Consider the following 57,029-nt stretch of genomic DNA (forward strand, 5'->3'; position numbering starts at 1 on the left):
GTGGTCGCCGCGGCAGAGGCCGCCTGGACCGCAGCGCAGGCGGCGACGAAGTCGGCGCGCGAACGACTGGACGCCGTCGACGAGGAGATCGCCGCGCAGAGCGCCCTCGTCTCGCGCCACGACCTCGAGATCTCCCAGCTGAGCGGACAGGCCGAAGCGGCCGCCCAACGTCTCGCCGCCGTGCGCGGGGAGGTACTGCGCCAGCAGAACGCGCTCGACGCCGCATCCCAGCGCCTCGCCCAGGCGCAGCAGGCGTTCGACGAGCGCGAAGCCGAGGCCGAGGAGACGGACGCCGGGGAGGGCTCCCTCGACGAGGCGTACGAGCTCGCCCAGGCCGACGTGTTCGAGGCGGAGGGGGAGATCGAGCGGCTCCGCGAGGAACTCCACACGTTGGAGCGCGAGCGCGACGCCCTCGCCGCCCGCACCGGCGCCCTCTCGCTCGCCCTCGATCAGAAGGACGGATCCGCCGCTCTCGTCTCCGCACGGCTGGCAGGCGTGCGGGGGCTGGTGGCCGAGCACGTGCGTGTGCATCCCGGCTACGAGGCCGCCATCGCCGCGGCGCTCGGCTCGCTCTCCGACGCCGTCCTGGCCGACGACCGTGCCGCAGCGTTCGACGCCGTCGCCCATGCCGCCGCCGACGATCTGGGCCGCGTGGAGGTCGTCCTCGCCGACGCGCCGGTGCCGGAGGTCGATCTGAGCGGTGTCGACGGCGTTGTCCCCGCGCGGAGCGTCGTCGAGGCTCCCGGCGGCATCCTCGGCGTCCTCGCTTATACGGCCGTGGCGGACGACCTCGACGCCGCTCGCGCCGCCGCCGACGCGTTCGCCGCCCGCGACCTCGGCGGTCCCGTCACCCTCATCACGCGGGCCGGGGACGTGCTCACCCGGTACGTGCTCCGCGGCGGCTCGGGTGCCAAGCAGAGCCGCATCGAGCTCATCGCCGAGCGCGACGCGGCGGCGGACCGGCTGGGAGAGGTGACCTCCCTGATCGAACGCGCCGGCTTCGCGCTCGCGGAGCAGCGGGGCGTCGTCCAGGTCGCCAAGGAGCAGTCGCAGGCGGCGCTGGCCTCCCTGCGGGAGTTCGACGCTCAGCTGGCGGCACGCACCGAACAGCTGAACCGCGTGAAGGTGCAGCTCGAGGCGGCCCTGGCGGAGTCCGAGCGGCATGGTCGTGCCCACGAGCAGGCCGCCGAGCGCGTCGCGGAGGCGGAGGCCGCCGCCGAGAAGGCGAAGGCCGAGCTGGAGTCGGCGCGCTCGCGCCCGCGGCCCATCCTCGACGTCAGCGCGCGCGACACGCTCTCTGCCGAGCTCGACAGCGCGCGGGAGGCCGAGGTCGAGGCACGGCTCGGCGTCGAGACGGCGAAGGAGCGCGTGCGGGCGGAGCAGGCGCGCGGAGAGGCGCTCGCCCGCCAGCTCGAGGCCGAGCGGGCCGCCGCGGAGGAGGCCGCCCGGCGCGCCGTCGTCCGCCGTCGGCAGCTCGACGCGGCGCAGGCCGTCGTGGACGCCCTGCCGCCCGTCCTCGCCTCCGTCGACCGTTCGGTCGCGCAGGCCCGGCTCGAGCTCGCCACGGCGGAGGCGGAGCGCGCCAGCCAGAACGAGGAGCTCGCGACCGTGCGCCGCGAGGAGAGCGCGCTGCGCGAGCGCCTGCACGGCGTCACCGAGAGCGTCCACGGCCTCGAACTGCAGATCTACGAGAAGAAGCTGCACCTCTCCAGCCTGCTCGAGCGCGTCGGAAGCGAACTCGGGCTGGTGGAGGACGTTCTGGTGGCCGAATACGGCCCGGAAGTGGGCATCCCCGTCGCGCGGGACTCGGAGGACGGCGATCCGGCCGACGGCGCGGAGCAGCCCACTGTCCCGTTCGTGCGCGAGCAGCAGCAGAAGCGCCTCGCCCAGGCGGAGCGCAAGCTCGCCCAGCTCGGTCGGGTCAACCCGCTCGCCCTCGAGGAGTTCGCCGCACTGGAACAGCGCCACAAGTTCCTCACGGAGCAGCTGACCGACCTCACGAACACGCGCAAGGACCTCGTGACGATCATCGAGGAGATCGACGAGAAGATGCAGACGATCTTCGAGTCTGCGTTCGCCGACACCGAGGCGGCCTTCACACGGGTGTTCCCGATACTCTTCCCGGGCGGCGTCGGCCACATCGCCCTCACCGACCCGGACGATCTGCTGACGACCGGTATCGAGGTCTCGGTCAAACCGGCAGGCAAGAAGATCGAGCGCCTCTCCCTGCTCTCCGGCGGTGAGCGCTCCCTGGCCGCGGTGGCGCTGCTCATCGCGATCTTCAAGGCGCGCCCCAGCCCGTTCTACATCATGGACGAGGTGGAGGCGGCGCTCGACGACGCCAATCTCGGCCGCCTGCTGACGATCTTCGAGGACCTGCGCGAGGACAGCCAGCTCATCGTCATCACGCATCAGAAGCGCACCATGGAGATCGCGGACGCCCTCTACGGCGTCTCGATGCGGCAGGACGGGGTCTCGGCCGTCGTCGGTCAGCGCGTCGCCCAGGAGGCGGCGTCGGAGGACCGCGCAGCGTCGTGACGGACGGGTGAGGCGATGCTGCGCCCGAGAGCCCGCGACGACCGTGGCAGGGGACGTCAGATCCTGATGGCCCCGACCTTCTCTTCGACGCCGTTCAGCGCCTCCCGCGCCCGCCGCTCGCAGCGGACGGCGGCCGCTTCGAGATCGTGCTCACGCAGAGAAGCGGCGAGGAGGGTGTCGTCGCGGTGGGAGCCGAGCGCGTCCTGCACCGCTTCCGCCGCCGCGGCGAGGCGCACGGCGTCCCGCCCGAGGTCGTCCGCGACGGCCTCCGCCGCGTATCGCACCCGCCGGGCGGCCTTGCGTGTCTCATGCCGCTCCGCCAGCGCGTCGCCGCGCGCGGCGTGCACCCGGTCGACGGCCTTCGCGAGGCCGCGGCGGACGACCCGGCGCGGGTGCTCCCTGCCCGCGACGGTGAGCGGGGGATCGGCGGCGAACGACTGCACGTCCGCCAGGAGCCGCCGGTGGGAGCGACCGCGAAGGTGCTCCAGGAGGGCGTGCAGCGCCTCGCGGTGCTCCGCGCGCGCCTGCGCGGCCAGCGCCTCGACCGCATCGACCAGCGCGGGATCGTCATCGGCACCGGGGAGGTCGTCCAGCGCATCGGCGCGCACCTCCCGGTCGCACACCTCGCCGAGCCGCGCGCCGAGCGCCTTCAGCCGCGCCCGCAGCCGCCGGGCCTCCTCCGGCTCGAACGCCTTCCGGTAGACGCCGAGGATGCTGCGCAGCCGCCGGACCCGCGTGCGCGCCTGGTGGACCGCGTCCTCCCCGTCCGACTCGATCGCGACGAGCTGCTCGGCGAGCTCGGCCGACACCGCCACGAGGGAGAACATGGGCCAACGCTAGCAACTAGTCTGAGTGTCATGGCAGACCGCACCCCCTGGTCCTTGTCGGGCGCCCTTCGCGGGCTGTTCGCCAAGAAGACCATCGATGAGAACACCTGGGACGACCTGGAGGCGGCGCTGATCACAGCCGATTTCGGGCCGGACGTCACCGAGGCGATCGTCGACGACCTCCGCGCCAAGGTGGAGCGCTTCCACACCACGGACCCGGCGGACCTCCAGCGCATGCTGCGGGAGACGCTCGAGGAGCGGCTCTCGCAGCACGACACCACGCTCACGCTCAGCGACCGCCCCGCGATCGTGCTGGTCGTGGGCGTGAACGGGGTCGGCAAGACGACCACGATCGGCAAGTTCGCCAAGTTCCTGCGCACCTACGACCGCACCGTGATCGTCGGCGCGGCCGACACCTTCCGCGCGGCGGCCGTCGAGCAGCTCGCGACGTGGGCGGAGCGCGCAGGGGCCGCCATCGTCCGCCCGCAGCAGCAGGGGCAGGACCCGGCCTCCGTCGCGTTCCAGACGGTCGAGAAGGCCAAGAACGACGGCATCGAGATCGTCATCATCGACACGGCGGGCCGTCTCCAGACCAAGGGCGGCCTGATGGACGAGCTGTCCAAGATCAAGCGTGTCGTCGAGAAGCAGGCGCCGATCTCGGAGGTGCTCCTCGTGCTCGACGCCACCACCGGGCAGAACGGCCTCGCCCAGGCGGAGGCGTTCCTGGAGCACGCCGGCGTCACCGGTCTCGTGCTCACGAAGCTGGACGGCTCGGCCAAGGGCGGCTTCGTGCTCGCGGTGCAGGAGCGCACCGGCATCCCGATCAAGCTGGTCGGCCAGGGCGAGGGGATCAACGACCTCACCGGCTTCACGCCGCACGTCTTCGCGCAGCAGCTGGTCGGATAGGGGGAGAGCGTGGCGATCGAGCACGACTATTTCGGGATCATCGACGAGACGGCCTCGGGCGGCCTCGCCTGGTCCGACACGGTCGACCTCGCGGACCAGGCCGTCGAGGTGGAGCTGCTGGCGGACGACGAGACGGCGGTCACGGAGTTCGCCCTCGATGCGGCCGCGGCGCTCGTCCAGGCGCTCGAGGGCTTCGATGCGCGGGCGCGGGACGCCCTGGTCGCCGAGCTGAGCTCGCGCCAGTCGGCGACGAGCACGTACATCGACCAGCACGTGGACATGATGGGGGAGAGCCTCGTCGACCTCCTGGTGCACAACTCGGGCGACATCGCGATCGACGTCCTGCGTTCGCTGCAGCTGCTCCACATCGTCCTCCAGCCGGACAACGCCGAGGAGGACGAAGTGTTCGCCACCTTCGACTACTCGATCAGCCCCGACGAGACCGACGCCATCCTGACCGTCTCCTTCGACGTGCGCGGCGATGTGGTGGCGGTCGACACCCAGGGCTGACCACTCGGCCGACACACGGCGGACGCGCGGCCGCTCCCGGTAGACTTGTCGGATCATGGCTACTTTCGGCACGCTGTCCGACCGTCTCGCGGACACCTTCAAGAACCTGCGCACCAAGGGCAAGCTGTCGCCGTCGGACGTCGACGGCACCGTGCGCGAGATCCGCCGCGCCCTGCTCGACGCCGACGTCGCGCTCGACGTGGTCAAAGAGTTCACCGGAAAGGTGCGCGAGCGGGCGCTCAGCGACGACGTCAACAAAGCGCTCAACCCGGCCCAGCAGGTCGTCCAGATCGTCAACGAGGAGCTCATCGGCATCCTCGGCGGCGAGCAGCGCCGCCTGCAGTTCGCGAAGAAGCCGCCGACGGTCATCATGCTCGCCGGCCTCCAGGGCGCGGGAAAGACGACCCTGGCCGGCAAGCTGGGCAAATGGCTCGTCAAGGACGGCCACACGCCCCTCCTCGTCGCCGCCGACCTCCAGCGTCCCAACGCGGTCACCCAGCTGCAGATCGTCGGCGAGCAGGCCGGGGTGCCGGTCTATGCCCCGGAGCCGGGCAACGGCGTCGGCAACCCGGTGAAGGTCGCCAAAGACGCCCTGAAGTTCGCCGAGACGAAGCAGTACGACACGGTCGTGATCGACACCGCTGGCCGCCTGGGCGTCGACGCCGAGCTGATGAAGCAGGCCGCCGACATCCGCAAGGCCACCGACCCCGACGAGGTGCTGTTCGTCATCGACGCGATGATCGGTCAGGATGCCGTCGCGACCGCGAAGGCCTTCCAGGACGGCGTCGACTTCACCGGCGTCGTGCTCTCGAAGCTCGACGGCGACGCCCGCGGCGGTGCCGCCCTCTCGGTCGCGTCCGTCACCGGTCGGCCGATCATCTTCGCGTCCACCGGTGAGGGGCTGGACGACTTCGAGCCGTTCCACCCCGACCGCATGGCGTCGCGCATCCTCGACCTCGGTGACATCCTCACCCTCATCGAGCAGGCCCAGGAGGCCTTCGACGAGGAGGAGGCGCGCAAGGTCGCCGAGAAGTTCGCGACCGACAGTTTCACGCTCGACGACTTCCTCAAGCAGATGCAGCAGCTGCGCAACATGGGATCCATCAAGAAGATGATGGGCATGCTCCCCGGCGCCGGGCAGATGAAGCAGCAGCTGGACAACTTCGATGAGAGCGAGATCGTGCGCACGGAGGCCATCATCCAGTCGATGACGAAGGCCGAGCGAACCACGCCCAAGCTGCTCAACGGTTCCCGCCGCCTCCGCATCGCCAAGGGCTCCGGCACCACCGTCACCGAGGTGAACCAGCTCGTCAACCGTTTCGAGCAGGCAGCGAAGATGATGAAGACCGTCGCCAAGGGGGGCGTTCCGAACGTCCCCGGCATGGGACCCATCCCGGGTGCGGGGTACGCCGGCCGCAAGCCGCAGGCCAAGAAGAAGAAGGGGTCCCGTTCCGGCAACCCGGCGAAGCGTGCGGCGGAGAACGCCGCGCTCGCGTCGGGCATCGACCCGAACGCGACGTCGGCCCGCGCCGGAAGCGGCCTCGGCCTGGGAGGCGGCGCAGCAAAACAGGGCGGCCCCACCGAGGAGGAGCTGGCCTCGCTGCAGAAGTTCCTGGGCCGCTGAGGCCCGCTCGCCGAGCCGCCGCCTAGAGCGTCGCCACGAGGGGAGCCAGCCGGCTCTCGATCCGCGCGGCCACGGCGCGCTGGCCCGCGGCATTCGGGTGGATGCCGTCCGGCTGCAGCAGGTCCGCCTTGCCTTCGAGCGGGCGGCCGAGGTCGAGGAAGTCTCCGCCGACCGCGCGCACTGCGGCGCCGACGATGTCGTCGACGCGGTCGAGGGTGGCGGGCTGCGCGTCCGCTCCCCAGATGCCCGTGATGCCGATGATGCGGGCGTGCGGGAAGGCGTCCCGCAGTTCGCCGAGTAGCTGATCGGCGTTCGCCTCGACGCGGGCGGGATCCTCGTACCGGTCATTGCGGGTCGCGGCGATGAGGATGTACGCGGGGTGCAGCGCCAGCGCCTCTGTGACTTGGTCGCCGTAGGTCTTGCCGTTCCAGCCGGCCTTCACGAAACCGGAGCCGGACACGGCGAGGTCGTCGAGTCGCCAGCCGTGTTGCGCGGCGACGAGGGCGGGCCAGGACTCGTCCGGCCGCACGCCCTTGCCGAACGCGATCGAGTCGCCGATCGCGACCGCGGAGGGCTGCTCGTCGGCGGCGGGAGCCGCGGCGGACTCCGCTGCGACGGGTCGCGCCGTTGCGGCGCAGCCGGCGAGGGCGGTTGCGGCGACGATCGCGGCGAGTGCCAGCGCGAGACTCAGAGGGCGTCGCCGGCGTGGTCGGGTGGTGGGCACGGAGCGAGGATAGATCGCTGAACCTGCGTGAACACTGTGTGTCGTTCGGCGCGCCCCGGACTCTCGGTCAGAAGCGGATTCGGAGGTGTCAGCTCGCGGGCGTCGCCGTGCTCGCCGCGCGCGCCTCCACGAGGCCGTCGAGTGCGGTGAGCGCGACCGCGGCGATGGCATGCTGGCCGGCGACGGTCGGATGCTCGCCGTCGGCCTGCACGAGTCCGTCCTGGTCGCGGTAGGGCTCGCCGAGGTCGATCCACGTGCCGCCCTCTGCAGCCACGGCCGCCTTCAGGGCGGCATCCAGCGGCGCGAGGTCGTCGTCCGACGCGGCGCCGCTCAGCGCGTCGTAACCGATGATCCGGGCGTGGGGGAGGGCGGAGTGCAGCCGGTCGACCGCGGCGGACATCGCGGCGGCGACCGTCGCAGTGTCCGTGCCCAGATCGTTGTCGGACGCGCCGATCAGGACGAGCTGCGCCTTGTCGGCGATCGCGGCCGTCACCTGGGTCGCGAAAGTGCCGCCGTCGGCGCCGGTGGACACGAACCCGGCCCCGGAGACGCTGAGGTTGTCGAGGCCCCAGCGGCGGTCCACGGCGAGCAGCTCCGGCCACGCCTCCGTCGGATCGAGGCCCAGCCCGGCCTCGATCGAGTCGCCGATCACCGCGACGCGGGTGTGGGCGTCCGCCACCGCCGTCCCGACGGGGGTGGGCGGCGTCGCGGCCGAGCACCCGCTGAGGGCCAGGGCCGCGCCGCTCGCCACCGTCACGGCGGCGGCCAGCGCGGCGAGCGGGCGGTGGGAGAGCATGCCTCCACCCTAGGAACCGACCCTTTGTCTTCGCTATGGGCGGCACACGGTGTTCCTGTGTGGTAAGGCCGAGGCGCGCGATCAGCGGGCGAGGCCGCCGCGCAGCTCGTGCGTCAGCGAGCTGACCACCGCCTGCAGGCTGCCGCCGTTCGCTTCCGCGACGGCCAGCTGCCGCTGATAGCTCGCTCCGCCGTCCAGGATGCGCAGCACCCCTTCCAGCTCCTCGGGGCAGCCCAGCCGCTCGGCGGTCGGGCGCAGTTCGTCGACCAGCTCCCGCAGGGCGTCGGAGACGAGTCGCTCACGGCCGTCCGGCGCCTCGATGATCTCGGCGTCGAGCCCGTAGCGGGCGGCCCGCCACTTGTTCTCGCGCACGAACCACGGCTGCAGGGTGACCGGCTCGGCGCCGGCGTCCAGGTCGCCCGACATCCGGTCGGTCAGGCAGTGGATGAGCGCAGCGACGGCGCCGACCTCGTCCGTCGTCGACAGGCCGTCGCAGGCGCGCATCTCCACGGTGCCCCACTTCGGCGACGGGCGGATGTCCCAGCGCACTTCGGAGTGGTCGGTCACGACTCCGGTGGTCACCAGATCCTGCACGTACTCCTCGTAGTTCGCCCAGGTGCCGAACTGCCACGGGAGGCCGGCGGTCGGGAGCTGCTGGAACATCAGCGCCCGGTTGGACGCGTATCCGGTCGCGGCCCCGGCCCAGAACGGACTCGAAGCGCTGAGCGCCTGCAGATGCGGGTAATACGTGAGCAGGCCGTTCACGATCGGGAGCGCCTTGTCGCGCGCGTCGATCCCGACATGCACGTGCACACCCCAGATCATCATCTGGCGGCCCCACCACTGCGTGCGATCCAGCAGGCGGTCGTAGCGGTCGTTCGGGGTGACCTTCTGGTCGTACCACTGGGCGAACGGATGGGTGCCCGCGCACAGCAGCTCGACGCCCAGCGGGTCGGTCACCCCGCGCACGAGGTCGATCAGCCCGGAGAGGTCGGCGACGGCGGCCGGCACGGTGCGGTGCACGCGGCTCACCAGCTCGACCGTATTGAGGAGCAGCTCGTGCGTGATCTGCGGGTGCTCCCGCCCGTCGGGCGTCCCGAGCTCGCGCAGGACCTCGTCGGCGATCTGGACGAGGTCTCCCGTCGACCCGTCCACCAGTGCGATCTCCCACTCGATGCCGACGGTGGAGCGCTCGGACTCCGCGAATTCGATCTGCACAGGGCGTTCCGTCCGTCCGATTGTTCAAAGCAGGGCACTATCTGACAGAATAGCTAGTTGAGTTCCGCCGTACCCGACCCTCTATCCGGTTCGGCGGAATACCAATAGACCTCCTGCCGAGTGTGCCCCCACGCCCACGGCAGTCAGTTCGACGAAACGCACTCATCAACACTGGAGAATTGTGGCTGTCAAAATCCGTCTGAAGCGCCTGGGCAAGATCCGCGCTCCGTACTACCGCATCGTCGTCGCCGACTCGCGCACCAAGCGCGACGGTCGCGTCATCGAGGAGATCGGTCTGTACCACCCGACCGAGGAGCCCTCGCGCATCGAGGTCGACTCCGACCGCGCGCAGTACTGGCTCGGCGTCGGCGCCCAGCCGTCCGAGCAGGTCCTCGTGCTCCTCAAGCTCACGGGCGACTGGGGCAAGTTCAAGGGCGACAAGGACGCCGTCTCGACCGTGAAGACCGCGGACGAGAAGGTCGCGTTCGTCGCCGACGAGAAGAAGAAGCCGGTTCTGAAGCCCAAGGCCGAGAAGCCCGCCGAGGTCGTCGCCGAGGCGGAGGCCGTCGTCGAGGCCGAGGTCGAGGCGGAGGAGGCCGCTGAGGCCGAGGTCGTCGCCGAGGCCGAAGAAATCGTCGCCGACGCCGACGGCGAGAAGGCGTAACACCTTGCTCGCACCCGCGCTCACGCACCTGGTCAAGGGCATCGTCGACCACCCGGAAGACGTGCACGTCGTGGCCAAAGGCTCCCCGCGTGGCGAGGTCCTCGAGATTCGCGTGAATCCCGAGGACCTCGGCCGGGTGATCGGCCGTGCCGGCCGCACCGCCAAGGCGCTCCGCACGCTCGTGTCCGCGCTGGCCGACGGCCGTCGCGTCCGCGTCGACGTCGTCGACGACTGAGGTGGCCGACCACAAGCTGCCCCGTAAGGACGTCGCGCCGCGACCCGGTCAGACCGAGCTCCGCGTCGGCCGGCTCACCAAGGCGCACGGGCTCAAGGGAGCCATCAAGCTCGAACTGTTCACCGACGAGCCGGAGAAGCGGTTCGTCCCGGGAGCGGAGTTCACCCTCCAGGTTCCCACTGCCTCCAAGTGGCACGGCAAGACCCTGAGGCTCGTCGAGCTGCGCTGGTACAACGGGCACGCCGTCGGATTCTTCGAGGGCGTGGACGACCGGACCGAGGCCGAGACCCTGGTGAAGGCCATCCTCTGGGTGAGTCAGGACGCCACGGAGCTCCCCGAGGAGGAGGACGCCTGGTACGACCACCAGCTGGTCGGGCTGAGCGCCCTCCGTGACGGCGTGCCCGTCGGCACGGTCGCCCGGGTCGACCACCTGCCCGCGCAGGATCTGCTGGCGATCAAGACCGACGCGGGCGAGGTGCTCGTGCCGTTCGTGAAGGCGATCGTGCCCGAGGTCGACCTGGCCGCCGGAACGGTCACGCTCACGCCGCCGACGGGGCTCTTCGAAGAGCTCCCGGAGGAGGGGGAGGCTCCGTCCGGGGACGCCTCGGCCGGAGAATCGCCCGCTCAGGAAGAGCCGCCTGCTCAGGACTGAACCTCGTGAGAAGAGCCCCGACCATCCGGTCGGGGCTCTTCTCGTTCTCAGCCGACGATCGCGAGGCCGCGGGCGCGGAGCCCGCGGGCGTCCGCGCCGAGCGCCGTCGCCAAGCGCTCGTGGGTGGCCACGATGTGGCGGTGGATGCGCTCCGCCGCCGCGTCCGCATCCCGCGCCGCGACGAGGTCGAGGATCCGCCGGTGCTCCTCCCAGGCGGTCCGCCGTGACTCCTCACTCCGCACCTCCAGCCAGCGGGTGCGGGCGAGGCGGGTCATCGCGGCGTCGACGGAGTCCGCGAAGAAGTGGTTGCCGCTGAGGGCGGCGAGCCGCACATGGAAACCGGTGCCCGCTCCGATGGCGTCCTCGTGCGTGCGGCCGAGGTCGTATGCGCCCAGCCGGGTCACCAGGGCGGCGATGTCGTCATCGGTGGCGCGCTCGCAGGTGAGGCGCACGGCGGCCGTCTCCAGGGCGTCGCGCAGCTCGCTGAGCCGGGCGATCTCGCCGAGGTCGATGGGGGAGACTTGCCACGCGCGACCGTCGCGCGAGACGAGGCCCTCGCCCTCCAGGCGCATCAGGGCGGCCCGCAGCGGTGTGCGAGAGACTCCCAGGTCGGTCTCGAGCCCTCGCTCCGTCAGGCGGGAGCCGGGCACGCGGTCGAGGTCGAGGATCTCGGCGCGCAGGCGCTCGTAGACAGTGGGCTGCTCGCTCATGGGGTCCTCTCGATGTGGTGCACCGGGTCGGTATACCATTAGGGTATACCGCATGATGCCCGTCCTTCAACGATCCGACTCGCGACGGCCCCGCCCGTGGATGATGCTGGGGTTCGGCGTGCTCGCCCAGGCGAGCTCGACGGTGTTCGTCTCGACCCCGGCGTTCCTCATCCCGATGCTCCACACCGAGAGGGGACTGAGCCTCGCCCAGGCGGGACTGCTCGCGTCGGCGCCCACGCTCGGGCTCGTCCTCACGCTCATCGCGTGGGGGGCGCTGAGCGACAGGATCGGGGAGCGCTGGGTGATCGCCTCCGGGCTCGCCCTGACCGCGATCGCGGGGCTCGCAGCGATGTTCGTGTCGTCGTACGTGCTGCTCGGCGCGTTCTTCCTCCTGGGCGGCATGGCCGCGGCCAGCCCCAACGCCGCCAGCGGGCGCGTCGTGATCGGCTGGTTCCCGAAGGAGCGGCGGGGACTCGCCATGGGCATCCGCCAGATGTGCCAGCCGCTCGGCGTCGCGATCGCCGCGATCTCCATCCCGCTGCTGGCGAATGCAGGCGGGGTCGCCGCCGCGCTGATCGTTCCGACGGCCCTGTGCGCCGTCTCGGCCGTCTTGTGCGCCGTCGGGATCGTCGACCCGCCGCGACCGCCGCGGAAGGCGTCCCCGGGGGAGTCCGAGCACCGACAAGCGACCTGGCGCCCCTATCGCGAGACCTCGCTGCTGTGGCGCATCCACTCGGTGTCGATGCTGCTGGTCGTCCCTCAGTTCACCGTGTCGACCTTCGGCCTCGTGTGGCTCGTCACCGAGCTGCGCTTCTCGTCGCTGGCGGCCGGCATCGTGATCGGCGTGAGCCAGTTCGCGGGTGCGATCGGGCGCATCGGGGTGGGCGTGCTCAGCGACCGGGTCGGCAGCCACCTGCGCCCACTGCGCTGGGTGTCGCTCGCGGCCGTCGTGGTCATGCTCCTGATGGCGGCCGCCTCGGCCTTCGGCTCGGTGCCCGCCGCGGTCATCCTGATCGTCGCGGCGATCGTCACGGTCGCCGACAACGGCCTCGCCTACACGTCGGTCGCCGAGATCGCCGGGCCGTTCTGGTCGGGCCGTGCCCTCGGCGCGCAGAACACCGGTCAGTTCCTGGCGGCGTCGGTCGTCGGGCCCGCGGTGGGCGGCCTCATCGGCTGGCTCGGCTATCCCGTCGCCTTCGCGGTGGTCGCCCTCTGCCCGGCCGTCGCGACTCCGCTCGTCCCGCGCGACCGCGAGCTGGCCGTCGTCCCCGAATAGACTCGTCTGCATGCGCATCGACATCGTCACGATCTTCCCGACGTTCTTCGATGTGCTGGACATCTCCCTGCTGGGCAAGGCGCGGCAGTCGGGGATCATCGAGCTGGGCGTGCACGACCTGCGCGACCACACCCACGACAGGCATCGCACCGTCGACGACACCCCGTACGGCGGGGGAGCCGGCATGGTGATGAAGCCGGAGCCCTGGGGGGAGGCCCTCGACGCCGTGCTGGGCGACGGAGCGCACGATCCCGTGGTGATCTTTCCGTCGCCGGCCGGCGAGGTCTTCACCCAGTCCCTCGCGCGCGAGCTGGCCGAGGAGGAGCACCTCGTCTTCGGCTGCGGCCGCTACGAGGGGATCGACCAGCGGGTGTTCGACGACACGGCGACGCGGGCACGCGTGCGGCTGATGAGCATCGGCGACTACGTGCTCAACGGCGGGGAGGTCGCGACGATGGCGATGATCGAGGCGGTAGGCCGTCTCATCCCCGGCGTCGTCGGCAATCCGGAGAGCCTGGTGCAGGAGTCGCACGAGGACGGTCTCCTGGAGTACCCGAGCTACACCAAGCCGGCTCAGTGGCGCGGGCACGAGGTGCCGCCGGTGCTGCTTTCGGGCAACCACGGCGCGATCGCGACCTGGCGGCACGAGCAGCAGCTCGAGCGCACCCGGCGCGTGCGTCCGGATCTGCTTCCCGGAGACTGAAGCGCGCGGGAGCCGGCAGCGTCGCCGCGGGGCTACGGTGCGGAGAGGACGAGGGGGCCGTCCGGCGTGATCGCGACCGTGTGCTCCGAGTGTGCTCCGCGGGAGCCGTCCGCGCTGCGCAGCGTCCAGCCGTCCGGGTCCGTGACGATCCGGTCCGTGGTCTCGAGGAACCACGGCTCGATCGCGATGACGAGTCCGGGCTTGAGCGGGAAGCCACGGCCGGCGCGACCGTCGTTCGGGACGTGCGGGTCACCGTGCATGGTGCGCCCGACCCCGTGGCCGCCGAACTGCGTGTTGATCGAGTAACCCTCGGCGTGCGCGACCGCCGCGATGGCGGCGGAGATGTCCCCGATCCGCCCGCCTGGCTGCGCGGCGGCGATCCCCGCGGCCAGGGCGCGCCTGGTCGTGTCGATCAGGCGCAGGTCCTCGTCGCGCGCGGACCCGACGACGATCGACACCGCGGAATCGGCCACCCACCCGTCCACGCTCGCGGCGAAGTCGAGGCTGAGGAGGTCGCCGTCGCGCAGCCGGTAGTCGTGCGGGAGGCCGTGGAGTACGGCATCGTTGACGGACGTGCAGATGACCTTGCCGAACGGGCTCGCTCCGAACGACGGGTGGTAGTCGATGTAGCAGGATTCGGCGCCGCGCGACCGGATGAGGTCGTGCGCGATGCGGTCGAGCTCCAGGAGGTTGACGCCCACCTTCGCCGCGGCGGCGGTCTCGCCCAGCACCTCGGCGACGAAGCGGCCGGCCGGCCGCATCTGCTCGATCTCGGCGGGGGTCCTCAGCTCGATCACGGGTGCGTTCCTCTCCTGACGCCGTCCGCGCGCTGCGCACGGCGCATCCCAGTCTTCCACGGACGTTCGGCCCTCGGCGAACCCGCAGCCGGAGCACAGGCGGGCGCGGCTACGCTGGTCGCGTGATCATCCGCAAGGCGTTCTACTGGTGGCTCTTCCCGTCCGCCGTGGTGCTCCCGGTGTGGCTGCTGATCGGCTGGGCGGCGTTCAGCCAGGGGAGCGGCTGGAGCTTCCTCGGCCTCCTCATCCTGTGCCCGATCCTCTTCCTCGCCCAGCTCGCCGTCGGCGGCATCACGGTCGCCCGGCGCAGCGCACGCGACGTCCGCGCCGTCTCGTGGGCCGACGCCGCCCTCCTCACCGGGTGGCACGCGTCGGTGATCGCCTTCGGGTTCTTCCCGGCCGGTGCGGCGGGCTGGCTCGCGGTGCTCGCGGTCCTCTTCTTCCTCGGCACGTTCTGGCTCTTGCTCTGGGAGCTCGTCACCGACATGCGGGCGCGGGTGCAGCAGACCTTCGAGGCGTACGAGCGCGCCGCCCAGCCGCAGCAGGTGCGCCGCCCCGGGCCGGCCGATGAGAGCATCGAGTACATCGTGGTCGAGGAGCGGCACGACGACCGCTGACCGCTTTGGCGATCAGACCCCCGGCATGGCAGAATGGATGCTTGTGCCGCGGCCCGGCTCTGCCACAGGGGAGCCAGCATCGACTCGTGCACACCCCAACCGAATGAACGGCCGCCCGCGCCTCGCGTGATCGCGGCCCCGAATCCGTCCCCGACCTGTCGGCGGGTACAGAGAGCGAACAGCAATGCACATCCTCGACCAGGTGGACGCAGCGTCCCTCAAGTCGGACATCCCCGAGTTCCGCGCCGGAGACACCGTCAAGGTGCACGTGAACATCATCGAGGGCTCGCGCGCGCGCGTCCAGGTGTTCCAGGGCGTCGTGATCGGCCGCTCGGGCGAGAGCGTCCGCGAGACCTTCACGGTCCGCAAGATCAGCTTCCAGGTGGGCGTCGAGCGCACCTTCCCGGTCCACTCGCCGGTCATCGACAAGATCGAGGTCGTCACCCGCGGTGACGTCCGTCGCGCCAAGCTCTACTACCTGCGCGAACTGCGCGGCAAGAAGGCGAAGATCAAGGAGAAGCGCGACAACTGAGCCGCTTCCCGCAGCGTGTCGCGCGGCCCTGCGCCGCAGTCGTCCTGAGCTCCCGGTCCTACACTGGTCCGGGAGCTCAGACGGTTAAATGACGGAAGACACGGTTCCCGCAGGCGCGCGGCGCGCGGCGGGTGGCGAGCGCGAGAAGCGGCGCACGGCGCTGAGGTTCGCGCGCGATGCCGCGATCATCGTCGTCGTGGCCCTCCTGGTGTCGTTCCTGGTCAAGACATTCGTCGTCCGCTCGTTCTACATCCCCTCCGGCTCGATGGAGAACACGCTCCAGATCCAGGACAAGATCATCGTCAACGAGCTGCAGCCGTCGCTCCTCCCGCTCGCCCGCGGCGATGTGGTCGTGTTCCGGGATCCCGGAGGCTGGCTGCCGCGCGCCGCCCCGACGCGGCAGGACCCTCTCGGCCAGGTGGTCGACACCGCGCTCACCTTCGTCGGCCTGTCGGCGTCCGACAGCGACGACCACCTGGTCAAGCGCGTCATCGGACTGCCCGGCGACCACGTCACCTGCTGCACGGCCGGCGGGCGCCTCACAGTGAACGGGGTCCCCATCGTGGAGCCGTACGTCGTCGTCCCCTCCGGGCAGGTCGACGCCGCGACCGTCGCGTTCGACGTCACGGTCCCCGCGGGCGAGCTCTGGGTGATGGGGGACAACCGGTACGCGTCGCAGGACTCGTCCCGCAATCAGGCGCTGCCGGGGCACGGTTTCGTCCCGGTCTCGAACGTCGTCGGCCGGGCGTTCGTGATCAGCTGGCCGGCCAGCCGGTGGACCTGGTTGGACGACTATCCTGAAGTCTTCGCACGTGTGGAGGAGAGCTCAGGATGATGGCCCCGGTGACGCCGACGCTGCGCTTCGAGAAGGCGCTGTACCGCGACGGGGTGACGTCCATCGTCGCCGTCGACGAAGTCGGGCGCGGCGCCCTCGCCGGCCCGGTGGCGGTCGGCATGGTCGTGATCGACACGGCGGTGAGGCGCATCCCGGTCGGGCTGCGCGACTCCAAGCTGCTGCCGGAGGCGGCGCGCGAGGCCCTGGAGCCCGCGTGCCGACGCTGGTCACTGTTCCACGCGGTCGGCCTGGCCACCGCCGCCGAGGTCGACTCCCTCGGAATCATGCGGTGCCTCGGTCTCGCCGGAGCCCGGGCGCTGGCCGCTCTCGAGGAGCAGGGGGCGTCCGTGCACGACAGCACGCTCATCCTCGACGGCAACTACGACTATCTCAACCCGTCGCTGATGCGCCCCGCGCGTGTGGTGACCCGCGTCAAAGCCGACCGCGACTGCGCGTCGGTGGCGGCTGCTTCGGTGATCGCGAAGGTGCACCGGGACCGGTTGATGATCCAGCACGACGCCGAGTACCCGGGCTATGGCTGGGCGAGCAACAAGGGGTACTCCTCCCGCGAGCATTTCGCCGCGCTGGACGCGCTCGGCCCGAGCGCGCTGCACCGTCTCACCTGGCTGAAGGACACCGCCACCCTCGACATTCCTCTCTGAGCTCCGAACCGGCATAGACTTGACGGACGATGGATGAAGACGAGTTCGACGACTACGACCGCGAGGTCGAGTTGGCTTTGTATCGCGAGTACCGGGACGTCGTCTCGCAGTTCAAGTACGTGATCGAGACGGAGCGCCGCTTCTACCTCGCCAACGAGGTGGAGTTCGTGCGCCGGGACACCGAGCACGACTTCTACTTCGAGCTCACGATGAACGATGTGTGGGTGTGGGACGTCTACCGCGCCGACCGGTTCGTGAAGTCGGTGCGCGTGCTCACGTTCAAAGACGTCAACATCGAGGAGCTCTCGAGCAAGGAGTTCGAGCTCCCGAAGGAGCTCGCTCTCGACGAGTAGCACGTTCTCCTCCACAGCGGCCCTCTCTCCGCCTCCTCTCCACCGATCTTCCGGATCCGCCCGCTGCGGGGCCTCCTCCGCCCAGTCTGGTGGCAGGAGGAACACATGGCAGAGAAAGACGAATTGGGCCGTCGTGGCGAAGCGGTGGCAGCGGAGCAGCTGGAGGCGTCGGGCCGTGTCGTGCTCGACCGCAACTGGCGTTGCGCGATCGGGGAGATCGACCTCATCCTGCGAGAGGGCACGACGACCGTCTTCGTCGAGGTGAAGACGCGCAGCTCGCTCGCGTTCGGGCATCCCTTCGAGGCCATCACGTCCGCGAAGAGCGCCCGGTTGCGGCGACTGGCGGCGGAGTGGTGCCGCGAGAACGGTCCTCTGCCGGGCGACATCCGGATCGATGCGGTCGCGGTGATCGACGCGTGGGATCCCGCGCCGGCGGTCGAGCACCTCGCCGGGATCGCGTGATGGCGCTGGCACGCGCGTTCGCCGTCGCCTTGACGGGCGTACGGGGTGACATCGTCGAAGTGGAGGCCGACATCTCCGCCGGGCTCCCGGCCTTCGTGCTCATCGGTCTGCCGGACGCCGCGCTCGGCGAGTCGCGCAAGCGTGTCAGTGCGGCCGCCGTCAACGCGGGCAGCCCCCTCACCCAGCGCAAGCTCACGGTCAACCTCTCCCCGGCGTCACTGCGCAAGCAGGGGAGCGCTTTCGACCTGGCCATCGCGATCGCGGCGCTGGCCGCGGCCGGCGACGTTCCGGCGGAGTCGGCCGCCCGCGCGGTCCACCTCGGCGAGCTGGGGCTCGACGGGCGGCTCCGGCCCGTCCCCGGGGTGCTGCCGGCGGTCGTCGCGGCCCGGGAGGCCGGCTTCCGGCGCGTGTTCGTCCCGACCGCCAACGCTGCGGAGGCCGAGCTCGTGGAGGGGATGGAGGTCGTCGCCGTCGTGGGACTCCGGGCAGCGGCGATCGCCCATGGTGCCGACCTCGACCCGGTGGACCTCGATCCCGTGGAGGGGCCTCGGCTCGACCTCGGTCCGGCGGACGAGCCGGACCTCGCGGACGTCGCCGGCAACGACGAGGCGGTGGACGCCCTCGTCGCGGCAGCGGCGGGCGGCCATCACGTCGCGATGGTCGGACCTCCCGGCGCAGGCAAGACCATGCTGGCTCGGCGGCTGCCGTCGTTGCTGCCCGATCTGAGCGGGGAGGAAGCCTTGGAGTCGACGTCGATCCGCTCGCTCGCGGGGCTCGGGGTCGGCGGCGGCCTCGTCCGCCGGCCGCCGTTCGAGGCGCCGCATCACACCGCGAGCGCGGTCTCCCTGGTGGGCGGCGGCAGCGGCCGCATCGTTCCCGGAGCCATCGTGCGCGCGACCAACGGGGTCCTCTTCCTCGACGAGGCCGCCGAGTTCCCGCCCTCGGTGCTCGACGCCCTGCGGCAGCCGCTCGAGTCGGGGTCCGTCAGCATCCACCGCGCGAGCGGTGCGGCGACCTTCCCCGCGCGGTTCCAGCTGGTCCTCGCCTCCAACCCCTGCCCGTGCGGGCGTTACGGCTCGGTCGACGAGGAGTGCACCTGCACGCCGATCGCGCGCCGTCGGTATCTCGCGCGAATGTCAGGACCGCTGCTCGACCGCGTCGACATCCACCTCACCGTGCGCAGGCTCGGACTCGCCGCGCTGCGATCGGGGCGGGACGGGGAGCCGACGGGTCGCACCAGTGCTGCGCTCCGGGAGCGCGTGCACGCCGCGCGCTCGGCGGCGGCGGCACGGCTGGAGGGCACCGGTTGGTTCCGCAACGCCGACGTGGCGGGCGTCTGGCTGCGGTCGGGATCGCGGCGCATCGGCCCCGCCACCCTCGGACCCCTCGACCGGGCGCTCGAGCGCGGCGCGATCACCATGCGCGGCTACGATCGGGCGCTCCGTCTGGCGTGGACTCTTGCCGACCTCGACGGTGCGGTTGCGCCGACGGCTGACCATCTCGGGCGCGCACTCTTCCTCAGGCGGGGGATCGGCGCATGACCGCAGACAGAGGATTCCTCGGCGTCCCCTATGCACGGCTGGCGGCGCTCCTCGATCCGGTCGCCGTGGGTGCGCCCGTGGTGGCGGACGCGGGCGATGCCAGGGAGGCCGTGCGTATCCGCATGGCCCGCGCGGCGCTGGGGACGATGTGCGAGCCCGGTGATCTGGACGCCGGCGCGCTCGTCGCGGCGCTCGGCCCGGTCGAAGCGCTGACCGCGATCGTGGACGACGAGGACGCCTCCCGCCTGCTGCAGCGCATCGGCGGCACCTCGTCGAGCGCGCGCCAACGTGCGCGGCTGGAGGAGGCGCTGAAGCGCTGGCGCGCTCGCGGGACGCTCGAGTCGGGAGTGCGGGCCCTGGAGATGGCCGCGCACGTGGGGGCGCGCCTCCTGACCCCGGAGGATGCCGCATGGCCCGACGGCCTCCCCTCACTCGGTGCCGGCGAGCCTCTCGCGCTCTGGGTGCGCGGCGATCCGGGGCGACTCGCGGGGTTGCGTCGTTCGATCGCTCTGGTCGGCGCACGGGCAGCAACCGGCTACGGGGAGCACGTCGCGATGGAGAGCTCCGCCGGGCTCGGCGATCGCGGCTTCGCCATCGTCTCCGGCGGGGCGTACGGCATCGACGGAGCCGCCCACCGTGCCGCCCTCGCGAGCGGACACGTGACGGTCGCATTCCTCGCCGGCGGTGTCGACCGCCTCTATCCCGCCGGTCACTCCGACCTCCTCCGCCGTGTCGCCGACACCGGCCTCCTCCTCGGGGAGCTGCCCTGCGGGTCGACGCCCACGCGCTGGCGGTTCCTGATGCGCAACCGCCTCATCGCGGCATCCAGTGCGGCGACCGTCGTCGTCGAGGCCGGGCAGCGCTCCGGCTCCCTCAACACGGCCGGTCACGCCGCTGAGATCGGCCGCCCATTGGGAGCGGTGCCGGGTCCGGTGACATCACCCGCCTCCGCCGGCTGCCACCGGCTCATCCGCGAGTACGCCGCCACCTGCGTGACGACGGTCGAGGAGATGGCCGAGCTCGCCGGTCCGATCGGCGCCCCGGGCGGAACGGCGGGCGACGCGTCCGCCGACGCCTCCGTGAGGAATGGCGCGGACGGTGACGACCTCACCGTGCTCGCCGCCCTCAGCGACGCCTGCGGGCTCGAACCGGGCGACCTCGTGCGAGCGACCGGACGCTCCGTCCGCGACGTGAGCGCCGCTCTGGGCCGCCTCGAGCTCTCCGGCACCGTCCGTCTCACCGGGCGCGGATGGGAGGCGGTGCGATGAGGCAGCAGCGCGAACGGGTGGCGAGAGGGGGCAGGAGGCGAGGCGGTCGACCCGTGGGTCGAGGGAGCGGATCCATGGGTCGAGGGAGCGGACCGAGGGATCGGCATGGTGACGAAAGCGCGGCTCCGCTCAGGCGGCCGATCCCGGGGTCCGCCGAGGGTCGCTGCACGCGTCGGCCGTCGGCGAGGGGGATGCTGGAGGGGTGCACTTCACGGACGCGATCGACGGCTACGCCCGCCACCTCGAGGTCGAGCGCGGATACTCCGCGCAGACCGTGCGCGCGTACCGCTCCGACCTGACCGCGCTCGCCGCGTTCGCCGCCGCCCGTGCGGCTGCGGCGCGCGGAACGGAGACGGTCGCGAAGACGTCGGCGGCGGGCGCATCGGTCGGCACCGAGGCCGTGACCCTCGAACTCTTGCGGGACTGGCTCTGGGACGGGGCGCAGCGGGAGCTCGCGAAGGCGACGCTTGCGCGGCGGTCGGCGGCGGCGCGCGGGTTCAGCGCGTGGCTGACGCGAATGAGCGGGGCGCCGGTCGATCCCGCTGCGCGGTTGCGTGCGCCGCGGCCGGACAAGACCTTGCCGCGCGTGATCACACGCGCCCAGATGGACGACCTCCTCGCTGGGCTCGCCGCGCGGGCGGACGAGGGCGAGCCGGCTGCCTTGCGCGACCTGACGGTGATCGAGCTGCTGTACGCGACAGGCATCCGGGTGTCGGAGCTGACCGGGCTCGACGTCGACGACGTCGACCTGGACCGGCTGACCGTCCGCGTGCTCGGCAAGGGAGCGAAGGAGCGTGTGGTGCCGTTCGGGGTGCCCGCGTCGATCACCGTCCGCCGCTACCTCGCCGACGCGCGACCCCGGCTCGCCGCCGAGCGCTCCGGCCCGGCCCTGCTGTTGGGCGCCCGCGGCGGCCGGCTCGGTCCGCGTGCCGTGTACGAGCTGGTCGCCGGGCTGCTCGCAGAGATCCCGGGTGCGGGTCCGGCGGGGCCGCACGCCCTCCGGCACACGGCCGCGACGCATCTCCTCGACGGCGGCGCCGACCTGCGGGCGGTGCAGGAGATCCTCGGCCACGCCAGCCTCGGCACCACCCAGATCTACACCCACGTCTCGACCGAAAGACTCACAGAGAGCTACCGCATCGCCCACCCGCGCGCCTGAACGCTGGAAGCGGACGCCACGCACAACACACCGGCCGAGCAGAGCCCATCGGCTGAGCGGGAGCGGGAGCGGGAGCGGTGCGGGCCGGTTCTGAGCGCGCTCATCGGCCGAGCGGGAGCAGGATCGAGGGCGGGACGCGCTCGAATAAGAGCAGCGGTGAGACGTACTCGCCGTCGACCCGGACGCCGACATGCAGGCAGGCGTCCGCGCAGTGACCGCCCGTGGCCACGACACCGAGAGGGTGACCGCGCGTGACCGTGTCCCCGGCCGCCAGAGACGAGTCGAGAGGCTCGTAGCTCGAGAGCACCCCGTCGCCGTGGTCGAGTGTCACCACGGAACGGTCGACCACCCGCCCGACGAAGCGGACGATGGCGGTGTCGGGGGAGCGAACCGCGCTCGCCGTCGTCGACGCGATGTCGATGCCGCGGTGCCCCGCCGAGTAACGATCGACCGGAGACTCGAACCCGCGCGACAGATGCGAGGGAGCGAACGGCCACTCCCACCGGGGCCGCTCCTGCGCCGCAGCAGAGGCCGCGGCCGATGCCGCCGATGCCGGCTCTCCGACGACGGCAGTCGGTATCGCCGTCGTCTCCGCCTTCGCCACCGAACCATGGACGGCCACGAGGATCACCACTCCGGCGCCGACGACCCCGGCGCCGACCACCCACACCCGCTGTCCCCTCTCACTCCACCCGCTCACGCGACTCCTCCTCATCTCGTCCTCGTATCGGCCGGCCCGTTCCCTCCGCCTTCACCCTCGCGCAGGCATGACTCGCCGGGAGCGCTTCTGCGGTTCCGGTGGAGAACGCCGATTATGCACATCCGTTCGCCTGTCGCTTTTGCCGACCGCGATTCCGGGCGTACGGTGAACAGCGCCGGTGAGGCTCCTGATGCGGATCGCGCGCGGGGTCGGTGCCGGAAGGGCCTGTGATCCGACGGCTCACGCACGGACGGCCCACAACCGAACAAGGGGATAACGAGATGTCTGGACAGCGCAGCAGCGCCGCAGAGGACGAGGTCGGGTACGAACCCACGTCCGCGATGAAGCGACGGGTGGTGGGGCTGGCCGTGTCGGCCGCGGTCGGCGGGTTCCTCTTCGGTTTCGACTCGTCGGTGATCAACGGCGCGGTGGACTCGATCCAGGAGCACTTCGCGCTCAACGCGTTCGTCAAGGGCTTCGTGGTGGCCATCGCGCTGCTGGGCTGCGCGCTCGGCGCATACATCGCGGGTCGGCTCGCCGACCACTGGGGCCGCATCAAGGTGATGCTGCTCGGCGCCGGCCTCTTCCTGGTGAGCTCCATCGGCGCGGGACTGGCGTTCTCGGTGTGGGATCTCGGGCTGTGGCGTGTCGTCGGCGGACTCGGGATCGGCATCGCCTCGGTCGTCGCCCCGGCCTACATCGCCGAGATCTCGCCGAAGCGTTCGCGCGGCGGGCTCGCGTCGCTCCAGCAGCTCGCGATCACGATCGGTATCTTCGTCGCCCTCCTCTCCGACGCACTCCTCGCGGGTGTGGCCGGCTCGGCGTCGAGCCAGCTGTGGTTCGGCCTGGAGGCGTGGCGGTGGATGTTCCTCGTCGGCGTCGTCCCGTCGGTCGTGTACGGCATCCTGGCCCTGAGCCTTCCGGAGTCGCCGCGCCACCTGCTCGCGACGGGCAAGCGCGACGAGGCGAAGAAGATCTTCGCCACCCTCGTCCCGGCAGACCACGTCGACCAGCAGATCGCCGACATCGAGCGCGCGATCGCCGAGGACAAGCAGGGAGCGAAGGCCTCGCTGCGCGGCGACCGGTTCGGCCTGAAGCCGATCGTCTGGATCGGCATCATCCTGTCGGTGTTCCAGCAGTTCGTCGGCATCAACGTGATCTTCTACTACTCCACGTCGCTCTGGCAGGCGGTCGGTTTCACCGAGAGCAACTCGCTTCTCATCACGGTGATCACATCGGTCACGAACGTGGTGGTGACGGTCGTCGCCATCCTCCTGGTCGACCGGATCGGCCGTCGCCCGATCCTGCTGACCGGGTCGGTCGGCATGGCGGTCTCGCTCGGGCTGATGGCGCTCTCGTTCACGTTCGCGACGAAGTCGGGCGACGCGGTGTCGCTGCCGAACCCGTGGGGGCCGATCGCGCTCATCGCCGCCAACGCGTTCGTGATCTTCTTCGGCGCATCGTGGGGTCCGCTCGTCTGGGTGCTGCTGGGGGAGATCTTCCCGTCGCGCATCCGCGGCGTCGCGCTCGGTGTCGCCGCCTCGGCCCAGTGGATCGCGAACTTCCTCGTCACGGTCTCGTTCCCGCCGATGTCGGACTTCTCACTGCCGTTCACCTACGGCATGTACGCCGTGTTCGCGGCCCTGTCGTTCTTCTTCGTGTTCTTCAAGGTGCCGGAGACGAAGGGCATGGCGCTGGAGCAGGCGGAGACGCTGTTCACGAACGCCCGTGGACGCCAGCGCGGACCACAGGTGCGCTCCACCGGCGACAACGCGTAGGCCCCGTTCCTGATAGGATGTGCGAAGCACTCCGCTCGTCGGAGTGACTACGCGTGCCCGGACACCCGCAGGGTGGGGCGCACTTCCACCGGTCTCCTCCACACATCCCGAGCGGTTTTCCGCGCGGGCGGACGAGGAGCGGAGGTGCGCGGGGCACCAGGAACGGCGGCCGCCGGCCGCCGTGGACAACCGCACATCGCACCCGTCCCGGCATGGCCGAGCGGGCGCGCCCAACACAAGGAGAAACGGCAAATGGCCGTCGTCACCATGCGCCAGCTGCTCGACAGCGGCGTCCACTTCGGACACCAGACCCGCCGCTGGAACCCGAAGATGAAGCGATTCATCCTCACCGAGCGCTCGGGCAGCTACATCATCGACCTGCAGCAGTCGCTCACCTACATCGACAAGACCTACGACTTCGTCCGCGAGACGGTCGCCCACGGCGGCACCATCCTCTTCGTCGGCACCAAGAAGCAGGCGCAGCAGGCGATCGCCGAGCAGGCGACCCGCGTGGGCCAGCCCTACGTCAACCAGCGCTGGCTCGGTGGTCTGCTGACCAACTTCCAGACCGTCTCCAAGCGCCTCGCCCGCATGAAGGAGCTCGAGGAGCTCGACTTCGAGGGCACCACCAGCGGCTTCACCAAGAAGGAGCTGTTGATCAAGAAGCGCGAGCTGGACAAGCTGCACAAGTCGCTCGGCGGCATCCGCAACCTGTCGAAGACCCCGAGCGCGCTCTGGGTCGTCGACACCAAGAAGGAGCACCTCGCGATCGACGAGGCGAAGAAGCTGGGCATCCCGGTCATCGCCATCCTCGACACGAACTGCGACCCGGACGAGGTCCAGTACCCGATCCCGGGCAACGACGACGCCATCCGCTCGGTCGGCCTCCTGACCCGCATCGTCGCCGACGCCGCGGCCGAGGGCCTCATCCAGCGCCACCAGAAGCCCGAGGAGGGCACCGAGCAGGCCGAGCCGCTCGCCGAGTGGGAGCAGGAGCTGCTGCAGGGCCAGGCCGAGGTGCAGTCGAGCGCCGAGACCGAGAAGGCCGCTGACGCCGACCTCGCCGAGGCCGAGGCGGACTCCGCCGAGGTCATCGCCGAGGGCGAGGCCGACGCCGAGGCTGCGGCGGACGCCGAGCCCGAGGCCAAGTAGTCACCCCACAAACCCGCTTTCGACAAGAAGGTTCCAGTCAGAACATGGCAAACATCAGCATCGCTGACATCAAAGCCCTGCGCGAGCAGCTCGGCACGGGCATGGTCGACACCAAGAAGGCGCTCGAAGAGGCCGGTGGCGACATCGAGAAGGCGACCGAGATCCTCCGCTTGAAGGGTGCGAAGGGCAACGCGAAGCGTGCCGACCGCTCCACCAGCGAGGGCCTCGTCGCGGCCAAGGAGAACGGAAACGGCTCCGCCACCATGATCGAGCTCGCTTGCGAGACCGACTTCGTGGCGAAGGGCGAGAAGTTCATCGCCCTGGCCGACAAGGTCCTCGACGCGGCCGCCGCCGCGGGTGCGACCACGGTGGAGGAGGCCCTGGCCGCCCCCGCCGGCACTCAGACCGTCGCCGAGCTCATCGGCGACGAGGCCGCCATCCTGGGCGAGAAGGTCGAGCTCCGTCGCGTCGCATCCGTCTCGGGTGAGAACTTCGCGATCTACCTGCACAAGACCTCCAAGGACCTGCCGCCGCAGGTCGGTGTCGTCGTCGGCTACACCGGCTCCGACGCGGAGACCGCCCGCAGCATCGCGCAGCACATCTCGTTCGCGAACCCGACCTACCTCACCCGTGAGGACGTTCCGGCCGCCGAGGTCGAGAACGAGCGTCGCATCGTCGAGGAGATCTCGCGCAACGAGGGCAAGCCGGAGGCCGCCCTCCCGAAGATCATCGAGGGTCGCCTCGGCGCGTTCTTCAAGCAGGTCGCCCTGCTGGAGCAGGAGTACGCCCGCGACAACAAGCTGACCATCGCCCAGGTGCTGAAGGACTCGGGCCTGACCGTGTCCGGCTTCGCCCGGTTCAAGGTCGGCGCCTAAAGCACCGATGAAGGAGTCCGGATCGCCGTGAGCGATCCGGACTCCTTTTCTGTGCGCCCACCCATAGGCGCACGAAAAGACACGCACTAGCGTTAGAACGAAAACCACGGAAGGACCACACACGACATGTCGGCAGCCAACACGAGACGCAGGGTCCTTCTCAAGCTTTCCGGCGAGGCGTTCGGCGGGGGGCAGCTCGGCGTCAACCCCGACATCGTGAGCAGCATCGCCCGCGAGATCGCGCAGGCGGCGGAGGACGTCGAGATCGCGATCGTCGTCGGTGGCGGCAACTTCTTCCGCGGCGCCGAGCTTTCGCAGCGCGGGATGGACCGCGGGCGCGCCGACTACATGGGCATGCTCGGAACGGTGATGAACTCGCTCGCCCTGCAGGACTTCCTCGAGCAGGCGGGCGCGGAGACGCGCGTGCAGTCGGCCATCTCGATGACCCAGGTCGCCGAGCCGTACATCCCGCGCCGCGCGGAGCGCCATCTCGAGAAGGGCCGCGTCGTCATCTTCGGCGCCGGCGCCGGACTGCCGTACTTCTCGACCGACACGGTCGCCGCGCAGCGCGCGCTGGAGATCAGCGCCGACGTCGTGCTCGTCGCCAAGAACGGCGTGGACGCCATGTACGACTCCGACCCGCGCACCAATCCAGGGGCGCGCAAGATCGAGCACATCAGCCACCAGGAGGCGCTGCAGCAGAACCTCAAGGCCGTGGACTCCACCGCGCTGAGCCTCTGCATGGACAACGGCATGCCGATGCGCATCTTCGGGATGGAGCCGGCCGGCAACGTCACCGCGGCACTGCTCGGCGCCGAGATCGGCACCCTGCTCGGCTGACCGCTGCCTGGCCCCGCCGCCGGGTGCGACGCGTGGGCTCTAGACTAGACACCGATTCACCGATCTGAAGGAGAAACCGTGATCGCGGATGTGATTTCCGATGCCCGCCAGCGCATGAGCAAGACCGTTGATGCGGCGAGAGAGGACTTCGGCACCGTGAGCGCGGGCCGCGCTAACCCGGCCCTCTTCCAGAAGGTGCTCGTGGACTACTACGGTTCGCCGACGCCGCTGGCCCAGCTGGCCGGCCTCCAGAACCCCGAGGCCCGGGTTCTGCTCGTCACTCCCTACGACAAGTCGGCGCTGAAGGAGATCGAGAAGGCCATCGTCAACATGCCGAACCTCTCGGCGAACGTCGGCAACGATGGCGAGATCGTCCGCGTCACGCTTCCCGAGCTCACCGAGGACCGCCGCAAGGAGTTCGTGAAGATCGTCCGCGGAAAGGGCGAGGACGCCAAGGTCGCCATCCGCAACATCCGCCGCAAGGCGAAGGACGACCTGGACGCGCTCAAGGGCGAGATCGGCGACGACGAGGTGGCGCGCGGCGAGAAGGAGCTGGAGTCCCTCACGCGAACCAACGTCGACGCGGTCGACGAGGCCTTGAAGCGCAAGGAAGCCGAGCTCCTCGAGGTCTAGGCATGAGCGAGGGGAGCGACCCCGGCGCGCCCCACGCGCCGGTGACGGGCAGGCGGGGGAAGCCGCGTTCACGCGAGGAGCTCCGCGCGCAGGTGCAGGCCACACGCGCGGACTTCGAGCGTCAGGTTCAGGCCCGCAAGGCACAGCTCGACGCGACGAACGAGCTGATCGAGCAGCGCACCGGGCGCAACCTGATCCTGGCGATCCTGATCGGGCTGGGCGTCGGGGCGATCGTGGTCGTCAGCCTCATCTTCATCAAAGAGCTCTTCATCCCGTTCGGGATGGCGATGGCCGGGTTCGCGGCCTTCGAGCTCACGCAGGCGTTCCGCGGCGCCGGTCGTCGCGTTCCGCGCGTCCCGACCCTGCTGGCCGCGGTGGCGATCATCCCCGCCGCCTTCTGGTTCCACGCCGGCGGACAGCTCGTCGCCCTTGCGGCGGGTATCGTCCTCGTCGTCGTGTGGCGGCTGATCGAGGAGGCCGCGCTTCCGGTACGACGCGCCGGGGGAGCGGCGCTCGTCCGCGACCTCACCTGGAGCGTCCTGGTGCAGCTCTACGTCGGGCTTCTCGCGAGCTTCGTGCTGCTGCTGCTCGCGGAGCCGGGTGGCGAGTGGTGGGTGCTGGCGTTCGTCATCGTCGTCGTCGCGGTCGACACGGGTGCGTACGCGGCCGGTCTCGCGTGGGGCAAGCACCCGATGGCGCCGACCATCAGCCCGAAGAAGACCTGGGAGGGTTTCGCCGGTGCGACGGCCGCAGCCATCGTGGCCGGTGTGCTCGTGTCGATGTTCATGATCGACCGGCCGTGGTGGTTCGGCATCGTGTTCGGCGTCGTGCTGCTGCTGACCGCGACCGCGGGGGATCTCTCCGAGTCGCTCATCAAGCGCGATCTCGGCATCAAGGACATGAGCTCGTGGCTGCCGGGTCATGGCGGCTTCCTCGACCGTCTCGACTCGATCCTGCCGTCCGCCGCCGCCACCTACGTGCTGTTCCTCATCTTCCGATGACACAATGGGGGACGTGAGCACCTTCCCCCGCACCCCGAAGAAGCAGGGCTACGACGTCGAGCAGGTCGACGCGTTCCTGCAGACCGCCCGGCGCGCGTACGACGACGACGCCTCGGCCCCGCTGACGTCGGCCGACATCCGGCGCACGGCCTTCTCGATGCAGAAGGGCGGCTATTCGACTACACACGTCGACGCGGCCCTGGAGCGGCTCGAGGACGCCTTCGCGCAGCGCGAGCGCGAGGGCGCACGGCAGAGGATCGGTGACGAGGCCTGGTTCGCCGACGCGCGCAGCACCGCGCAGGTCGTGCTGAACCGGCTCGACCGGCCGGTGGGCCACCGCTTCGACCGGGTCAGCTTCCTCACCCTGGGCTACCACCGGCAGGACGTCGATCGCTTCGCGAACCGTCTGGTCAAGTACTTCCAGGACGGCCGCCCGATGAGCGTCGAGGAGGTCCGCACGGTGACGTTCCGCGAGCAGCGCGGCGGCTACCGGGAGGTGCAGGTCGACCTGCTCCTGGACAGCGTCACGGACGTCATGCTCGCCGTCCGGTGACCCTGGCTGTTGCCTGAACGCGTGCGCGGTTTCTTGGATTGTCCGCGGAAGTCCGTTATGGTCTTGTGATCGTGGGTAGACGAGAAGCAGCAGAGATCGTTCCGCTGACCCCGGCCAACCCGGTCGGAGTCGCCTTCAAGCGATCCCGACGACCGCACATCCGGTCGCGAGCCCTGCTCTGGGGTTTCGCCTTCACCGCCGCTGTGGGCTTCGCCCTGGTGAACGTGGTGGACCCGTACTCCGGTTCGGCGGCGACTCCGGCGTATGCGGACACGCTCCCGACCGCCCCCACCACGTCGCGCTTCGGCGGGGCGCCCACGCAGTCGCTCACCGCTCCGGACTCGTACACCACCCAGGTGCAGCGTGACACGGTGAGCGTGAAGGCCAAGCCGACGCCCACTCCGACTCCCACCGCGACGAGCAAGTCGTCCGGATCGTCCTCCGCCCCGGCTGTCGGGACGCCCGACCCCGGGACGGCCCAGGCGATCGCCTACGAGATGCTCCAGGCCCGTGGCATGGGGGACGACCAGTTCAGCTGCCTGGTCGCGCTCTGGAACAAGGAGTCGCACTGGAACGTGTACGCGCACAACACCAGCAGCGGCGCGTACGGAATCCCGCAGGCGCTTCCCGGCAGCAAGATGGCATCGGCCGGGTCCGACTGGGAGACCAACCCGGCGACGCAGATCACCTGGGGCCTCGGCTACATCACCGGCCGATACGGCGACCCGTGCGGCGCCTGGGGGCACTCGCAGTCCTCCGGTTGGTACTGATCGGCGGCGCGGACCGGCGTCCGGCGCGGCCTGGCCGGCCGGTTTAGACTGGTCCAATGCCGCGCAGCAACCGTCCCCGAGGTCGCCACGGCCCGGGGCGTGACCGCTTCGAGGACCAGCAGGACACCGGGCTCGACCGACTGCTCTCCGGCTGGCGGCGCACAGAGACGCGCCGCGGGACGACCTGGAACGTCCAGCCGGTCTCGGCCGCCCAGGCGCAGAAGAGCTACGTGTGCCCGGGATGCGGGCGCGACATCGCCCCGGGAGTCGCGCACCTCGTAGCGTGGCGAGCCGACGGCGTGCTGGGCGACGGCGCCGACCTGGCGGCACGACGGCACTGGCACGAATCCTGTTGGAAGATCGCCTGAGCGCAGTCCCGCAGCGATCTTCGACCACCGAGAAGAGAAGGACCCACGTGAGCACCATCGAGATCCGCGGCGGCGTCGAGCTGCCCGCGCGCCGTGAGGACATCGAGCTGCACACGCGCGACGGCCTCACCCTCGTCGGTGAGCTGGCGAGCCCTCTCGACCGCGAGCCGGTCGCGACGCTCGTGACGCTGCATCCGCTGCCGACCGGCGGCGGTTTCATGGACTCGCACATCCTCCGCAAGGCCGCCGCGCGTCTGCCCGCTCTGGCCGACATCGCCGTGCTGCGATTCAACACGCGCGGCACCGCGTCGCCGCGCGGCCGCAGCGAGGGACGGTTCGGCCACGGGGTCGACGAGCGCTACGATGTGGAGGCCGCGATGGCGTTCGTCGCCGAGCGGGGCCTCCCGCACCCGTGGCTTCTGGGTTGGTCGTTCGGCACGGAGCTGGCGCTGATGTACGGGCGCGAGTGCCCGGTGGATGGCGTCATCCTGCTCTCTCCGCCGCTGCATCGGGCCAAGCCCGAGCACCTCGCGGCATGGGCGGGGGACTCCCGGCCTATCGTCGCCCTCATCCCCGAGCACGACGACTACCTCCAGCCTGCCGAGGCGGTGCGGCGATTCGCGCCGCTGCCCCAGATCGAGCTGGTCGACGTCGCGGGAGGAAAGCATCTGTGGGTGGGCGAGAATCAGACGCGCCGCGTTCTGGACGAGATCGTCGCCCGGATCAACCCGGCCGCGGCCCCACTGCCCACCGAGTGGAGTGACCCCGCCTCGGTGTGATCCGCAGCGGACGCGCCTACAGCTCGTTCTGGCGGGGGATGACGACCTGCTTGATGATCAGCAGCAGGGCGGCCGCGAAGGGGATGGCCACGAGCGCGCCGAGGATGCCGAGCAGTGTGCCGCCGGCGAGCGCGGCGACGACGACGAGCGCCCCGGGCACGGAGACAGCGCGGTTCATGATGCGCGGGCTCAGGACGTACGCCTCGACCTGCATGTACACGATGTAGTAGATCGCGGCGGCGATCGCCGTCGGAGGACCGGACAGGATGCACACCGCGACGATGATGACCGAGCCGGTGATCGTGCCCACGAGCGGGATCAGGGAGAAGAAGAACGCGATGAACGCCAGCAGCACCGGAAACTTCGCGCCGATGATCGTCAGGAAGATCGCGCTCAGCACTCCGTTGACGAGGGCGAGGGAGACCTGGCCCATGACGTACTTGCCCACGGAGTCGGTGATCTGGTCGCCGAGGTCGGCGAAGCGGGATCGCTTCGAGGCCGGAACCAGCTGGTAGGCCGCGCGCTTGATGCTCGGCAGCGACGCCGTGAAGTAGATCGTGAGGATGATCACGATGATCACGCCGAACGCGCCCTGGACGATGCCGGAGGCGGTCTGCAGGATCTTCGACGTGATGTCCGGGAGGTTCTGCTGCAACCACTGTGTGACGGCGTTGATGTTGGTGTCGTTGATCACCGACGGGAACTGGTGCTGCAGACTCTGGAACCAGTCCTCCGCGCCTCCGCTGTTGACCCACGTGATCGTGTTGTTGACGAGCTGCGTCGCCTGCGAGATCGCGACCGGCACGATGGACCAGATCAGGCCGACGAACGCGCCGATGATCACGACCAGCGTGATGACCAGCGCCAGCCAGCGCGGGAAACGACGGCGCTCGAGGAACGAGATGAGGGGCTCGATGCCGAGCGCCAGGAAGAGCGCGGCGCCGATGTAGGTGATGATCGTGGCGAGGCTGACGATCGACGTCAGGATCAGGATGCCGAGGCCGACACCCAGCGTCCCGATGAGCCCGACCCGGAATGCGTTCTGGATCTTCATGTTCCCCCGGCCCTTCCGGTCAGTCTCGGTCTGCCGTGACGCCCTCGGCCTGCTGCAGCATACCGCGGAGGTTCTCGAAGTAGCCGGCCACAGCCTCCCGCTCGATCTTGATCTGCGCCAGGCGCTCCTCGGCGTCGGCCACGAGCCGCGCGGTGCGCTCCTCGGCCTCCTCGAGCTGAGCGGCGGCGCGCTCCTCGGCGTCCCGCACGATCCGGGCGGCCGTCTGCTCGGCCTCGGTGCGAGCCTTCTTGACCGTCTCGCGGGCCTCGGTCTCGAAGGCCTCGCTCTCGGAGCGCGCCTGCGCGGTGCGCTTGGTGGCGTCCTGCAGCTGGGCGTTGGCGTCGTCGAGGTACTTCTGCGTCTGCGCGACGGCCTCCTGGTGCCGGGCCAGGTACTCCTTCTCCGCCTCGTCGCGGCGCGCCTTGAGCTCGACGTCGAGGTCGATGCGGGCCTGCTGCACTTCGTGCGTGCGCGCGTCGAGCTCGGCGAGCGTCGTCGTGCGCAGCGTCGACAGCTCGGTCTCGAGTGCCGTGCGGGCCTCCGCCGCCTCGTGCTCGAACTGCGCGGTGCGCTCGGCGATCTCGGCGGCGAGCGCGGTGCGTGCCTGGGCGATCTCCGCCGCGAGCTCCTGACGCGCCTCGCCGGACTCCTTCTCGAGCGCGACCCGAGCCTGCTGGGTCTCGTCCGCGAGCGCACGACGGACGGTCTCCGCTTCGCTCTCGAGCGAGAGCCGCTGCTGCTCCCGGTCGTTTGCGAGCTCGTTCGCCGTGGATTGACGCTGATCGGCGAGCTCGACCGCAGTGCGGCGTGCGTCTTCCGCGAGGGTCGTGCGCACCCGCTCGGTCTCTTCCGCGAGGCGGGAGCGGGTCTGCTCCGCCTCGGCGGCCAGCGTGGCTGTCGTCTGCTCGACCTCGGCGGCGAGTGCGGCCTTCGTGGTCGCGACCTCGGTCTCCAGCGCCGAGCGGGCCTGCTCGGTGTCGGCCGCGAGCGTCGTCGTGGTCTGCTCGACTTCGGCGGCGAGGGCGGATTTCGTCGTGGTGACTTCTGTCTCGAGGGCGGATCTGGTCTGTTCGACCTCGGCGGCGAGGGCGGACTTCGTCTGTTCGACCTCGGCGGCGAGGGCGGACTTCGTGGTCGCGACCTCCGTCTCGAGGGCGGACTTCGTCTGTTCGACTTCGGCGGCGAGGGCGGCGCGGGTGGTCTCCACCTCGGACGCCAACTGGGCGCGGGTCGAGGTGACCTCGGCCTGCAGAGCAGCCCGGCCGCCGGCCAGCTCGTCGGCCAGCGCCGTGCGTGCCGCGTCGACCTCGGCCGCGAGATCCGCGCGGAGCTGCGTCGCCTCGGCGTCCAGCTCGCGGCGGCGCCGCTCGGTCTCCGCCTCCAGCTCGGCGCGGGAGGTCTCCGCAGCCGTCGCGATCTCGCGCGCCGCCCGCTCGCGGTCGGCGGCGAGGGCGGCGGCCGTGGCCGTGCGATCGGCCTCGAGGGCCGACCGCGTCTCGGTCGACTCCTTATCCAGGGCGGTGCGCGTCTGGAGGGTCTGGTCGGCCAGCTCCCGCGTGGTCCGTTCGACGTCGTCCGCCAGTCGTGCCTTCGTGCTGGTCACCTCGTCGGCCAGAGCGGACTTCGTGCGGGTGACCTCGTCGGCGAGGGCCGCCTTCGTGGTGGCGACTTCGTCGGCCAGAGCGGACTTCGTGCGGGTGACCTCGTCGGCCAGAGCGGACTTCGTGCGGGTGACCTCATCGGCGAGCTCGGTGCGGGTGCGGTCGACCTCCTCGGTGAGCGCGGACCGGGTCGTCGTCACCTCGGCGGCCAGCGCGGCCTTGGTCTGCTCGACCTCCGCCGCCAGCGCGGCCTTGGTCTGCTCGACCTCGATCGCCAGCGCCTTGGTGGTCTGCTCCACCTCGGTCTTCAACGAGAGTCGCGTGGTGGCGTCCTCATCGGCGAGGTCGGCGCGGGTCTGGGCGGCCTCGGCGGCCAGGGCCGCGCGCTCCTGTTCGACCTCGGCGGCGAGGTCGGCGCGGGTCTGGGCGGCCTCCGCCGCGAGCTCGGCCCGCAGGCGTGACTCATCCGCCGCCAGCCGATCGGCGGTCTCCGCCACACGGCGGTCGAGGTCGAGGCGGATCTGCGCGGCCTCCCGCTCGAAGGCGGCACGGTCCTGTGCGAACGCCCCTTCGAGCTCTGCGGTGCGGGCCTCGATCGTGCGCTCGAGCTCTGCGGCCTCCGCACGGGCCGACTCCGCCTCCCGCGAGGCGACGGCCTTCAGCTCGGCGGCCTCGCGGTCGGCTTCGGCGCGCACCGCCGCGGCCTCGCGCTTGCTCGTCGCCCGCAGCTCGGCGGCCTCGGTGGCGACGGCGCCGCGTATACCCGCCGCCTCTCGCATCGCGTCGGTGAGGAGGGTCTCCTTGTCGGCACGAGTCTTGGCGAGGAGCTCACGCGACTCGATCTGCGCGTCCTCCAGCATGGTCGTCGCGCGGGCGGACGCGTCCGCGATCACCCGCTCGGCCTGCTGGGCTGCGGCCTTCTTCACCTTCTCGATCTCACCGGAGACCCCGGCGCGCAGCTTCTCCGCGTCGATGTCGGCCTGCGCGATGAGGCGGGTCGACTGCTCCTCGGCGACGCGGAGGGTGTTCTCCAGCTTCGTCCCGAGGCCCGAGTACGTCGGGCTTCCGACCTCTTCGATCTCGGCGTTCAGCTCGTCGATGCGCAGCTGGAGACGCTTGATCTCCTTGGCCGAGTCGGCCGACTGCGTGTTCGACTTGATGAGCTCGCGCCGCAGCTCCTGCACGGCCTTGTCGACCTCGTCCTTGTCGTACCCGCGGAAGACCTGCGTGAAGTTGGATTCATCGGTGGCCACGTGTGTTACTCCTGAAGTCTGCTGGTCGCGAGCTGCTCGCACGCCGCAACGATCTTACATTTGGCGCCGGGTACCCGCATGGGGGACTGCATCCTCCCGCAGGGAACGGTTAGATGCCTTTCAGGGTGCTGGACTATCGTTGAGTGTCTTGCCCGCCTGTCTGTGCCCGTCCCCCTCCGGCACACGAGGAGATCTGCTTGCGTTTCGTACTCGCCATCGTCGCGTTCGTCGTGGCCGCCGTCATGATCGTCGCCGGCATCGCCCAGCGGACGGTGTTCGCACCCCCCTCGCAGCTCACGGCGACCGCGAACGTTTCGGGGGATGCCCGATACGTGGTGATCGCCGGCTCGGCGCTCAACGCGCACACCGGTCAGCAGACGCTCTCCGTGACCGGTGCCGAAGACCCCGCGGCGCAGGTCGTCGCGATCGGGCGGACGGACGACGTGACGGCGTGGCTGGGCACGGAGAAGTACGTCGCCGTCGGATACGACTCGACCACGGGCTCGCTGACGACACGCATGGTCACCCCGAAGGCGGACTCCGGCTCCACCTCGACCCCGTCGCCCGGCGCGACGGCGGGTGCGACCGAGGGGACGTCGTCGTCCGCGGCGGGTCCGAACCCCACCGGGTCCGACCTCTGGCTCGAGGAGTACGACGGCCAGGACGCCCAGGTCACCCGCATGAACATCCCCGACGGGGTGAGCGTCCTCGTCGCCTCGGACGGCACGAAGCCCGCGCCATCCACGATCACCGTCACCTGGCCGGTCGACTCGAGCACGCCGTGGGCGTTCCCGCTGATCATCGGCGGCCTGGTCCTGCTCGTCATCGGAATCGCCCTCTACCTCTGGGGGCTCTACACCCACCGCAGATCGCGCGGACCGCGCCGGAAGAGCGGACCCAAGATGCCCAAACTCCCCAAGGCCCCCAAATACAAGCCGACCTCCGAGGTCGAGACCACCCCGCGCGGGCGTCGATCCACGCGGCGCGCCCGGGTCATCGCGCCCGCCGTGCTCGTCGGAGCCTTGACCCTGTCCGGCGCCGGCGCCACCTTCGCCGACGAGACGCCCACTCCCACCCCGACCCCGACGCCGACGTCGACGACGACCGCGGTGCCGAAGCCGGCGAATCAGCTGCCGCCGGCGGTCACCGTGCCCCAGCTCGAGCGGATCATCAAGCGCATCTCGGTCTCCGCGGCCAATGCCGATGCGAAGGCCGACCCGAACCTCGCCAAGCAGCGCTTCACCGGCGCCGCCCTGCAGCTGCGTGAGGCCAACTACGCCATCCGGGCGAAGAAGGCGGACCAGCCGGCGCTCCCGGCGATCCCCTCCGACCCGATCGTGCTCTCGCTCCCGCAGGCGACCGATTCCTGGCCTCGCACGGTCGTCGCGGTGATCGAGATGCCCAAGGACGCGGAGGGCAAGGACCAGGCGCCGCAAGCGCTCACCCTGGTGCAGGACTCGCCGCGTGACAACTACATGGTCGAGTACGCGATCTCCCTCGAGCCCAAGGCCAAGGTTCCGAACCTGGCACCGGCGAGCATCGGCGCCGCCGCCGTCCGTCCGGACTCGAAGCTGCTCGCCCTGCCGCCGAACCAGGTCGCCGCCGCTTACGGCGACGTGCTGATGAACGGCGACCAGAGCAAGTACGCGAGCCTGTTCAGCGCGGACGGCGACACCTTGCGCACCGCGGTGGGCGCCGAATGGAAGGCGCAGCAGAAGGCGGCCGTGCCGGCCACCGCCTCGCTGACCTTCACCAGTGCGGTCGGCCCGAACCCGGACGTCGCGATGGCCACCAACGACTCGGGCGCGCTCGTGTGGGTGGACCTGCAGGAGACGCAGCAGCTGAAGGTGGTCGAGGCCGGGGCCGAGGTCAACGCCGGCCCGACCGCCGCCGCGCTCGGCGTCGCGAGCTCCAAGACCGGTGTCGAGACCACCTTCGGCTACCAGCTGGCCTTCTATGTGCCCCCGGCCGGGTCGGACGCGAAGATCACGCTCCTCGGTTTCGCTCAGGGCATGATCGGGGCCAAAGAGATCCAGTGATCGCGCGGCGCCCGCCGCGTAAGGTTGAGAGTTGTGCCGACGCGGACCCGGTCCGCCCTCTGGAGGAGTCATGAGTCAGATCCCGCCCCCGCCCACCAACCTGCGCGGCGCCGTCGATTTGAGTTCGCTCGTCAACCGGCCCGCCACGCCTGCCGCGGGCGGTGCGGGGGCGCCGGCGGACGCGGGTGAGGCGCTCGCGCTGCCGAGCCTGTTCTTCGAGGGCACCGACGCCAACTTCAACGACTTCATCGATCTGTCGATGCGCGTCCCCGTCGTGGTGGACCTGGCCGCCGCGTGGGCGGAACCGTCCGCGCAGCTCAGTCCGGTGCTGGAGCGCGTCGTCGCCCAGCTCGCCGGTCGCGTCGTGCTGGTGAAGGTCGATGTCGGCGCGAACCCGCAACTGGCCCAGGCGTTCCAGGCGCAGTCCGTCCCCGCGGCGGCCGCGCTGGTCGGCGGCCGCCCCGTCCAGCTCTTCGCGGGCGCTCTGCCCGAGGAGCAGATCCGCGACGTCCTCGACCAGCTGCTGCAGCTCGCGGCGCAGAACGGCGTGACCGGAACGGTGGCCGTCGACGGTGAGGCCGGCCCGGCCGCCGAGGGGGAGCAGGCCGAAGCCGCACCCGAGCCGCTGCCGCCGCACCACGCCGAGGCGTACGAGGCGATCGAGCGCGGCGACTACGCCACGGCGATCCAGGAGTACAAGACGGCCATCGCGCAGGATCCGCGCGACGCCATGGCCGTGGCCGGGCTGGCGCAGGTCAGTCTGCTGGCCCGCCTGGCGGGCAAGACGCTCGACGCGATCCGCTCCGCCGCCGCGGCCGACCCGGCGGACCCGTCCGCGCAGCTCGACGTCGCCGACCTCGACCTCTCCGGCGGTCACGTGGAGGACGCGTTCGACCGCCTGCTCACGCTGTTCCCGACGTTGGACGCGGCCGGCAAAGAGACGGTCCGCACCCGGCTGCTCGACTATTTCGAGATCGTCGGTGTGGAGGACCCGCGCGTCGCCAAGGCGCGGGCTAGGCTGACGTCGCTGCTCTACTGACGTCGCGGACGCGGTGAGGCGGCGGACCCCCCGAACCCCTCCCGAAAGGCAGCGTATGCCCCGTGTGCTCGTCGTCGGAGGGACAGGCCTCGCCGGACGCGCCGTGACCGCCGCCGCTGTGGAACGCGGGCACGAGGTGGTCGTGGCTGCGCGACGGGCGCCGGACGACGACGCGCCGGCGTACGTCGACGGCGCGCAGTACGTCACGGCCGATCTCGTCGGCGGGGGCGGCCTCGAGGAGGCGGTCGACGGGGTCGATGTACTGATCGACGCGAGCAACGGCTCAGGCAAGCAGGCGGCGCGCGTCTTCCTGCACGGTTCCCGCAACCTCCTGCACACCGCGGCGCGCTTCGGCGTGGGGCGCGCGGTGCAGCTGTCGATCGCCGGCATCGACGGATCGCGCTACCCGTACTACCGCGCCAAGCTCGCCCAGGAGCAGGTGTATCGCGAGTCGCCCCTGGCGACCCGCATCGTGCGGGCGACCCAATTCCACGACTTCGTGACCGCGGTCTTCGAGCGCGGGCGCCCGTTCGGTGCGCTGCTCGCGCCGACGGGGACGCGGTTCCAGCCCATCGCGGTGGAGGATGTCGCGGACGCTCTGGTGGACGCCGCCGAGCTCACCGCTGCGGCGGACACCGAGCGCACGATCGGCGGTCCGGCGATCGAGTCGGCCCGCTCCCTCGCGGAGCAGTTGAAGGCAGCGCGCGGATCCCGTCGTCCCATCGTCCCGGTGCGCCTGGGCGGCGGCCTGGGCGCGACCTGGCGGGCCGGGCACAACCTCGCGCCCGAACACGCCGTCGACGGCGTCGACTACACCGCGTGGCTCAGCGCCGCGGCCTGAGCCACAAGGCGCCCAGCGGCGGCAGGGTGAGCACCGCTGACGCCGGGCGGCCCATCCACGGCTCGTCCGCCGCGGTCACTCCGCCGAGGTTGCCCACGCCCGAGCCTCCGAACGCGTCGGCGTCGGTGTTGAGCAACTCCTCCCAGTCACCCGCGAAGGGCAGGCCGATCCGGTAGCCGTTGTGCGGGGCGCCGGAGAAGTTGAACACGGCCACCAGGGGCGAGCCGTCCCGGTCCTTCCGGAGGAACGCGATCACATTGCCTGCGGCGTCCGAGCCGTCGATCCACTCGAAGCCGGCCGGCTCGTTGTCGAGGGCCCAGAGCGCGGGCTGCGCCCGGTAGAGCGCGTTGAGCTGAGCGACCAGGTTCCAGAGGCCCTGATGCGCCGGCTGGTCCAGGATCCACCAGTCCAGTCCGCGCTCCTCGCTCCACTCCGACGGCTGGCCGAACTCCTGCCCCATGAAGAGCAGCTGCTTGCCCGGATGCGCCCACATGAACGCGAGGAAGACCCGCACGTTCGCCAGCTGCTGCCAGTGGTCTCCCGGCATCTTGCCGAGCAGCGAGCCCTTGCCGTGCACGACCTCGTCGTGGCTGATCGGCAGGAGGAAGTTCTCGCTCCAGGCGTACACGAACGAGAACGTGAGCTCGCCGTGGTGGTAGGAACGCCACATCGGGTTCTCGTGCATGTACTGCAGCGAGTCGTGCATCCAGCCCATGTTCCACTTGAGCCCGAAGCCGAGGCCTCCCGAAGAGGTCGGCGCGGTGACGCCGGGGTAGCTGGTGGACTCCTCGGCGATCATCACGGTCCCCGGGTTGCGCTTGTACGCCGTGGCGGTGACCTCCTGCAGGAAGCCGATGGCCTCGAGGTTCTCGCGCCCACCGTGGATGTTCGGCTCCCACTCGCCGTCGTTGCGTGAGTAGTCCAGGTAGAGCATGGAGGCGACAGCGTCGACACGGAGCCCGTCGACGTGGAACTCCTCGAGCCAGTAGAGCGCGTTCGCGACGAGGAAGTTGCGCACCTGCGAGTTGCCGTAGTCGAAGATGTAGGTGCCCCAGTCCTTGTGCTCGCCGCGGCGGGGATCGGGGTGCTCGTACACCGCCTCGCCGTCGAAACGCGCGAGCGCCCAGTCGTCCTTCGGGAAGTGGCCGGGCACCCAGTCCATGATCACGCCGATCCCGGCCTGGTGCAGACGGTCGATCAGGAACCGGAGGTCGTCGGGGGAGCCGAAGCGGCTGGTCGGCGCGTAGTAGCCGGTGACCTGGTAGCCCCACGACCCGCCGAAGGGATGCTCGGCGAGCGGCAGGAACTCCACGTGCGTGTAGCCCAGGGCGACCACGTAGTCGATGAGCTGGTCGGCGGCCTCCACATAACCGAGCCCCGGCCGCCAGCTGCCGAAATGCAGCTCGTAGACGCTCATCGGCCCCGCGTGCGGGTCTCGCTCGGCGCGGGAGCGCATCCACTCGCCGTCCTGCCACTCGTGACGGCCGACCGTGACGACGGACGCGGTCGCGGGAGGGGTCTCCGCCGCCTGCGCCATCGGGTCGATCTTGCGCACCCACGCGCCGTCTCGGCCGAGGATGTCGAACTTGTAGAGCTCCCCTTCGCCGAGACCGGGCACGAACAGCTCCCAGACGCCGGCGACGCCCATCGTGCGCATGGCGTGCTGCGTGCCGTCCCAGCCGTTGAAGTCGCCGACGAGACGCACGGCACGGGCATGGGGCGCCCAGACCGTGAACGCCGTCCCGACGACGCCGCCCAGGTCGCGGACGTGCGCGCCGAGCGCCGTCCACAGCTGCTCGTGGCGCCCCTCCCTGATCAGGTGCAGGTCGAGCTCGCCGATGGTGGGCGCGAAGCGATACGGGTCGTCGGCCGTCCACGTGCTGCCGTCCGCGTAGCGTGCCTCGATCTCGTAGGCGCCGGGTCCGACGATGTCGACGCCCTGCCAGATGCCGTGGGCGAGGTGCGCCAGCTCGAGGTGGGCGCCGGTCGGGAGGATGGCGAACACCTCGGTCGCGAGGGGGCGGAGCGTGCGGATGACGGTGACCGGGTCGGCCACGCCCGCTGCGTTCACCTGGTGCTGGCCGAGGACGGCGTGCGGGTCGTGGTAGGCGCCGGTCGCGACGGCGAGCAGCAGGCCGTCGTCGAGAGCGGGCAGGTCGACGGCGGCGGCGCCTTCGGGGATCGGGCTCATGGTGCTCCTTCTGAGGCTGTTCTCGGCGGGCCTGGGCGGATCGGTCCGCGGTTCAGAGCGGCTTGACGACCAGGATGTGCACGGGTTCGGTGAAGGCGTCGAGGCGGACGTAGTTGTCGGCCCCCCAGGTCCAGCGCTGGCCGGTGACGACGTCCTTGACCTCGAACGTCGAGCCGACCGGGAGCCCGAGCGCGGCGACGTCGAGGTGGACGACGGTCTCGCGCACGGAGTGCGGGTCGACGTTGGCGACCACGAGCACCGTGTCCGCCTTGCCGCTGCGGGTGAACGCGCCCGGCAGGTGCTTGGAGTAGACGAGGATCGCGTCGTCCTCGCTGCCGTGCACGTGCAGGTTGCGCAACTGCCGCAGGGCAGGGTGCTCGCTGCGGGTGCGGTTGAGCATCGTCAGGTACGGAGCGAGAGAGCGGCCGAGTGTCTGCGCGCGTGTGTAGTCACGTGGGCGGTACTCGTACTTCTCGTTGTCGATGTACTCCTCGGCGCCCGGGCGTGCGACGTTCTCGAACAGCTCGTAGCCGGAGTAGACGCCCCAGGTCGGCGCGCCCGTCGCGGCGATCGCGGCGCGCACCTTGAACGCCGCCGGCCCGCCGAACTGGAGGTACTCCGTGAGGATGTCGGGGGTGTTGACGAACAGGTTCGGGCGCAGGAAGTCGGCCGTGTCGTGGGCGAGGCCGTCGAGGAACTCCTCGAGCTCCTCTTTCGTGTTGCGCCAGGTGAAGTAGGTGTACGACTGCTGGAACCCGGCCTTGGCGAGCGTGTGCAGCAGAGCGGGGCGGGTGAACGCCTCCGCGAGGAACACGACGTCCGGGTCGGTGGCGTTGACCGTGTGGATCAGCCACTCCCAGAAATGCAGCGGTTTGGTGTGCGGGTTGTCCACGCGGAAGATCCGTACGCCCAGCGACATCCAGTGCCGCACGATGCGCAGCACCTCGGCCCGGAGGCCGTCGTAGTCGTTGTCGAAGTTGATGGGGTAGATGTCCTGGTATTTCTTCGGCGGGTTCTCCGCGTACGCGATCGTGCCGTCCGGCAGCGTCGTGAACCACTCCGGGTGCTCGGTGACCCAGGGGTGGTCGGGGGAGGCCTGCAGGGCGAGGTCGAGCGCGACCTCGAGGCCTGCTTGCTTGGCCTTTCCGAGGAAGTGGGCGAAGTCCTTCTCGGTGCCGAGGTCGGGGTGGATGGCGTCGTGACCGCCCTCCGCGGATCCGATCGCCCACGGGGAGCCGGGATCGTTCGGTCCGGCGTCGAGCGTGTTGTTCGGGCCCTTGCGGAACGTGCGCCCGATCGGGTGGATCGGCGGGAGGTAGACGACGTCGAAGCCCATCGCGGCGATCTCCGGCAGGCGCTTGGCCGCGGTGCGGAACGTGCCCGACTTCCACGAGCCGTCGGCGAGCTTCTTGGCGCCCTCCGACCGCGGGAAGAACTCGTACCAGCTGCCGACGCCGGCGCGGGTCCGCTCGACGAGCACGGCGCGCGTCTCCGAGAGCGACGGCAGGGACACGATCGGGCGCTCGGCGAGGATGCGGACGATGCGTTCGTCGATCGCGGCGGCGAACCGCGCATCCACGGGCTGTGCGGTGTCGGCGACGACCTTGGCGGCCTCGCCGAGGTGGCGGCGCTCGGCCGGGCTGCGGCGTTTGTCCGCGGCCGCGCCGGAGAGCAGGTCGTGGCCCATCCTGAGCATCAGGTCGACGTCGATGGCTGCCGGCACCTTCACCTCGGCGTTGTGCTTCCAGGTGGCGTAGTCGTCGGCGTACGCCTGGATCCGGTACCGCCACAGGCCCTCGGTCTCGAGCTGGACCTCCACCTCCCACCGGTCGGTCCCCGGCGCGATCGGGTGCATGTGGTGCTCGGTCTGCACCCCGGCGGGGTCGAGCAGGAGGAGGTCGACGCCGATCCGGTCGTGCCCCTCGCGGAACGAGGTCGCGCGGAAAGGGACGACCTCGCCGCGGAAGGCGGTCGCCGCCCAGTGGCCCTCGTCCACCTGCGGCGAGAGGCCCAGGATCGGCAGCCGGGTCAGCAGGGGCACGTATTCCTGGACGGGTCCGGCGCCCCCGGTCCCGGCCGCGGGGGTCTCCGCCGCCGGTGACGTCACCTCCTCAGGGAGGTGGTCGACGGTGGCCTCCGGTGCCGCTGCGGCTGCCGGCTTGGTCGCTGCGCTCTTTCCCACAGACCCGACCGTACACTCATTAACCTGCTCGACATGAGGCTCCCCTATTGTGGGGCGAGTGAAGGCCATCCGTAGATTCACCGTCCGAGCCGTCCTGCCCGAGAACCTCTCCGCCCTGGAGGAGCTCGCGGGCAATCTCCGCTGGTCATGGCACGAGCCGACCAAGGAGCTGTTCGCCCGCATCTCGCCGGAGCTGTGGCACCAGGTGGAGCACGATCCCGTCGCGCTCCTCGGAGCCGTCGACCCGGGCCGCCTCGCCGAGCTGGCCGCGGATCCGGGCTACGTGGACTGGGCGAACCATGTCCGCGACGAGCTGCACGGGTATCTGAGCGAGCCGCGCTGGTACCAGTCCCTGGGGGAGCACACGCCGCGCACCATCGCGTATTTCTCTCCCGAGTTCGGCATCGCCGCGGCGCTGCCGCAGTACTCCGGCGGCCTGGGGATCCTCGCGGGAGACCACCTCAAGGCCGCGAGCGACCTGGGCGTCCCGCTGGTCGGCGTCGGCCTGTTCTACCGATCCGGCTACTTCGCCCAGGCGATCTCGCCCGACGGCTGGCAGCAGGAGAGCTACCCCTCCCTCGACCCGGACGGGCTGCCCCTGAGCGTGCTGCGCACCCCGGACGGCACCCCCGTCGAGGTCTCGCTCGCGCTCCCGGACGGCGTGCTGCACGCGCGCGTCTGGCAGGCGGCGGTGGGCCGGGTACGGCTCCTGCTGCTCGACACGGACATCCCGGAGAACGAGGAGCGCCTGCGGTCGGTGACCGACCGCCTGTACGGCGGCGGCGGCGAGCACCGCCTCCTGCAGGAGCTGCTGCTCGGCATCGGCGGCGTGCGGGCGATCGAGGCGTGGGCGGAGCTCACGGGTGCTCCGGCCGCCGAGGTGTTCCACACGAACGAGGGCCACGCCGGCTTCCTCGGCCTCGAGCGGATCGCCAACCTGATCGGCGAGGGATTGAGCTTCGACGAGGCGCTGCAGGTGGTGCGCGCCGGAACGGTGTTCACCACCCACACGCCCGTGCCGGCCGGCATCGACCGGTTCGACCGTCCGCTGGTCGAGCGGTACGTCTCCACGTCGCTGCTGCCGGGCGTCGACGCCGCCCAGGTGCTGGCGCTCGGCGCGGAGGACTACCCGGGCGGGTCACCCGACGTGTTCAACATGGCCGTCATGGGCCTGCGCCTCGGGCAGCACGCGAACGGGGTGTCCCGGCTCCACGGCGAGGTCAGCCGGCAGATGTTCAACGGGCTCTACCCGGGGTTCGACCCGCAGGAGGTGCCGATCGACTCGGTCACCAACGGCGTGCACGCCCCGACCTGGACGGACCCGATGCTCCGCGCGCTCGCGTTGGAGCGCCTCGGCACGGACGACACGGCCCACGCCGACTGGGCCGACTCCGGTGCCGTGGGCGACGCCGACCTCTGGTCGGTGCGCAACCGGATGCGCGAGCAGCTCGTGCAGGACGCCCGCCAGCGGCTGCAGGCCGCGTGGGAGGCGCAGAACCCCGGCGGGATCGCCCCGGCGTGGATGAACGACCTCCTCGACCCGAACGTGCTCACGATCGGATTCGCACGGCGCGTGCCGACCTACAAGCGGCTCACTCTGATGCTGCACGACCCCGAGCGGCTGAAGAACATCCTGCTGCACGCCGAGCGGCCGGTGCAGTTCGTGATCGCGGGCAAGTCGCACCCGGCCGACGACGAGGGCAAGCGGCTCATCCAGAAGCTGGTGCAGTTCGCCTCCGAGCCCGAGATCCGGGGCCGGATGGTGTTCCTGCCCGACTACGACATCGGAATGGCGCAGCTGCTCTACCCGGGAACCGACATCTGGCTGAACAACCCGCTGCGGCCGCTGGAGGCGTGCGGCACGTCGGGCATGAAGGCGGCGCTCAACGGGGCCCTCAACCTGTCCATTCTGGACGGCTGGTGGAACGAGTTCTACGACGGTGAGAACGGCTGGGCCATCCCCTCCGCCGACGCCGCGGGCGACGGCGCCGAGCGCGACGCGCTGGAGGCGGAGGCCATGTACGACCTCATCGAGCACCAGATCGCGCCGCGGTTCTACGACCGCGATGGCGACGGCGTGCCGACGGCGTGGGTGGCGCAGATCCGTCACACCCTCGCAACGCTCTCGCCCGCGCTGAGCGCCGAGCGGATGGTGCAGGAGTACGTGCAGCGGCTCTACCTCCCCGCGGCCGGGTACGAGGAGCGTCTGAGCGCCGACGGCTACGCCGCGGCACGCGGTCTCGCGGCGTGGAAGGACCGGGTCCGCGCGGCCTGGCCCGGTGTGAACGTGGCGCACGTGGACGCGGGCGGGGTCGACGCGGTGCCCCAGGTCGGCGACCAGCTGCACGTGCGCGCGCTCGTCCACCTGGGCGGACTGGCGCCGGAGGATGTGGAGGTGCAGGTCCTGTACGGCCGCAGCCATGAGGGCGACGACCTCACCGACGTGCAGCACCAGCGCCTGGAGCTCGACCACGGCGTGCCCGGCACGGACGACCCGGCGGTGGCGCGCGAGTACGTGGGCACCGTGACGCTGGGCCGGGCGGGCTCGTTCGGCTACACCGTCCGCGTGGTGCCGGTGAACGACCTCCTGCTCTCCCCGGCGGAGCTCGGACTGGTCGCCGTCGCCTCCTGACGCTACGTCGAGGTTCACGTCGTGGCGCCCATTCGGGAGGATTGAGCGCAACGACGTGAACCTCGGCAATGCGGGGGTCAGGCGAGGAGGGGGAGCGCCATGAGGGTGGTCGCCGCGGCGCCGAGTGCGGCCTCCGCGCGCGGCACCAACGGCAGCGGGCGGCGGAGCGCGACGACCGCCGAGGCCGCCGCGAACGCGAGTGCGGCGACGCCGAGCACGAGGAGGACCGGCAGGCCGTGGGAGGCGTGAGCCCCTCCCACGGCGCTGCCGGAGTGATGGGAGCCCGCGGTCGCGATCAGGCCCGCCATCAGCACGGCCTGGAGGGAGCGGTGCGCGGTCATCGTGCGGGACGGATGGGTCGGGCTCCCAGCCGGAGGCACGGCGCGCAGCCGGCCCTGCACGGCCGTCGCGAGCGCCACCAGCACGAGAGCCGCGGCCCAGACGATCGGTGCGAGCAGAGGCCGCGGCATCAGCATCGTGTCGGCCATCGCCGCGAGCATGGCCAGCATCCCGAGCCAGGCCAGCGGCGAGCGGCGGTCGGCTCCGCCGGCGACGCAGCATGCTCCCAGCGCCGCCGGGAGCATGCTGCCGAGGTGGAGCGCCTCGATCATCCGTGGTGCGCGTGGTCGCCGTGGCTGTGGTCGCCGTGCGTGTCGCCGCCGTGCGCGTGGTGTCCCGGGGCGCAGTGGGCCGGCTCCGCGGCGGGAACGTTGAGCGCGGGGTTGCGGCCGAAGAAGCCGTACGGCTTCAGGGTGAACTTCGCGTAGTCCACGGGCATGACCGGCCAGTCCTCGACGCGCGGGAAATGCGTGGGGCCGAACGTGTGCCAGAGCACGATGTCCTCGCCGTCGAGCGGGCGGTCCGCCGCCATGTACGCCGGGAGGCCGTCGCCGCCGGGGTTCTGGTTGACGAACTCGCCGGCGGGATAGCGCTCGTCGCTCGCGTACTGCGTCACCCACACCTGCTTGGTCGTGAACGCCGCCCGGGCGGTGACCGTCGCAGACGGGTCCGCCAGGAGGGTCGGGTTCTGCTCGGCGTGGAGCACGTACCCGGTGGGCTGCCCGAGGCGGTTCGTCTTCTCGGTGTTGACGATGTGCCAGGTGCGGCCGACGGAGGCGTCGGCGTCGCGGGCGCCTTCCGCCTCGCTGGCGATGCGCGTCGCTTTCTTCGTGAACGCGTTGCCGTACGGGTTCGTGGCGCTGATCGGCAGACGGACCGCGTCCACTTCATCGACCGCGTTGGCCAGGCCGTCCACCATCATGTCCAGGCGGGCCGAGAACAGGTGCTGGTGGTAGGGGGCCCCGAGGCCCGGGGCGACTTCGCTCGCCGTCGGCGACCCCTCGAGGTAGGCGGAGGTGAACAGGATGCCGGTGAGCTTCGCCTCGCACTCGATCGTGCCGTCGAGATAGAGGTACCAGTAGAAGCCGTAGTCGTAGTTGCCGACCGTGGTGAAGAACGAGATCACCAGGCGCCGCGACCGCCGCACCTCGTTGGCCGAGGTGAAGAGATCGGTGTGCTTCCACAGCGTCCCGTAGTCCTCCTCGTGCATGCAGATCGCGTTCTCGATGGTCTTGGGCCGCCCGAACTCGTCGGAGAGCACCGCGTCGAAGTACCGGATCTCGCCCAGGCAGTCGCATCCCAGCGTGAGGGAGTTCGCGAACCGTCCGAACAGGTATTCACCGGTGTCGAAGTAGTTCTGCCAGTACCGCGTGGGGGACGGATCGGCGTACGGCACGACCATCTCGGCGATCGAGGCGCGGTAGATCACGGGCCGCACCTCGCCGCCCTGGTCCGGGTCGGCGAAGGCGAGGTCGCGCAGGATGAGCCCCTCGCGGGCGTCGAAGCCGAGCGAGAACGACCAGTTCGCCCACGTGACGGTGTCGCCGTCGACGGAGAAGCTCGGCCCCTCCGGCTGCGTGATCGCGATCGGCTTCAGGGTGTCGAGCGGCGCGGGCCGCTCAGCCTCCAGGTGGAAGTTGCCCGGCTCGTCCGGAACCGGAAGCTCGACGGCGTCCACCACCTGGGTGACCTCGCGGGCGATCACATCGACGTAGGCGCAGAGGCCATCGACCGGGTGCGCCCACGGGTGGTCCTCCGCGTGGTCCATGCGGAAGGCGAAGACGCGGATGATCCGGCGCCCCTCCTCGCCCGGGATGTCGTACGAACCGGGGGAGAGCGGGGCGTAGACGACCTGCTCGGCGGTCAGGCCGCGCTTCTCGAGCGCCGCCAGCCAGGCGCCGTCGGCGACCAGGATCGCGCCGATCGCCTCGAACTCCTCCTCGAGGATCGGCACCTGGCCGCGGGATCCGTCGATGGGGACGAGGGCGACGACCTCCTCACGGGTCAGCGACACGGCCGCGTCGACGCCGGCACCGGTCGCCACGTCGAGCAGCAGGAGGCGGGCCTCGCGCTCGGGCGTCGGGGCCTCGCCGACGCGGGCGGCCAGCACGTCCGCCTTGTCGGGCTCCAGGAGGCCGACGTAGACGAAGCGCGTGGTGTCCGTCACCGCGCCGGCGTCGCGGAGGGTGCGCACGGCGGTCTCGATCTCGGGGGCGGTGAGGCTGGAGAGCGGGCCGGGCGCCGCCGTGTCGTCGGCGGGCAGAGTCAGGGGAAGCTCGGTGGTCATGGTACTCACGTCTCCTAGGCGCTGATGGTGTCGATGATGTTCTCGTAGGCGTCGCGTCTGCTGCGGCGCAGGACGAGGGCCTGCACCACGCCGATCACCGGGAAGGCGAGCATGGCGGCGAAGAAGACGATGGAGAGCGGGCCGAGCACCGGGGTGCCCTGCGCATCCACATCGCCGATGAGGAGGGGGAAGTTGTCGACGATGATGATCGTGACGCCGACGAGGCCGATCAGCCCGATCACGGGGGCGATCACCGTGCGCCAGAGGCCTGCGCCGGTCCTCTTCCGCGCGAAGTAGACGATCACCGCGAGGCAGGTCAGCGCCATCAGGACGACGATCGCCAGCGTCGCGATACCGCTGAACCAGGTGAACACCTGCAGCACCGGGTCGAGCCGGAAGAGCGCGAACACCACGAGCAGCACCGCCGCGGTCGCCGTCTGCACGAGCGACGAGACGTACGGAGACGCGTGCTTTCCGTGCACGCGGCCGATCCGGGCCGGGAACACCGCCGCATTCGACATCGAGTGCTGGTATCGCGTGACGACGTTGTGGAACGACAGGACGCAGGCGAACAGGCTCGTGATCAGCAGCACGTTGACGATCACGCCGCCCACCGAGCCGAGGTAGTGGATCGCGGTGTTGACGATGAAGCCGCCGGTGTCCTTCGCCACGACGTCGACGATCTGAGCGGGCCCCCACCCCATCACCAGCGACCACGACGCGAACGTGTAGAAGACACCGATCGCGATCACCGCGATGTACGTCGCCCGCGGGATGGTCTTCTCCGGCTCCTTCGCCTCGTCGCGGAAGATCGCCGTCGACTCGAACCCGATGAAGCCGGCCAGGGCGAACATCAGCCCGATGCCCGGCGAACCGGAGAGCACCGTGCTCGGCTCGAACGGCGCGAGCGACAGCCCGTCCGCTCCGCCGGTGCCGATGATCACCAGGCTCAGCACGACCACGATGCCGACCTCGGCGATGAGCAGCACCCCGAGCACACGGGAGCTCAGTTCGATGTGCCGGTATCCCAGTACGCCGACCAGAGCGACCATGGCCAGCGAGTAGACGTACCAGGGGATGTCCGGTCCGTGCAGCGCCACCACCGACGACTCGAGCGTCGCCCCGAGATAGCCGTACACCGCCACCTGCACCGTCGTGTAGGTCAGCAGCGCCAGATAGGCGGCCGCGAGACCGAGCGGCCGCCCCATCCCGTAGCCGACATAGGTGAAGAACGCGCCAGGGCGCGGGATGAACCGGCTCATCGCGCTCAGCCCCACCGCGAAGAAGAGCAGGATGATCGCACCGATCGCGAACATGCTGGGCACCCCGGCGCCGTTGCCGAGCAGCACGGCGACGGGGAAACCGCCGCCGATCACGGTGAGGGGAGCCGCCGCCGCGACCACCATGAACACGATCGAACCGACACCGAGCCGGCCCGAGAGCTGACGAGACGCACCCGCGCCGCGCACCGCGACCGGACCGCCCAGCAGAGCCTGCGGCTCCTGCGCTGCCGTCATGAGTTCCTCCTAGGGGGAGAGGGGATGGGGTCCCGCCAGTCTCGTCAGCGGGTGTTGCACCGCCGTTCCGCACGCGTGAAGAGTCGGCGCTCGCCGAATGGGATTCCCGGTGTCGCATTCGACGGTCACGTCGCCGTGACCCCGCGGAAACGCCGTCGCAACACACGGGTCGTAGCCTCGCGGGAAGAGGAGCATCCCGTGACAGCACAGCCCCCCGTGACGGCCTTGAGCCGGGCGATCGCCGATCCGCGACCGGTCGACGGCCTCCCTGCGCGCTCGCCGATGGCGGGGCTCGACCGCCGCAGCCTCGGGTTCGTCGACGTGCTCGCCCAGTCGGTCGGGGCCGTCGCGCCGTCGGCCGCTGCGGCGACCTGCCCGGTGCTGGTGGCGGCACGAGCCGGCTCCGGGACGCTCACCGCGTTCCTGCTCGCCGCCGTGCTGATGGCGCTGGTGGCGTACGCCGTCAACCAGTTCACCCGGCGCATGGCGGCGACCGGCTCGCTCTACACGTTCGCCGCGCGCGGGCTGGGTGTGCGTGCCGGGTTCGCCACCGGTGCGGCGATGCTCGTCGGCTACGGTTTCGTCGCCATGTTCGCCCTGCTGGGAGCGGCGTACTACTCGCTCATGCTGCTCGCGCACGCGTCTCCCGGCGTGTCCGGGTCGCGCCCGCTCGTGCTCGTGCTGCTGGTCGCGTTCGGCGCGCTCTGCCTGCTGGTGCTGTGGCGAGGCATCCGCCTGTCGACACGGGTCACCCTGGTGATCGAGCTGCTGGCGATCGCGGGCATCCTTGTCCTCATCGCCGTGCTGCTCGTGCGGGTGCCGGGCTCGTCGTTCTGGAGCGTCGCCGTGCCGCACGACGTCGGCCTCCCGCAGCTCGCCGCCGGGACGACGGTGGCCGTGACCGCGTTCGTGGGCTTCGAGAGCGCGGCGACGCTCGGGGTGGAGTCGCGGCGGCCGTTCGCGACCATCCCGCGCACCATCCGGTGGACCGTCATCGCGGCCGGCGTTCTCTACCTGCTCTCCGCGTACACGCAGCTCGCGGGTTTCGACGCGTTCGGCGGAGAGCTCGCGGCGAGCGACAGTCCGGTGAACGATCTGGCCGGGCGTGCGGGCGTGGAGTGGATCGGGCTGCTGCTCGACGCGGCGCTCGCCTGCTCCTTCCTCGCCTGCGCGCTCGCCTCGACGACGGCGTTCGCCCGGGTGCTGTTCTCCCTCGGGCGCGAAGGCATCGCGCCCGCCGCGCTCGGGCGCACGCACCGCAGGTTCCGTACGCCGCACGTCGCCCTCACCGTGGGGCTGGCGCTCGAGGTGGCGGTGCCCGCGGTGCTGGTGCTGGCCGGACTCGGCGCCTGGGAGGCGATGGGCGTCGTCGTGGTGTGCGCGGCGGCGGGCTACATGACCGCGTACGCGCTCGTCTGTGTCGCCACACCGTTCTTCCTGCGCCGGATCGGCGAGCTGACGGTCGCGCCCGCCGTGGCCGCGGGGATCGCCGCGCTCGGGCTCGTCGCGGCTCTCGGCACGGACCTCTGGCTCGAGGTCACCGGCACACGGCCGCTGGCCGTGCTCCTCCTCGCCGCGGTGGCTGCGCTCGCGCTCGCCCTCTACGCGGTCTGCCGGCGCAGGAGGCGGGAGGCGCTCGGCCGCATCGGCCTCTACGACGAGCCGACGACGGGGGACGTGCTCGGCGGGTCGGCATGAGCGCCATCCCCGAGCTGAGCGGGCGGCAGCCCGGCGCGGTGCACAGCGCCCTCGCCGTGCTGGAGGAGGTCGCGCACTCCGGCCCGGGGATCACGGCCCAGCAGATCTCGGTCCGGCTCGGGCTGCCGCGGGCGACGGCGTATCGGCTGCTCAACCTCCTGGTGCAGGACGAGTACCTCGTGCGCATGCCCGACCTGCGCGGTTTCGCGCTCGGCCGCAAGGTGGCCGAGCTGGCGGACGTCGCCCAGGCCCAGGATGCGGCCGCTACGGCCCGCGCGGCCGTCACCGAGCTGCGCTCGCGCATCCGCGGCGGGGTCCACCTGGCGGTGTATCGCGAGGGGCGCGTCGTGCCCGTCGACGTCGACCCGGACTTCCCGCTCTCCGACCCGCGCCGCATCGGCGCCGACCTCAGCGTCTCCGCGCTCGGACGCCTGCTCCTGGCGGAGCAGGCGGCGCGCACCGTGCCGTCCCCGACCCGTTACACGACGCAGGAGGGGGAGCTCACCCCGGGATTCGGCTGTCTCGCGGTCCCGGTGCGCGGCGGCGACGAGCGCCTCATCGCCGGACTCGCGCTCGCGCTCCCCGCCGCCCGACTGGCCGACCGCGACGGGCTGGTGTCGCTGGTGGCCGACACCGCGGTGCGGCTGGGCCCGTTGCTGCAGCGGGTCTGAGAGCGGCGGGAGAAGGGATCAGGCGGTGCGCAGGAGGCGCACGACTTCGACAGCCGTCGCGCCGATCGTCTCGACCTTCGTCGAGCCGTCGGAACGGAATCCGTTGCGCGCATAGAACGTACGGGCGCGCGGGTTGTCGGCCATCACCCACAGGTAGGCGTCCGCGCTGCCGATCGCCGCGTCGAGAAGGCGCTGGCCGGCCCCGGATCCGTACACGCTCGCGAGGGTGTACAGCCCTTCGAGCTCGAGCGGCACCGGGGCGTCGGCGTCCCGCCCCGTTCCGGTGCTCGCCCAGCCGACGATCGCGCCGCCGGACTCCGCGACCTGAACGCCCGTCGTCCCGGACGCGATGAGGGTGGCCCAGGAGGTCGCACGGCGGTCCGTGTCGAGCGCTGCGAGGTACTCCGCGGGCACCTGCCGGGCGTACGCCTCCCGCCACGCGGTGACGTGCACGTGCGCGATCCCCGGCGCGTCGGCCACCGTCGCCGGGCGCACCTCGATCGTCCGCCCTGCCATCAGGCCTCCTTCGCGATCGCCGCGTAGGCGCCGTCCGTCGCCGTCAGCAGTGCGGCGGGGGTGAGCTCGATGTCGAGACCGCGTCGCCCGCCCGAGACGAACACGGTGTCGAACAGCTGCGCCGTCTCGTCGACGACCGTGACGTGCCGCGTCTTCTGGCCGATCGGGCTGATCCCGCCCACGACGTATCCGGTGCGGCGTTCGGCGACCGCCGGGTCCGCCATCGCCGCGCGTTTGGCTCCCACGGCCGCAGCCAGGGCCTTCAGGTCGAGCAATCCCGTGACCGGGACCACGCCGACGACGAGCCCGAGCTCGGTGTCGGCGAGGAGCGTCTTGAACACGCGCTCCGGTTCCACGCCCAGAGCCTCCGCCGCCTCCGACCCGTATGACGGAGCGGCCGGATCGTGGGTGTAAGGGTGCACCGCGAACGGCAGCCCGGCCGCGCCGAGCGCCACCGTGGCGGGAGTCCCGGCCGTCGCCGCCTTCGCCTTCGCCATCAGTCCGCCGGCCGATCGTCGCGCGGCCCGTTGGCACGGAACAGCTGCATCGAGGTCCCGCCGACGAGACGCTTCGACCCCGGCGGGAGGAGAGCCGGATCCTCCGGGATCGGCACCTCCGTCGCGCTGTCCCAGAGCAGCTGGTACGACTCGACGCCGGGGGCGACCGGGAGCGACACCTCCACGTCGTCCTCCACCCCGTGCACGATGAGCAGCACGCGGTTGAACTCCTCCTTGTCCGGCGTTGACGCCACCAGGTACTGCAGCGTGCGGTTCTCGGGGGAGTTCCAGTCCACGTCGTCCATCCCGCTGCCGGAGGCGTCGAACCAGTCCATGTGGCTGGCGTTCGGAGTGGTCTGGCCGTAGACGGCGTACCGGCTCGGGCGCAGCGCCGGGTTGCTGCGCCGCAGCTCCAGCAGACGCTTCGTGGTCTCCTCGAACTCACGCTGCTCGCGCGTGCGCAGCCAGCTCAACCAGGTGAGCTCGCTGTCGTGGCAGTAGGCGTTGTTGTTGCCGCGTTGGGTGCGGCCGTACTCGTCGCCGGCCGCGATCATCGGGACCCCGGCCGACAGCAGGAGCGTCCCCATCAGATTGCGCATGGCCTTGTGCCGGTCGAGCAGCACCTGCTCGTCGACGGTGGGCCCCTCGACGCCGTGGTTGAACGACCGGTTGTTGTCGGTGCCGTCACGGTTGTCCTCGCCGTTGCCGAGGTTGTGCTTGACGTCGTAGGCCGTCAGATCCGCCATCGTGAAGCCGTCGTGCGCCGTGACGAAGTTCACCGACGCGAGCGGTCCCCGCTCCGGGGAGAAGGTGTTCGACGACCCGGCGAGACGCGTCGCGAACCCGCCGATGCCGACGGGGGCCTGCCCGTTGCGTCGCGCCTCGGCGATATCGGCCAGCCAGAAATTGCGCACCCGATCGCGGTAGCGGTCGTTCCACTCCGACCATCCGTCCGGGAAGTTGCCCGTCTGCCAGCCGCCGAGCCCCACGTCCCACGGCTCCGCGATCAGCGTGACGCCCTGCAGAGCCGGATCGCTCAGCGCCGCCTGCAGCAGAGGATGCTCGCGTGAGTACGACGCATCCGCACCGCGTCCGAGAGTGGCGGCGAGATCGAACCGGAAACCGTCGATCTGCATCTCTTCCGCCCAGTACCGGAGCGAATCGAGCACCAGCCGCTGGGGGACCGGGTCGCCGAAGTCCACCGTGTTGCCGCAGCCCGTCACGTCGATGTACACACCCTGGTCGTCCTGCCGGTAGTACGTCGCGTTGTCGATGCCGCGGAAGCTCGTACGCGGACCGCCGATGCCCTCCTCGGCGGTGTGGTTGTACACGACATCGAGGATCACCTCGATCCCGGCCAGATGCAGCAGCTTGACCATGCCCTTGAACTCGGCCAGCACGGCCTCGGGCCCGGCCGCCTGCGCCGCACGGGAGGCGTACGCCGCGTGCGGACTGAAGAAGTTCAGGGTGTTGTACCCCCAGTAGTTCGTGAGCCCCTGCTGCTGCAGCCGCTGCTCCGACACGAACGCGTGCACGGGAAGCAGCTCGACCGCGGTCACCCCCAGGTCGCGCAGATAGCCGATGGACGACTCGTGCGCGAGCCCGGCATAGGTCCCCCGCAGCTCCTCGGGCACCGCCGGGTTGAGCTTGCTGAACCCGCGCACGTGCGTCTCGTAGACCACCGTGTGGTCCAGCGGCGTCCCCGGCTTGCGCGCCTCGCCCCAGTCGAATCCGTCCTCGATCACCACGCCGCGCCAGCTGTCCGATCCGGCGCGCACCAGCGACCGTGCATACGGGTCGAGCAGCAGCGTCTCCGGATTGAACACGTTCTGCGGAGACGCCGGCCCCGACACGCGCACGGCGTATCGGCTGCCGACCGTCAGCGACCTCGAGCGCACCGACCACACCCCGTGCGCATCCCTGGTCATCGGCCGCGTCTTCACCAGCCAGTTCGGGTCGCGCTCATCGAACAGGCACAGCTCCATCGCGTCGGCGTGCTCGGAGAACACACGCAGCTCGCCGCCGTGCGGCCCGACACGGACACCCAGATTGCGCAGGGGATCGGTGGAGGTCATGCGATCTAGAGTAGTGAGTGACGCGACGCGCACCCGCCCGCGCGTCGCCCCAGCGAACCGAGGAGGGCCCGGTGCCGGTCTATCTCGACCACGCCGCCACGACCCCCATGCGCCCCGAGGCCATCGCCGCCTACGCCGACGCGATGGGCGTCGTCGGCAACCCCTCCAGCATCCACAGCCAAGGCCAGCAGGCCAAACGGATGCTCGAGGAGGCGCGCGAGACCGTGGCGGCGACCCTCGGCTGCGACGCCATCGAGGTCGTCTTCACCTCCGGTGGCACCGAGTCCGTCAACCTCGCGATCAAAGGCCTCTATTGGGCACGCAACACGGGCCGGTCGCGCCCGCGCATCCTCGTCCCCGGAGGCGAGCACCACGCGACCACGGAAGCCGTCGAATGGCTGGAGCGCGCCGAAGGGGCCACGCCCTCCTGGCTCGGGCTCGACGACGAGGGCCGCATCCTCCCCGGCCCGATCGACGATCCGGACACGACGGCCCTCCTCACCTTCCTCGCCGTCAACAACGAGGTCGGCACCGTGCAGCCCGTGGCGGCGCTTGCCGCAGCGGCGCGGGAGGCGGGTGTGCCCGTCCACGTCGACGCCGTCGCCGCGTACGGGCATCTGCCGATCGACTTCGCCGGGCTCAGCATCGACGCGCTCAGCGTGTCCGCCCACAAGATCGGCGGCCCGGGCGGCATCGGAGCCCTGGTCCTGAGCCGGACCTCCACCGTCGTGCCGCTGATCCACGGCGGCGGCCAGCAGCGCCAGGTGCGCAGCGGAACGCAGGATGTCGCGGCCGCTGTCGCCTTCGCCGTCGCGGCCCGGGCGGTCGAGCGCGAGCGCGTCGCCGAGACCGCGCGGCTCGCGGCGTTGCGTGACCGCCTGATCGCGGGGGTGCGCGCCGCCGTGCCGGAGGCCGTCCTCAGCGGCCCGCGGCCGGAGTCGGGGGAGCGCGTGGCGGGCAACGCCCACTTCGTCTTCCCGGGGGCGCAGGGGGATTCGCTGCTGTTCCTGCTCGACATGGCCGGGCTCTCCGTCTCGACCGGGTCCGCGTGCACCGCGGGCATCCCCGAGCCCTCCCACGTGCTCCTGGCCATGGGGCGCGACGAGCGCGATGCCCGCAGCGCCCTGCGCTTCACGCTGGGTCGCACCTCGACGGACGCCGACGTCGACGCCCTGCTCGCGGCTCTGCCCGGCGCGTACGCCCAGGCCGCCCGTGCCGGCCACGCGACCCGCGCCCCCCGCCTCCCCTGAGCACGCCCCCTCCCTCCCTCCCTCCCTCCCTCCCTCCCTCCCTCCCTCCCTTCCGACAGGGGTCGCGTTCTGCCGGAATACGCCGGCCTTTCCGGCCGGATGAGACCCCTCTGCCTGCCTCGGGCGACGCGCAGGCCGGGCGGCGTAGACTCTTCGGGTGAAAGTTCTGGCAGCGATGAGCGGGGGAGTGGACTCCGCCGTGGCGGCGGCGCGCGCGGTGGAGGCCGGTCACGACGTGGTCGGTGTGCACCTGGCGCTCAGCCGGATGCCGGGGACACTCCGCACCGGC

Annotated in this window: 53 protein-coding genes (2 of these 53 only partly in view); 36 read left to right on the top strand and 17 right to left on the bottom strand. The window is 71.0% G+C overall.

Annotation, left to right across the window (positions count from 1 at the left end):
• On the top strand, positions 1-2,538 hold the 3' portion of the coding sequence (gene smc / locus IT072_RS09190) for a chromosome segregation protein SMC (protein WP_223360653.1). It extends 1,026 nt beyond the left edge of the window; only the last 2,538 of its 3,564 coding nucleotides appear in the window; its start codon lies off the left edge, out of view; it ends in the stop codon at positions 2,536-2,538.
• 56 nt (positions 2,539-2,594) lie between these two features.
• Here smc and IT072_RS09195 read toward each other — a convergent pair whose 3' ends face one another.
• Positions 2,595-3,365, bottom strand: a complete 771-nt coding sequence (locus IT072_RS09195; RefSeq protein ID WP_223360654.1) for a CHAD domain-containing protein — start codon at positions 3,363-3,365, stop codon at positions 2,595-2,597.
• A 30-nt stretch (positions 3,366-3,395) separates the two neighbouring features.
• Between IT072_RS09195 and ftsY the strand changes: the two genes are divergently transcribed.
• The 3 genes from ftsY to ffh are packed head-to-tail and all read left to right on the top strand — an operon-like array spanning position 3,396 to position 6,405.
• Positions 3,396-4,271, top strand: a complete 876-nt coding sequence (ftsY, locus tag IT072_RS09200; protein WP_223360655.1) for a signal recognition particle-docking protein FtsY — start codon at positions 3,396-3,398, stop codon at positions 4,269-4,271.
• A 9-nt stretch (positions 4,272-4,280) separates the two neighbouring features.
• Positions 4,281-4,781 (top strand): DUF2004 domain-containing protein, encoded by a 501-nt coding sequence (locus IT072_RS09205; protein ID WP_223360656.1) that lies wholly within the window; start codon positions 4,281-4,283, stop codon positions 4,779-4,781.
• Between the two features lie 55 nt (positions 4,782-4,836).
• A complete protein-coding gene (gene ffh / locus IT072_RS09210; protein ID WP_223360657.1) occupies positions 4,837-6,405 on the top strand; it encodes a signal recognition particle protein in 1,569 nt (522 codons plus the stop codon).
• A gap of 22 nt (positions 6,406-6,427) precedes the next feature.
• Here ffh and IT072_RS09215 read toward each other — a convergent pair whose 3' ends face one another.
• The 3 genes from IT072_RS09215 to IT072_RS09225 form a co-directional block, all read right to left on the bottom strand.
• Complete coding sequence (locus IT072_RS09215; RefSeq protein WP_223360658.1) at positions 6,428-7,129, bottom strand: SGNH/GDSL hydrolase family protein; 702 nt, start codon at positions 7,127-7,129, stop codon at positions 6,428-6,430.
• Between the two features lie 88 nt (positions 7,130-7,217).
• Positions 7,218-7,925: an SGNH/GDSL hydrolase family protein gene (locus IT072_RS09220; RefSeq protein ID WP_223360659.1), complete on the bottom strand. Its 708-nt coding sequence runs from the start codon at positions 7,923-7,925 to the stop codon at positions 7,218-7,220.
• An 81-nt stretch (positions 7,926-8,006) separates the two neighbouring features.
• Positions 8,007-9,143 (bottom strand): glutamate--cysteine ligase, encoded by a 1,137-nt coding sequence (locus IT072_RS09225; protein WP_223360660.1) that lies wholly within the window; start codon positions 9,141-9,143, stop codon positions 8,007-8,009.
• Between the two features lie 181 nt (positions 9,144-9,324).
• Here IT072_RS09225 and rpsP point away from each other — a divergent pair, with 181 nt between their 5' ends.
• Genes rpsP through rimM form a run of 3 tightly spaced genes read left to right on the top strand, consistent with a single transcriptional unit; the run spans position 9,325 to position 10,694 of the window.
• Entirely contained in the window at positions 9,325-9,807 is a 483-nt protein-coding gene (gene rpsP / locus IT072_RS09230; RefSeq protein WP_223360661.1) for a 30S ribosomal protein S16, read from the top strand.
• A gap of 4 nt (positions 9,808-9,811) precedes the next feature.
• Positions 9,812-10,042: an RNA-binding protein gene (locus IT072_RS09235; RefSeq protein WP_223360662.1), complete on the top strand. Its 231-nt coding sequence runs from the start codon at positions 9,812-9,814 to the stop codon at positions 10,040-10,042.
• A 1-nt stretch (position 10,043) separates the two neighbouring features.
• A complete protein-coding gene (rimM, locus tag IT072_RS09240) occupies positions 10,044-10,694 on the top strand; it encodes a ribosome maturation factor RimM (protein WP_223360663.1) in 651 nt (216 codons plus the stop codon).
• Positions 10,695-10,741: 47 nt separating this feature from the next.
• Here the strand turns inward: rimM and IT072_RS09245 are convergent, their stop codons facing one another.
• Entirely contained in the window at positions 10,742-11,404 is a 663-nt protein-coding gene (locus IT072_RS09245) for a GntR family transcriptional regulator (RefSeq protein ID WP_223360664.1), read from the bottom strand.
• Positions 11,405-11,456: 52 nt separating this feature from the next.
• Here IT072_RS09245 and IT072_RS09250 point away from each other — a divergent pair, with 52 nt between their 5' ends.
• Positions 11,457-12,680 carry an MFS transporter gene (locus tag IT072_RS09250; RefSeq protein WP_223360665.1) on the top strand — a complete coding sequence of 408 codons (1,224 nt, stop codon included), beginning with the start codon at positions 11,457-11,459 and terminating at the stop codon, positions 12,678-12,680.
• Between the two features lie 10 nt (positions 12,681-12,690).
• On the top strand, positions 12,691-13,383 hold the full coding sequence (trmD, locus tag IT072_RS09255; RefSeq protein WP_223360666.1) for a tRNA (guanosine(37)-N1)-methyltransferase TrmD: 693 nt from the start codon (positions 12,691-12,693) through the stop codon (positions 13,381-13,383).
• 32 nt (positions 13,384-13,415) lie between these two features.
• Here trmD and map read toward each other — a convergent pair whose 3' ends face one another.
• The gene (gene map, locus IT072_RS09260; protein WP_223360667.1) at positions 13,416-14,180 is read right to left on the bottom strand and encodes a type I methionyl aminopeptidase; all 765 of its coding nucleotides are present in this window, start codon (positions 14,178-14,180) and stop codon (positions 13,416-13,418) included.
• Between the two features lie 122 nt (positions 14,181-14,302).
• Here map and IT072_RS09265 point away from each other — a divergent pair, with 122 nt between their 5' ends.
• The 9 genes from IT072_RS09265 (at position 14,303) to IT072_RS09305 (ending at position 21,609) form a co-directional block, all read left to right on the top strand.
• Positions 14,303-14,797 carry a hypothetical protein gene (locus tag IT072_RS09265; protein WP_223360668.1) on the top strand — a complete coding sequence of 165 codons (495 nt, stop codon included), beginning with the start codon at positions 14,303-14,305 and terminating at the stop codon, positions 14,795-14,797.
• Between the two features lie 184 nt (positions 14,798-14,981).
• Complete coding sequence (gene rplS / locus IT072_RS09270; RefSeq protein ID WP_223360669.1) at positions 14,982-15,329, top strand: 50S ribosomal protein L19; 348 nt, start codon at positions 14,982-14,984, stop codon at positions 15,327-15,329.
• 88 nt (positions 15,330-15,417) lie between these two features.
• Complete coding sequence (gene lepB / locus IT072_RS09275; RefSeq protein WP_223360670.1) at positions 15,418-16,164, top strand: signal peptidase I; 747 nt, start codon at positions 15,418-15,420, stop codon at positions 16,162-16,164.
• Positions 16,164-16,826, top strand: a complete 663-nt coding sequence (locus tag IT072_RS09280; protein ID WP_442786801.1) for a ribonuclease HII — start codon at positions 16,164-16,166, stop codon at positions 16,824-16,826. Before lepB ends, IT072_RS09280 begins: the two co-directional genes overlap by 1 nt.
• 29 nt (positions 16,827-16,855) lie before the next feature.
• Positions 16,856-17,179, top strand: coding sequence for a DUF2469 family protein (locus tag IT072_RS09285; protein ID WP_018190696.1), 324 nt, complete (start codon positions 16,856-16,858; stop codon positions 17,177-17,179).
• Between the two features lie 105 nt (positions 17,180-17,284).
• On the top strand, positions 17,285-17,641 hold the full coding sequence (locus IT072_RS09290) for a YraN family protein (protein ID WP_223360672.1): 357 nt from the start codon (positions 17,285-17,287) through the stop codon (positions 17,639-17,641).
• Positions 17,641-19,182 (top strand): YifB family Mg chelatase-like AAA ATPase, encoded by a 1,542-nt coding sequence (locus IT072_RS09295; protein WP_223360673.1) that lies wholly within the window; start codon positions 17,641-17,643, stop codon positions 19,180-19,182. Before IT072_RS09290 ends, IT072_RS09295 begins: the two co-directional genes overlap by 1 nt.
• On the top strand, positions 19,179-20,450 hold the full coding sequence (gene dprA, locus IT072_RS09300) for a DNA-processing protein DprA (RefSeq protein ID WP_223360674.1): 1,272 nt from the start codon (positions 19,179-19,181) through the stop codon (positions 20,448-20,450). Before IT072_RS09295 ends, dprA begins: the two co-directional genes overlap by 4 nt.
• 202 nt (positions 20,451-20,652) lie before the next feature.
• Positions 20,653-21,609, top strand: a complete 957-nt coding sequence (locus tag IT072_RS09305) for a tyrosine-type recombinase/integrase (RefSeq protein ID WP_223360675.1) — start codon at positions 20,653-20,655, stop codon at positions 21,607-21,609.
• Between the two features lie 100 nt (positions 21,610-21,709).
• Here IT072_RS09305 and IT072_RS09310 read toward each other — a convergent pair whose 3' ends face one another.
• A complete protein-coding gene (locus tag IT072_RS09310) occupies positions 21,710-22,309 on the bottom strand; it encodes a murein hydrolase activator EnvC family protein (RefSeq protein ID WP_223360676.1) in 600 nt (199 codons plus the stop codon).
• A 281-nt stretch (positions 22,310-22,590) separates the two neighbouring features.
• Between IT072_RS09310 and IT072_RS09315 the strand changes: the two genes are divergently transcribed.
• The 10 genes from IT072_RS09315 (at position 22,591) to IT072_RS09360 (ending at position 31,058) form a co-directional block, all read left to right on the top strand.
• Positions 22,591-24,087 (top strand): sugar porter family MFS transporter, encoded by a 1,497-nt coding sequence (locus tag IT072_RS09315; RefSeq protein ID WP_223360677.1) that lies wholly within the window; start codon positions 22,591-22,593, stop codon positions 24,085-24,087.
• Between the two features lie 252 nt (positions 24,088-24,339).
• Positions 24,340-25,239, top strand: a complete 900-nt coding sequence (gene rpsB / locus IT072_RS09320; RefSeq protein ID WP_223360678.1) for a 30S ribosomal protein S2 — start codon at positions 24,340-24,342, stop codon at positions 25,237-25,239.
• Between the two features lie 44 nt (positions 25,240-25,283).
• Positions 25,284-26,114 carry a translation elongation factor Ts gene (gene tsf / locus IT072_RS09325; RefSeq protein ID WP_223360679.1) on the top strand — a complete coding sequence of 277 codons (831 nt, stop codon included), beginning with the start codon at positions 25,284-25,286 and terminating at the stop codon, positions 26,112-26,114.
• Between the two features lie 126 nt (positions 26,115-26,240).
• Complete coding sequence (gene pyrH, locus IT072_RS09330; protein WP_223360680.1) at positions 26,241-26,954, top strand: UMP kinase; 714 nt, start codon at positions 26,241-26,243, stop codon at positions 26,952-26,954.
• A gap of 78 nt (positions 26,955-27,032) precedes the next feature.
• Positions 27,033-27,587 carry a ribosome recycling factor gene (gene frr / locus IT072_RS09335; protein WP_223360681.1) on the top strand — a complete coding sequence of 185 codons (555 nt, stop codon included), beginning with the start codon at positions 27,033-27,035 and terminating at the stop codon, positions 27,585-27,587.
• 2 nt (positions 27,588-27,589) lie between these two features.
• On the top strand, positions 27,590-28,588 hold the full coding sequence (locus tag IT072_RS09340; protein WP_223360682.1) for a phosphatidate cytidylyltransferase: 999 nt from the start codon (positions 27,590-27,592) through the stop codon (positions 28,586-28,588).
• A gap of 13 nt (positions 28,589-28,601) precedes the next feature.
• Positions 28,602-29,141: a DivIVA domain-containing protein gene (locus IT072_RS09345; protein ID WP_223360683.1), complete on the top strand. Its 540-nt coding sequence runs from the start codon at positions 28,602-28,604 to the stop codon at positions 29,139-29,141.
• 71 nt (positions 29,142-29,212) lie between these two features.
• Positions 29,213-29,911 carry a lytic transglycosylase domain-containing protein gene (locus IT072_RS09350; protein ID WP_223360684.1) on the top strand — a complete coding sequence of 233 codons (699 nt, stop codon included), beginning with the start codon at positions 29,213-29,215 and terminating at the stop codon, positions 29,909-29,911.
• Between the two features lie 56 nt (positions 29,912-29,967).
• Complete coding sequence (locus IT072_RS09355; protein ID WP_223360685.1) at positions 29,968-30,279, top strand: hypothetical protein; 312 nt, start codon at positions 29,968-29,970, stop codon at positions 30,277-30,279.
• 56 nt (positions 30,280-30,335) lie between these two features.
• Positions 30,336-31,058 carry an alpha/beta hydrolase gene (locus tag IT072_RS09360; RefSeq protein WP_223360937.1) on the top strand — a complete coding sequence of 241 codons (723 nt, stop codon included), beginning with the start codon at positions 30,336-30,338 and terminating at the stop codon, positions 31,056-31,058.
• A 16-nt stretch (positions 31,059-31,074) separates the two neighbouring features.
• Here the strand turns inward: IT072_RS09360 and IT072_RS09365 are convergent, their stop codons facing one another.
• Together IT072_RS09365 and IT072_RS09370 are read right to left on the bottom strand one after the other, a co-directional pair.
• A complete protein-coding gene (locus IT072_RS09365) occupies positions 31,075-32,112 on the bottom strand; it encodes an AI-2E family transporter (RefSeq protein WP_223360686.1) in 1,038 nt (345 codons plus the stop codon).
• A 19-nt stretch (positions 32,113-32,131) separates the two neighbouring features.
• Positions 32,132-34,966: a hypothetical protein gene (locus tag IT072_RS09370; protein WP_223360687.1), complete on the bottom strand. Its 2,835-nt coding sequence runs from the start codon at positions 34,964-34,966 to the stop codon at positions 32,132-32,134.
• A 197-nt stretch (positions 34,967-35,163) separates the two neighbouring features.
• On the opposite strand from IT072_RS09370, the gene IT072_RS09375 reads away from it, so the two are divergent.
• From IT072_RS09375 to IT072_RS09385, 3 genes are all read left to right on the top strand, one after another.
• Positions 35,164-37,005 carry a hypothetical protein gene (locus tag IT072_RS09375; RefSeq protein ID WP_223360688.1) on the top strand — a complete coding sequence of 614 codons (1,842 nt, stop codon included), beginning with the start codon at positions 35,164-35,166 and terminating at the stop codon, positions 37,003-37,005.
• 70 nt (positions 37,006-37,075) lie between these two features.
• Positions 37,076-38,044 (top strand): tetratricopeptide repeat protein, encoded by a 969-nt coding sequence (locus IT072_RS09380; protein ID WP_223360689.1) that lies wholly within the window; start codon positions 37,076-37,078, stop codon positions 38,042-38,044.
• Positions 38,045-38,099: 55 nt separating this feature from the next.
• Positions 38,100-38,885: an SDR family oxidoreductase gene (locus IT072_RS09385; protein ID WP_223360690.1), complete on the top strand. Its 786-nt coding sequence runs from the start codon at positions 38,100-38,102 to the stop codon at positions 38,883-38,885.
• Here the strand turns inward: IT072_RS09385 and glgB are convergent.
• Both glgB and IT072_RS09395 read right to left on the bottom strand, forming a co-directional pair.
• Entirely contained in the window at positions 38,869-41,076 is a 2,208-nt protein-coding gene (gene glgB, locus IT072_RS09390) for a 1,4-alpha-glucan branching protein GlgB (RefSeq protein ID WP_223360691.1), read from the bottom strand. The two genes, IT072_RS09385 and glgB, sit on opposite strands and share 17 nt — an antisense overlap.
• Positions 41,077-41,128: 52 nt before the next feature.
• Entirely contained in the window at positions 41,129-43,258 is a 2,130-nt protein-coding gene (locus IT072_RS09395; protein WP_442786794.1) for an alpha-1,4-glucan--maltose-1-phosphate maltosyltransferase, read from the bottom strand.
• A 58-nt stretch (positions 43,259-43,316) separates the two neighbouring features.
• On the opposite strand from IT072_RS09395, the gene glgP reads away from it, so the two are divergent.
• Positions 43,317-45,890, top strand: coding sequence for an alpha-glucan family phosphorylase (glgP, locus tag IT072_RS09400; protein WP_223360692.1), 2,574 nt, complete (start codon positions 43,317-43,319; stop codon positions 45,888-45,890).
• 77 nt (positions 45,891-45,967) lie between these two features.
• Here the strand turns inward: glgP and IT072_RS09405 are convergent, their stop codons facing one another.
• From IT072_RS09405 to IT072_RS09415, 3 genes are read right to left on the bottom strand one after another with little or no spacing between them, the layout of a single operon-like run.
• Positions 45,968-46,501 (bottom strand): hypothetical protein, encoded by a 534-nt coding sequence (locus IT072_RS09405; protein ID WP_223360693.1) that lies wholly within the window; start codon positions 46,499-46,501, stop codon positions 45,968-45,970.
• Positions 46,498-48,516: a primary-amine oxidase gene (locus tag IT072_RS09410; protein WP_223360694.1), complete on the bottom strand. Its 2,019-nt coding sequence runs from the start codon at positions 48,514-48,516 to the stop codon at positions 46,498-46,500. Before IT072_RS09410 ends, IT072_RS09405 begins: the two co-directional genes overlap by 4 nt.
• Positions 48,517-48,530: 14 nt before the next feature.
• Positions 48,531-50,033 carry an APC family permease gene (locus tag IT072_RS09415; protein ID WP_223360695.1) on the bottom strand — a complete coding sequence of 501 codons (1,503 nt, stop codon included), beginning with the start codon at positions 50,031-50,033 and terminating at the stop codon, positions 48,531-48,533.
• 198 nt (positions 50,034-50,231) lie between these two features.
• Between IT072_RS09415 and IT072_RS09420 the strand changes: the two genes are divergently transcribed.
• Together IT072_RS09420 and IT072_RS09425 are read left to right on the top strand one after the other, a co-directional pair.
• Complete coding sequence (locus IT072_RS09420; RefSeq protein ID WP_223360696.1) at positions 50,232-51,731, top strand: APC family permease; 1,500 nt, start codon at positions 50,232-50,234, stop codon at positions 51,729-51,731.
• Positions 51,728-52,402 carry a helix-turn-helix domain-containing protein gene (locus tag IT072_RS09425; RefSeq protein WP_223360697.1) on the top strand — a complete coding sequence of 225 codons (675 nt, stop codon included), beginning with the start codon at positions 51,728-51,730 and terminating at the stop codon, positions 52,400-52,402. Before IT072_RS09420 ends, IT072_RS09425 begins: the two co-directional genes overlap by 4 nt.
• An 18-nt stretch (positions 52,403-52,420) precedes the next feature.
• Here the strand turns inward: IT072_RS09425 and IT072_RS09430 are convergent, their stop codons facing one another.
• From IT072_RS09430 to glgX, 3 genes are read right to left on the bottom strand one after another with little or no spacing between them, the layout of a single operon-like run.
• Positions 52,421-52,918, bottom strand: coding sequence for a GNAT family N-acetyltransferase (locus IT072_RS09430; protein ID WP_223360698.1), 498 nt, complete (start codon positions 52,916-52,918; stop codon positions 52,421-52,423).
• Positions 52,918-53,415: a Cys-tRNA(Pro) deacylase gene (gene ybaK, locus IT072_RS09435; protein WP_223360699.1), complete on the bottom strand. Its 498-nt coding sequence runs from the start codon at positions 53,413-53,415 to the stop codon at positions 52,918-52,920. The genes IT072_RS09430 and ybaK overlap by 1 nt, the downstream gene beginning before the upstream one ends.
• Positions 53,415-55,490, bottom strand: coding sequence for a glycogen debranching protein GlgX (gene glgX / locus IT072_RS09440; protein ID WP_223360700.1), 2,076 nt, complete (start codon positions 55,488-55,490; stop codon positions 53,415-53,417). The genes ybaK and glgX overlap by 1 nt, the downstream gene beginning before the upstream one ends.
• Before the next feature lie 71 nt (positions 55,491-55,561).
• On the opposite strand from glgX, the gene IT072_RS09445 reads away from it, so the two are divergent.
• On the top strand, positions 55,562-56,740 hold the full coding sequence (locus tag IT072_RS09445; RefSeq protein ID WP_223360701.1) for a cysteine desulfurase family protein: 1,179 nt from the start codon (positions 55,562-55,564) through the stop codon (positions 56,738-56,740).
• A gap of 157 nt (positions 56,741-56,897) precedes the next feature.
• On the top strand, positions 56,898-57,029 hold the 5' end (the start) of the coding sequence (mnmA, locus tag IT072_RS09450) for a tRNA 2-thiouridine(34) synthase MnmA (protein ID WP_223360702.1). 969 nt of this gene lie beyond the right edge of the window; the window shows 132 of its 1,101 coding nt (coding positions 1-132); it begins with the start codon at positions 56,898-56,900; its stop codon lies beyond the right edge, outside the window.

It is taken from the genome of Leifsonia sp. ZF2019 (assembly GCF_019924635.1).
Lineage (GTDB): Bacteria > Actinomycetota > Actinomycetes > Actinomycetales > Microbacteriaceae > Leifsonia.

Bases quoted from the DNA above. Each gene is read 5' to 3' on its own strand.
- rpsB (WP_223360678.1), top strand. From the start codon at position 24,340: ATGGCCGTCGTCACCATGCGCCAGCTGCTCGACAGCGGCGTCCACTTC.
- IT072_RS09405 (WP_223360693.1), bottom strand. From the start codon at position 46,501: ATGATCGAGGCGCTCCACCTCGGCAGCATGCTCCCGGCGGCGCTGGGA.
- lepB (WP_223360670.1), top strand. From the start codon at position 15,418: ATGACGGAAGACACGGTTCCCGCAGGCGCGCGGCGCGCGGCGGGTGGC.
- IT072_RS09425 (WP_223360697.1), top strand. From the start codon at position 51,728: ATGAGCGCCATCCCCGAGCTGAGCGGGCGGCAGCCCGGCGCGGTGCAC.
- IT072_RS09250 (WP_223360665.1), top strand. From the start codon at position 11,457: ATGATGCCCGTCCTTCAACGATCCGACTCGCGACGGCCCCGCCCGTGG.
- ffh (WP_223360657.1), top strand. From the start codon at position 4,837: ATGGCTACTTTCGGCACGCTGTCCGACCGTCTCGCGGACACCTTCAAG.
- tsf (WP_223360679.1), top strand. From the start codon at position 25,284: ATGGCAAACATCAGCATCGCTGACATCAAAGCCCTGCGCGAGCAGCTC.
- ybaK (WP_223360699.1), bottom strand. From the start codon at position 53,415: ATGGCGAAGGCGAAGGCGGCGACGGCCGGGACTCCCGCCACGGTGGCG.
- glgX (WP_223360700.1), bottom strand. From the start codon at position 55,490: ATGACCTCCACCGATCCCCTGCGCAATCTGGGTGTCCGTGTCGGGCCG.
- glgB (WP_223360691.1), bottom strand. From the start codon at position 41,076: ATGAGCCCGATCCCCGAAGGCGCCGCCGCCGTCGACCTGCCCGCTCTC.
- trmD (WP_223360666.1), top strand. From the start codon at position 12,691: ATGCGCATCGACATCGTCACGATCTTCCCGACGTTCTTCGATGTGCTG.
- IT072_RS09285 (WP_018190696.1), top strand. From the start codon at position 16,856: ATGGATGAAGACGAGTTCGACGACTACGACCGCGAGGTCGAGTTGGCT.
- IT072_RS09245 (WP_223360664.1), bottom strand. From the start codon at position 11,404: ATGAGCGAGCAGCCCACTGTCTACGAGCGCCTGCGCGCCGAGATCCTC.
- IT072_RS09415 (WP_223360695.1), bottom strand. From the start codon at position 50,033: ATGACGGCAGCGCAGGAGCCGCAGGCTCTGCTGGGCGGTCCGGTCGCG.
- IT072_RS09385 (WP_223360690.1), top strand. From the start codon at position 38,100: ATGCCCCGTGTGCTCGTCGTCGGAGGGACAGGCCTCGCCGGACGCGCC.
- IT072_RS09355 (WP_223360685.1), top strand. From the start codon at position 29,968: ATGCCGCGCAGCAACCGTCCCCGAGGTCGCCACGGCCCGGGGCGTGAC.
- pyrH (WP_223360680.1), top strand. From the start codon at position 26,241: ATGTCGGCAGCCAACACGAGACGCAGGGTCCTTCTCAAGCTTTCCGGC.
- IT072_RS09220 (WP_223360659.1), bottom strand. From the start codon at position 7,925: ATGCTCTCCCACCGCCCGCTCGCCGCGCTGGCCGCCGCCGTGACGGTG.
- dprA (WP_223360674.1), top strand. From the start codon at position 19,179: ATGACCGCAGACAGAGGATTCCTCGGCGTCCCCTATGCACGGCTGGCG.
- IT072_RS09430 (WP_223360698.1), bottom strand. From the start codon at position 52,918: ATGGCAGGGCGGACGATCGAGGTGCGCCCGGCGACGGTGGCCGACGCG.
- IT072_RS09290 (WP_223360672.1), top strand. From the start codon at position 17,285: ATGGCAGAGAAAGACGAATTGGGCCGTCGTGGCGAAGCGGTGGCAGCG.
- rplS (WP_223360669.1), top strand. From the start codon at position 14,982: ATGCACATCCTCGACCAGGTGGACGCAGCGTCCCTCAAGTCGGACATC.
- IT072_RS09315 (WP_223360677.1), top strand. From the start codon at position 22,591: ATGTCTGGACAGCGCAGCAGCGCCGCAGAGGACGAGGTCGGGTACGAA.
- ftsY (WP_223360655.1), top strand. From the start codon at position 3,396: ATGGCAGACCGCACCCCCTGGTCCTTGTCGGGCGCCCTTCGCGGGCTG.
- IT072_RS09280 (WP_442786801.1), top strand. From the start codon at position 16,164: ATGGCCCCGGTGACGCCGACGCTGCGCTTCGAGAAGGCGCTGTACCGC.
- IT072_RS09410 (WP_223360694.1), bottom strand. From the start codon at position 48,516: ATGACCACCGAGCTTCCCCTGACTCTGCCCGCCGACGACACGGCGGCG.
- IT072_RS09195 (WP_223360654.1), bottom strand. From the start codon at position 3,365: ATGTTCTCCCTCGTGGCGGTGTCGGCCGAGCTCGCCGAGCAGCTCGTC.
- IT072_RS09365 (WP_223360686.1), bottom strand. From the start codon at position 32,112: ATGAAGATCCAGAACGCATTCCGGGTCGGGCTCATCGGGACGCTGGGT.
- IT072_RS09295 (WP_223360673.1), top strand. From the start codon at position 17,641: ATGGCGCTGGCACGCGCGTTCGCCGTCGCCTTGACGGGCGTACGGGGT.
- IT072_RS09340 (WP_223360682.1), top strand. From the start codon at position 27,590: ATGAGCGAGGGGAGCGACCCCGGCGCGCCCCACGCGCCGGTGACGGGC.
- IT072_RS09380 (WP_223360689.1), top strand. From the start codon at position 37,076: ATGAGTCAGATCCCGCCCCCGCCCACCAACCTGCGCGGCGCCGTCGAT.